This is a genomic window from Pseudomonas sp. SDO5215_S409 (genome assembly GCF_054071325.1).
Genome location: NZ_JBSVWN010000051.1, coordinates 1 through 47,345, shown reverse-complemented (window position 1 = coordinate 47,345; position 47,345 = coordinate 1). Strand labels below are relative to the sequence as shown.

At 60.5% G+C, this 47,345-nt stretch carries 43 protein-coding genes, 1 other RNA gene, 1 pseudogene and 1 riboswitch; of the genes and pseudogenes, 15 read left to right on the top strand and 30 right to left on the bottom strand.

Features of this window, described 5'->3' with window-relative positions:
• Positions 1-102: 102 nt before the first annotated feature.
• The 18 genes from lpxC to rsmI all read right to left on the bottom strand — a co-directional run bounded on the left by lpxC (position 103) and on the right by rsmI (position 19,694).
• On the bottom strand, positions 103-1,014 hold the full coding sequence (gene lpxC, locus ACW9H9_RS22430) for a UDP-3-O-acyl-N-acetylglucosamine deacetylase (protein ID WP_457345329.1): 912 nt from the start codon (positions 1,012-1,014) through the stop codon (positions 103-105).
• A gap of 112 nt (positions 1,015-1,126) precedes the next feature.
• Positions 1,127-2,335: a cell division protein FtsZ gene (ftsZ, locus tag ACW9H9_RS22425; RefSeq protein WP_457345327.1), complete on the bottom strand. Its 1,209-nt coding sequence runs from the start codon at positions 2,333-2,335 to the stop codon at positions 1,127-1,129.
• A gap of 148 nt (positions 2,336-2,483) precedes the next feature.
• Positions 2,484-3,746: a cell division protein FtsA gene (gene ftsA / locus ACW9H9_RS22420; protein ID WP_457345326.1), complete on the bottom strand. Its 1,263-nt coding sequence runs from the start codon at positions 3,744-3,746 to the stop codon at positions 2,484-2,486.
• A 15-nt stretch (positions 3,747-3,761) separates the two neighbouring features.
• The gene (locus ACW9H9_RS22415) at positions 3,762-4,631 is read right to left on the bottom strand and encodes a cell division protein FtsQ/DivIB (RefSeq protein ID WP_457345324.1); all 870 of its coding nucleotides are present in this window, start codon (positions 4,629-4,631) and stop codon (positions 3,762-3,764) included.
• Positions 4,632-4,635: 4 nt separating this feature from the next.
• Positions 4,636-5,586: a D-alanine--D-alanine ligase gene (locus tag ACW9H9_RS22410; protein ID WP_457345323.1), complete on the bottom strand. Its 951-nt coding sequence runs from the start codon at positions 5,584-5,586 to the stop codon at positions 4,636-4,638.
• The gene (gene murC, locus ACW9H9_RS22405; protein WP_457345322.1) at positions 5,583-7,028 is read right to left on the bottom strand and encodes a UDP-N-acetylmuramate--L-alanine ligase; all 1,446 of its coding nucleotides are present in this window, start codon (positions 7,026-7,028) and stop codon (positions 5,583-5,585) included. The genes ACW9H9_RS22410 and murC overlap by 4 nt, the downstream gene beginning before the upstream one ends.
• Complete coding sequence (murG, locus tag ACW9H9_RS22400) at positions 7,021-8,091, bottom strand: undecaprenyldiphospho-muramoylpentapeptide beta-N-acetylglucosaminyltransferase (protein WP_457345321.1); 1,071 nt, start codon at positions 8,089-8,091, stop codon at positions 7,021-7,023. The genes murC and murG overlap by 8 nt, the downstream gene beginning before the upstream one ends.
• Positions 8,081-9,298 (bottom strand): putative lipid II flippase FtsW, encoded by a 1,218-nt coding sequence (gene ftsW, locus ACW9H9_RS22395; protein ID WP_457345320.1) that lies wholly within the window; start codon positions 9,296-9,298, stop codon positions 8,081-8,083. The genes murG and ftsW overlap by 11 nt, the downstream gene beginning before the upstream one ends.
• Positions 9,295-10,641, bottom strand: a complete 1,347-nt coding sequence (gene murD, locus ACW9H9_RS22390; RefSeq protein WP_457345318.1) for a UDP-N-acetylmuramoyl-L-alanine--D-glutamate ligase — start codon at positions 10,639-10,641, stop codon at positions 9,295-9,297. The genes ftsW and murD overlap by 4 nt, the downstream gene beginning before the upstream one ends.
• A gap of 6 nt (positions 10,642-10,647) precedes the next feature.
• Positions 10,648-11,730: a phospho-N-acetylmuramoyl-pentapeptide-transferase gene (gene mraY, locus ACW9H9_RS22385; protein ID WP_457345317.1), complete on the bottom strand. Its 1,083-nt coding sequence runs from the start codon at positions 11,728-11,730 to the stop codon at positions 10,648-10,650.
• Entirely contained in the window at positions 11,730-13,100 is a 1,371-nt protein-coding gene (locus ACW9H9_RS22380) for a UDP-N-acetylmuramoyl-tripeptide--D-alanyl-D-alanine ligase (protein ID WP_457345316.1), read from the bottom strand. The genes mraY and ACW9H9_RS22380 overlap by 1 nt, the downstream gene beginning before the upstream one ends.
• Positions 13,093-14,556 carry a UDP-N-acetylmuramoyl-L-alanyl-D-glutamate--2,6-diaminopimelate ligase gene (locus ACW9H9_RS22375; protein ID WP_457345314.1) on the bottom strand — a complete coding sequence of 488 codons (1,464 nt, stop codon included), beginning with the start codon at positions 14,554-14,556 and terminating at the stop codon, positions 13,093-13,095. The genes ACW9H9_RS22380 and ACW9H9_RS22375 overlap by 8 nt, the downstream gene beginning before the upstream one ends.
• Positions 14,556-16,298: a peptidoglycan D,D-transpeptidase FtsI family protein gene (locus tag ACW9H9_RS22370; protein WP_457345331.1), complete on the bottom strand. Its 1,743-nt coding sequence runs from the start codon at positions 16,296-16,298 to the stop codon at positions 14,556-14,558. The genes ACW9H9_RS22375 and ACW9H9_RS22370 overlap by 1 nt, the downstream gene beginning before the upstream one ends.
• Positions 16,298-16,591: a cell division protein FtsL gene (gene ftsL / locus ACW9H9_RS22365; RefSeq protein WP_457345313.1), complete on the bottom strand. Its 294-nt coding sequence runs from the start codon at positions 16,589-16,591 to the stop codon at positions 16,298-16,300. The genes ACW9H9_RS22370 and ftsL overlap by 1 nt, the downstream gene beginning before the upstream one ends.
• Positions 16,588-17,535, bottom strand: coding sequence for a 16S rRNA (cytosine(1402)-N(4))-methyltransferase RsmH (rsmH, locus tag ACW9H9_RS22360; protein WP_457345312.1), 948 nt, complete (start codon positions 17,533-17,535; stop codon positions 16,588-16,590). Before rsmH ends, ftsL begins: the two co-directional genes overlap by 4 nt.
• Positions 17,532-17,987 (bottom strand): division/cell wall cluster transcriptional repressor MraZ, encoded by a 456-nt coding sequence (mraZ, locus tag ACW9H9_RS22355; protein WP_457345311.1) that lies wholly within the window; start codon positions 17,985-17,987, stop codon positions 17,532-17,534. The genes rsmH and mraZ overlap by 4 nt, the downstream gene beginning before the upstream one ends.
• Positions 17,988-18,341: 354 nt before the next feature.
• Positions 18,342-18,695: RNase P RNA component class A (rnpB, locus tag ACW9H9_RS22350), an RNA gene on the bottom strand.
• A 93-nt stretch (positions 18,696-18,788) separates the two neighbouring features.
• Entirely contained in the window at positions 18,789-19,694 is a 906-nt protein-coding gene (rsmI, locus tag ACW9H9_RS22345) for a 16S rRNA (cytidine(1402)-2'-O)-methyltransferase (RefSeq protein ID WP_457345310.1), read from the bottom strand.
• 176 nt (positions 19,695-19,870) lie between these two features.
• On the opposite strand from rsmI, the gene ACW9H9_RS22340 reads away from it, so the two are divergent.
• From ACW9H9_RS22340 to ACW9H9_RS22325, 4 genes are all read left to right on the top strand, one after another.
• A complete protein-coding gene (locus tag ACW9H9_RS22340) occupies positions 19,871-21,682 on the top strand; it encodes a penicillin-binding protein activator (RefSeq protein WP_457345309.1) in 1,812 nt (603 codons plus the stop codon).
• Positions 21,682-22,053, top strand: a complete 372-nt coding sequence (locus ACW9H9_RS22335; protein WP_457345307.1) for a YraN family protein — start codon at positions 21,682-21,684, stop codon at positions 22,051-22,053. The genes ACW9H9_RS22340 and ACW9H9_RS22335 overlap by 1 nt, the downstream gene beginning before the upstream one ends.
• Positions 22,054-22,145: 92 nt before the next feature.
• Positions 22,146-22,739: a phosphoheptose isomerase gene (locus tag ACW9H9_RS22330; protein ID WP_236484915.1), complete on the top strand. Its 594-nt coding sequence runs from the start codon at positions 22,146-22,148 to the stop codon at positions 22,737-22,739.
• Positions 22,736-23,317, top strand: a complete 582-nt coding sequence (locus tag ACW9H9_RS22325) for a BON domain-containing protein (RefSeq protein ID WP_457345306.1) — start codon at positions 22,736-22,738, stop codon at positions 23,315-23,317. The genes ACW9H9_RS22330 and ACW9H9_RS22325 overlap by 4 nt, the downstream gene beginning before the upstream one ends.
• Positions 23,318-23,384: 67 nt before the next feature.
• Here ACW9H9_RS22325 and ACW9H9_RS22320 read toward each other — a convergent pair whose 3' ends face one another.
• Together ACW9H9_RS22320 and ACW9H9_RS22315 are read right to left on the bottom strand one after the other, a co-directional pair.
• On the bottom strand, positions 23,385-24,161 hold the full coding sequence (locus ACW9H9_RS22320; RefSeq protein WP_457345304.1) for an OmpA family protein: 777 nt from the start codon (positions 24,159-24,161) through the stop codon (positions 23,385-23,387).
• A 234-nt stretch (positions 24,162-24,395) separates the two neighbouring features.
• Entirely contained in the window at positions 24,396-25,040 is a 645-nt protein-coding gene (locus ACW9H9_RS22315) for an MBL fold metallo-hydrolase (RefSeq protein ID WP_457345302.1), read from the bottom strand.
• Between the two features lie 184 nt (positions 25,041-25,224).
• Between ACW9H9_RS22315 and ACW9H9_RS22310 the strand changes: the two genes are divergently transcribed.
• The 4 genes from ACW9H9_RS22310 (at position 25,225) to ACW9H9_RS22295 (ending at position 28,719) form a co-directional block, all read left to right on the top strand.
• Positions 25,225-25,500 carry a hypothetical protein gene (locus ACW9H9_RS22310; protein WP_457345301.1) on the top strand — a complete coding sequence of 92 codons (276 nt, stop codon included), beginning with the start codon at positions 25,225-25,227 and terminating at the stop codon, positions 25,498-25,500.
• Positions 25,501-25,862: 362 nt separating this feature from the next.
• Complete coding sequence (locus ACW9H9_RS22305) at positions 25,863-26,744, top strand: sce7726 family protein (protein WP_457345300.1); 882 nt, start codon at positions 25,863-25,865, stop codon at positions 26,742-26,744.
• Positions 26,745-26,749: 5 nt separating this feature from the next.
• Positions 26,750-27,682, top strand: a complete 933-nt coding sequence (locus ACW9H9_RS22300; protein WP_457345299.1) for a sce7725 family protein — start codon at positions 26,750-26,752, stop codon at positions 27,680-27,682.
• 74 nt (positions 27,683-27,756) lie between these two features.
• Positions 27,757-28,719 (top strand): RES family NAD+ phosphorylase, encoded by a 963-nt coding sequence (locus ACW9H9_RS22295; RefSeq protein ID WP_457345298.1) that lies wholly within the window; start codon positions 27,757-27,759, stop codon positions 28,717-28,719.
• Between the two features lie 31 nt (positions 28,720-28,750).
• Here the strand turns inward: ACW9H9_RS22295 and ACW9H9_RS22290 are convergent, their stop codons facing one another.
• The 6 genes from ACW9H9_RS22290 to ACW9H9_RS22265 all read right to left on the bottom strand — a co-directional run bounded on the left by ACW9H9_RS22290 (position 28,751) and on the right by ACW9H9_RS22265 (position 38,847).
• A complete protein-coding gene (locus ACW9H9_RS22290) occupies positions 28,751-29,380 on the bottom strand; it encodes a hypothetical protein (protein ID WP_457345296.1) in 630 nt (209 codons plus the stop codon).
• A 465-nt stretch (positions 29,381-29,845) separates the two neighbouring features.
• Entirely contained in the window at positions 29,846-32,575 is a 2,730-nt protein-coding gene (locus ACW9H9_RS22285; protein WP_457345295.1) for a LuxR C-terminal-related transcriptional regulator, read from the bottom strand.
• Positions 32,576-32,777: 202 nt separating this feature from the next.
• Positions 32,778-34,142 carry a DUF1329 domain-containing protein gene (locus tag ACW9H9_RS22280; protein ID WP_457345294.1) on the bottom strand — a complete coding sequence of 455 codons (1,365 nt, stop codon included), beginning with the start codon at positions 34,140-34,142 and terminating at the stop codon, positions 32,778-32,780.
• Positions 34,143-34,170: 28 nt separating this feature from the next.
• The gene (locus ACW9H9_RS22275) at positions 34,171-36,033 is read right to left on the bottom strand and encodes a DUF1302 domain-containing protein (protein WP_457345292.1); all 1,863 of its coding nucleotides are present in this window, start codon (positions 36,031-36,033) and stop codon (positions 34,171-34,173) included.
• 332 nt (positions 36,034-36,365) lie between these two features.
• Positions 36,366-38,048 (bottom strand): fatty acid--CoA ligase, encoded by a 1,683-nt coding sequence (locus ACW9H9_RS22270; protein WP_457345291.1) that lies wholly within the window; start codon positions 38,046-38,048, stop codon positions 36,366-36,368.
• A gap of 166 nt (positions 38,049-38,214) precedes the next feature.
• Positions 38,215-38,847 (bottom strand): LysE family translocator, encoded by a 633-nt coding sequence (locus ACW9H9_RS22265; RefSeq protein WP_457345290.1) that lies wholly within the window; start codon positions 38,845-38,847, stop codon positions 38,215-38,217.
• 84 nt (positions 38,848-38,931) lie between these two features.
• Here ACW9H9_RS22265 and ACW9H9_RS22260 point away from each other — a divergent pair, with 84 nt between their 5' ends.
• The 5 genes and pseudogenes from ACW9H9_RS22260 (at position 38,932) to ACW9H9_RS22240 (ending at position 44,132) form a co-directional block, all read left to right on the top strand.
• Complete coding sequence (locus tag ACW9H9_RS22260; RefSeq protein WP_457345288.1) at positions 38,932-39,897, top strand: 2-hydroxyacid dehydrogenase; 966 nt, start codon at positions 38,932-38,934, stop codon at positions 39,895-39,897.
• Positions 39,898-39,928: 31 nt separating this feature from the next.
• Positions 39,929-40,927, top strand: coding sequence for a methyltransferase (locus tag ACW9H9_RS22255; protein ID WP_457345287.1), 999 nt, complete (start codon positions 39,929-39,931; stop codon positions 40,925-40,927).
• Between the two features lie 50 nt (positions 40,928-40,977).
• Positions 40,978-41,099, top strand: a riboswitch (yybP-ykoY riboswitch).
• A gap of 87 nt (positions 41,100-41,186) precedes the next feature.
• Positions 41,187-41,771, top strand: coding sequence for a TMEM165/GDT1 family protein (locus tag ACW9H9_RS22250; protein WP_457345286.1), 585 nt, complete (start codon positions 41,187-41,189; stop codon positions 41,769-41,771).
• Positions 41,772-41,993: 222 nt separating this feature from the next.
• Positions 41,994-43,274, top strand: a pseudogene (locus ACW9H9_RS22245) (HAMP domain-containing protein); the annotation flags it as partial.
• Between the two features lie 15 nt (positions 43,275-43,289).
• Positions 43,290-44,132 (top strand): methyl-accepting chemotaxis protein, encoded by an 843-nt coding sequence (locus ACW9H9_RS22240; RefSeq protein ID WP_457345330.1) that lies wholly within the window; start codon positions 43,290-43,292, stop codon positions 44,130-44,132.
• Positions 44,133-44,140: 8 nt separating this feature from the next.
• Here the strand turns inward: ACW9H9_RS22240 and ACW9H9_RS22235 are convergent, their stop codons facing one another.
• Genes ACW9H9_RS22235 through ACW9H9_RS22225 form a run of 3 tightly spaced genes read right to left on the bottom strand, consistent with a single transcriptional unit; the run spans position 44,141 to position 45,252 of the window.
• Complete coding sequence (locus ACW9H9_RS22235; protein ID WP_457345285.1) at positions 44,141-44,761, bottom strand: SOS response-associated peptidase; 621 nt, start codon at positions 44,759-44,761, stop codon at positions 44,141-44,143.
• 36 nt (positions 44,762-44,797) lie between these two features.
• Complete coding sequence (locus ACW9H9_RS22230) at positions 44,798-45,058, bottom strand: putative signal transducing protein (RefSeq protein ID WP_457345283.1); 261 nt, start codon at positions 45,056-45,058, stop codon at positions 44,798-44,800.
• 11 nt (positions 45,059-45,069) lie between these two features.
• Positions 45,070-45,252, bottom strand: a complete 183-nt coding sequence (locus ACW9H9_RS22225) for a CPXCG motif-containing cysteine-rich protein (protein ID WP_457345282.1) — start codon at positions 45,250-45,252, stop codon at positions 45,070-45,072.
• A 145-nt stretch (positions 45,253-45,397) separates the two neighbouring features.
• On the opposite strand from ACW9H9_RS22225, the gene ACW9H9_RS22220 reads away from it, so the two are divergent.
• On the top strand, positions 45,398-46,561 hold the full coding sequence (locus tag ACW9H9_RS22220; RefSeq protein WP_457345281.1) for a 1-acyl-sn-glycerol-3-phosphate acyltransferase: 1,164 nt from the start codon (positions 45,398-45,400) through the stop codon (positions 46,559-46,561).
• A gap of 66 nt (positions 46,562-46,627) precedes the next feature.
• Here ACW9H9_RS22220 and ACW9H9_RS22215 read toward each other — a convergent pair whose 3' ends face one another.
• The gene (locus ACW9H9_RS22215) at positions 46,628-46,885 is read right to left on the bottom strand and encodes a hypothetical protein (RefSeq protein ID WP_457345280.1); all 258 of its coding nucleotides are present in this window, start codon (positions 46,883-46,885) and stop codon (positions 46,628-46,630) included.
• 182 nt (positions 46,886-47,067) lie between these two features.
• Here ACW9H9_RS22215 and ACW9H9_RS22210 point away from each other — a divergent pair, with 182 nt between their 5' ends.
• Complete coding sequence (locus tag ACW9H9_RS22210) at positions 47,068-47,277, top strand: hypothetical protein (protein WP_457345279.1); 210 nt, start codon at positions 47,068-47,070, stop codon at positions 47,275-47,277.
• The last annotated feature ends 68 nt before the right edge of the window (positions 47,278-47,345 follow it).

The window sequence follows — 47,345 nt, the reverse complement described above, 5'->3', positions numbered from 1 at the left end:
CAGCCAAGCTGGTTGCGCTTCGCGCAACGCGCCATGCCTGGCGCACATAAAAAAAGGCCACCCGAAGGCAGCCTTTAAAAACTAAAGAAAGAGAGTTGTTACTTACACCGCCGCAACGGGACGCATGTAAGAGATCGGTGCGGTGCTGGCATCTTCGAAGGTCACCACTTCCCAAGCGTCTTTCTGCTCAATCAACTTGCGCAGGAGCTGGTTGTTCAGTGCGTGGCCCGACTTGAAGCCTTTGAACTCGCCTATCAGGCTGTTGCCCAGCAGGTAGAGGTCACCGATTGCATCGAGAATCTTGTGTTTGACGAACTCGTCTTCATAACGAAGGCCGTCTTCGTTCAACACGCCATCCGCGTCGACCACAATTGCGTTTTCCACGCTGCCGCCGAGTGCGAGGTTGTGCTTGCGCAGGTACTCGATGTCACTCATGAAACCAAAGGTACGCGCGCGGCTGACTTCTTTTACGAACGAAGTACTGGAAAAATCCACGCTTGCACTTTGGGTGCGGTCACGGAAAACCGGGTGATCGAAATCGATCTCAAAGCTCACTTTAAAGCCATCGAACGGGACAAAGGTGGCGCGCTTGTCGCCGTCCTGTACTGTCACTTCCCGCAGGATGCGAATGAACTTCTTGGCTGCGTCCTGTTCTTCCAGGCCGGCAGATTGAATCAAGAATACGAAGGGTCCAGCGCTGCCATCCATGATCGGGACTTCAGACGCGGAGAGCTCGACGTAGGCGTTATCGATGCCCAAACCGGCCATGGCCGAGAGCAAGTGCTCCACCGTGTCTACCTTGACGTCACCGTTGACCAATGTGGTCGACATTGTGGTTTCGCCAACATTTTCCGCGCGAGCAGGAATCTGCACCACAGGGTCCAGGTCGGCACGAACAAACACAATGCCGGTGTCGACAGGTGCAGGCTTGAGGGTCAGGTAAACCTTCTCCCCGGAGTGCAGACCTACACCTGTGGCACGAATAATATTCTTCAGGGTGCGTTGTTTAATCATGGCTTGGACCGCTTCAGCGCAAATTGCGAACTGGTATCAACAAAGGCTGGCGATAATAGCAGACCAGACCTTTGCTGAACACCAATCACCTTCATAGCCCTGATACATTCCATTAATCGGCCTGACGACGCAGGAAAGCTGGGATGTCCAGGTAGTCCAGGTCATCTTGCGGATTCAAGCTACGCGAAGCCGCAGCACCGGCCTGAGCCTGGTTGCGCATCACGGTCGGACGGTCCAGGTCGCGGTAGTTCACCGACGGCAGTTCCTGACGCGAAGGCGCGGCCGGAGCGGCAGCGGTCTGGGCGGCATGGCTGGCGTGGCTGGTGTGAACGGTATTGTCGATGACCTTCACAGGCTTCTCGATTTTCGCGCCCAGGCCGGTCGCAACCACGGTCACGTGCAGTTCATCGCGCATGTCCGGATCGATAACAGTGCCCACCTTGACCATCGCGTGCTCGGACGCGAACGCTTCGATGATGCTACCCACGTCGGAGTATTCACCCAACGACAGGTCAGGACCTGCGGTGATGTTCACCAGGATGCCGCGTGCGCCTTGCAAGTTCACGTCTTCGAGCAACGGGTTGCGGATCGCCGCTTCAGTGGCTTCACGCGCACGGTTCGGACCGCTGGCGCAGCCAGTGCCCATCATCGCCATGCCCATTTCGCTCATCACGGTACGCACGTCGGCAAAGTCGACGTTGATCATGCCCGGACGCTTGATGATGTCGGAGATACCGCGCACGGCACCGGCCAGTACATCGTCAGCCTTGGCGAACGCCGACAGCAGGCTGGCGTCTTTGCCCAGGATGGTCAGCAGCTTCTCGTTGGGAATGGTGATCAACGAGTCGACGCTTTCAGACAGCATGCGGATGCCTTCGTCGGCGATCTGCATGCGCTTGCGGCCTTCGAACGGGAACGGACGGGTCACCACCGCAACGGTGAGGATCCCCATTTCCTTGGCCACTTCAGCGATGATCGGCGCAGCACCGGTACCGGTACCGCCGCCCATGCCGGTGGTGATGAACACCATGTTGGTACCGGCCAGTACTTCGGCGATACGCTCACGGTCTTCCAGTGCAGCCTGACGGCCCACTTCAGGGTTGGCGCCAGCACCCAGGCCCTTGGTCACCGCGGTGCCCAATTGCAGGATGGTGCGTGCACCGATGTTTTTGAGGGCCTGGGCATCAGTGTTGGCGCAGATGAACTCAACGCCTTCAATGTTGCTCTTGACCATGTGGTTGACAGCGTTGCCGCCGCCACCGCCGACACCGATCACTTTGATGACCGGGCTTGCGGGGATGTTGTCTACGAGTTCGAACATTTTCCCTCTCCTTTCATTTCTCTAGTTTTTTCGCCTACTGCGCCTACTGCTTACAACGTGTTTCATGCCGCCTTTGGTGCTGTCGGCACGCCAGGCTTAACACCTGGAGCGCCCTACCTCTTGAAGCTTGTCGCTTGACGCTGTTGCGTCAGAAGTTCCCTTTCACCCAGGCCTGCAAGCGCTCGAACAGCGGCGCCTTGCCTTCTTCATCGCTGCGGTAGCTTTCGCGATTGCTCGGGCCCGACAGGGAAATGCCGTCGGTCTGCTTTTGCAGCCCGTACATCAGCAAGCCCACGCCGGTGGAATAAATCGGGTTGCGCACCACGTCGCCCAGGCCCTTCACGCTGTGGGGCACGCCCAGGCGGACCGGCATGTGGAAGATTTCCTCGGCCAGCTCGACCGCGCCTTCCATCTTCGAGGTGCCACCGGTCAGCACAATGCCGGCCGGGATCAAGTCTTCGTAGCCGCTGCGACGCAGCTCGGCCTGGATCAGGGTGAACAGCTCGTCGTAACGCGGCTCGACCACTTCGGCCAACGCCTGGCGCGACAGCTCGCGCGGCGGGCGATCCCCCACGCTTGGCACTTTGATGGTTTCACCGGCACCGGCCAGCTTGGCCAGGGCGCAGGCGTAGCGGATCTTGATCTCTTCGGCGTACTGGGTCGGTGTGCGCAGCGCCATGGCGATGTCGTTGGTCACCTGGTCACCCGCAATCGGGATCACGGCGGTGTGACGGATCGCACCTTCGGTGAAGATCGCGATGTCGGTGGTGCCGCCGCCGATGTCCACCAGGCACACGCCCAGCTCTTTTTCGTCGTCGGTCAGTACCGAGTACGCAGACGCCAGTTGCTCAAGGATGATGTCGTCGATTTCCAGGCCACAGCGGCGCACGCATTTTTCAATGTTCTGTGCGGCGTTGACGGCGCAGGTCACCACGTGGACCTTGGCCTCCAGGCGCACGCCCGACATGCCCAGCGGCTCGCGAACGCCTTCCTGGTTGTCGATCACGTAGTCCTGCGGCAGGGTGTGCAGCACGCGCTGGTCTGCCGGGATCGCCACGGCCTGGGCGGCATCGAGTACACGCTCAAGGTCGGCCGAGCTGACTTCACGGTCACGGATCGCCACGATGCCGTGGGAGTTCAGGCTGCGGATATGGTTGCCGGCCACGCCGACAAACGCCGAGTGAATCCGGCAACCGGCCATCAGCTGCGCTTCTTCGATGGCGCGCTGGATCGATTGCACGGTGGACTCGATGTTCACCACCACGCCCTTCTTCAGGCCCCGGGACGGATGCGTGCCGATACCGACGATCTCAATCGTGCCGTCTTCCCCGACCTCGCCTACCAGCGCCACCACCTTGGAGGTACCGATATCCAGACCGACGATCATTTTGCCGCTTTGCACGTTTGCCATGGGTCCTGCCTCTTCTTAATTCTTCGCGACAGCGGGTTGCGCTGGCGTGGCCGCAGCCGGTGCCCGCCAGCCGACGGCCAGGCCGTTGGCGTAACGCAGGTCGATGCTTGCGATGTTCGTAATCTGTTCTTTCAAGGTTTTTTCGTAGATGGCAATGAAGCGGCGCATCTTTTCCACCAAGTGGTCGCGTCCCAGCAACAACTCGATGCCTGGCCCGGAACTGCCGGCGCCGGTGGTCAAAAACCAGCTGCCCCGCTCACGCAATTCCAGGCGTGCGATAGAGAAGCCCAGGGGGCGCAGCATCTGGCTCAAGGCCTGGTACTGCTGCATCACTTGCTGTTGCGCCCGCTGCGGGCCGAACAACTGCGGCAAGTGCTCGTAGTTGGCCAGCTCACGCGGGGTAAACGCCTGCCCCTGGTTGTTCAACAGTGCGCCGTCACCCCAACGGGCCACGGGCAGTTGTTCTTCCAGGCGGATCGTGACCTGGTCCGGCCACACACGGCGCACTTCGGCGTGCGCGATCCACGGCATCTGCTCGAGCTCCGAACGCATACCGGCCAGGTCGATGGTGAAGAACGTCGCCGCCAGGTACGGGCCGATGCGCTGCTGCACGGCTTGCTGGCTGATATAGCTCAGGTCGCCCTGCACGCTGATCTTGGTGATCGGCCGGTCGGCGTAAGGCAGCAAGCGCTGCGCACCTTCGTACGTACCGAACCCCAAGGCCACCAACACCACCGGCCAGAACAGCGCCTTGAGGAAACCAAAATTGGCTTTAGGCGCACGCGCCGACATCGGCTCTTTAGCCACCATCCGGCTGGCACCACGCGGCACCGGCTTGCGGCCGGGTGCGGGTGATTGCTGATGACGAAGCGATGCGCCTTGCATGGTCTTAACCTCTCGGCTCGGTACTTGCCGCCAGAATGGCCAGCACCAACTGCTGGAAATCCAGCCCGGCTGCGCGTGCAGCCATCGGCACCAGGCTGTGGTCGGTCATCCCCGGTGCGGTGTTGACTTCCAGGAACCAGAACGTCCCTTGGTCATCCTGCATCACGTCTGCCCGTGCCCAACCGGCGATACCCAACGCCTCACAGGCTTTCGCCGTGAGGTCCATCAATTCCTGTTCCTTGGTTGCGTCGAGGCCACACGGGATCCGGTACTGGGTATCGGAAGCCAGGTATTTGGCGTCGTAGTCGTAAAAGGTGTGGGGCGTGCCCAGGGCGATCGGCGGCAAGATCTGGCCACGCAGGGTTGCGATGGTGTACTCGGGACCGGCGATCCACTGTTCAACCAACACTTGCGAGTCGTACTTGCTGGCCGCTTTCCATGCGTCAATCAATTCGGCGGCAGCGTTCACTTTTGCCATGCCGATACTGGAGCCTTCATGGGCAGGTTTGACGATCAAAGGCAGGCCCAGTTCCTCGACGGCAGAAATACAATCGTCTTCACTGCGCAACACCGCGTGACGCGGGGTCGGAATGCCCAGGCTGTGCCAGACCTGCTTGGTGCGCAGCTTGTCCATGGCCAGCGCCGACGCCAGGATGCCGCTGCCGGTGTAAGGGATGCCCAGGCATTCGAGCAGGCCTTGCATGCTGCCGTCTTCACCGCCGCGACCGTGCAAGATAATAAAGGCACGGTCGATTTTTTCTGCTTGCAGGCGCGCCAGCAGGTCGTCGCCCACGTCGATGCCAAACGCGTTCACGCCAGCACTGAGCAACGCCTCAAGCACGGCATTGCCGGACTTGAGCGACACTTCCCGCTCGGCGCTCTTGCCACCGAACAGCACCGCTACGCGGCCGAAGTCGGCGGGGTTAACGGTGGAGAACAAGGACGTGTAGCTCATTTGGACTTCTCCCCGGTGGCGGCAAACAGCGGGCTGGCCAGCAATTTGGGTGCAAGGCCGCCAATGTCACCGGCGCCCTGGCACAGCAGAATGTCACCGGCGCGCAGCAGTGGCTTGACGATCGGCGCCAGGTCCACACCCCGCTCGATGTAGATCGGGTCCAGTTGCCCGCGCTGGCGGATGCTGTTGCACAGTTTGCGGCTGTCTGCGCCCGGGATCGGCTCTTCACCGGCCGGGTAGACTTCCATCAGCAGCAATACGTTGGCGTCGCCCAACACATTGACGAAATCGTCGTACAGGTCGCGGGTGCGGCTGTAGCGGTGCGGCTGGTACACCATCACCAGGCGGCGCTCCGGCCAACCGCCGCGCACGGCCTTGATCACGGCTGCGACTTCGGTCGGGTGGTGGCCGTAGTCGTCCACCAGCATCACGTCGCCACCGTCTACCGGCAGCTGGCCGTAGACCTGGAAGCGGCGCCCCACACCGGCAAAGCGCGACAGGCCTTCGACGATGGCTTCATCGCTGACGCCTTCATCGGAGGCGATGCAAATAGTGGCCAGGGAGTTGAGCACGTTGTGGTTGCCCGGCATGTTCACGGACACGTCCAACGGCTCGCGGTCGGGGCGCAGCACGGTGAAGAAGGTCTGCATGCCTTGCTGGCGCACGTTGATGGCGCGCACGTCGGCGTCTTCGCTGAAGCCGTAGGTCACGGTCGGACGCTTGACCAGTGGCAGGATCTCGCGCACCACCGGGTCGTCCAGGCACACCACGGCCAGCCCGTAGAACGGCAGGTTGTGCAGGAATTCGACGAAGGTTTTCTTCAGCTTGTTGAAGTCACCGTCGTAGGTCGCCATGTGGTCGGCGTCGATGTTGGTGACCACGGCCACCAATGGCTGCAGGTGCAGGAAGCTCGCATCGCTTTCGTCGGCTTCGGCGATCAGGTAGCGGCTGGTGCCCAGTTGCGCATTGGTGCCCGCAGCGTTCAGGCGGCCACCGATCACGAAGGTCGGGTCCAGGCCACCGGCGGCGAACACCGAGGCAATCAGGCTGGTGGTGGTGGTTTTACCGTGCGTACCGGCCACGGCAATGCCGTGACGGTAGCGCATCAGCTCGGCCAGCATTTCGGCACGGGGCACTACCGGAATACGGCGCTCGAGCGCGGTGGCCACTTCCGGGTTGGACGTGTTCACGGCACTGGACACCACCAGCACATCCGCTTCAGCCGCGTTCTCGGCGCGGTGGCCGATAAAGATGTGGGCGCCAAACGACTTCAGGCGCTCGGTGACCGGCGAATCCTTCAAGTCCGAGCCGGACACCTGGTAACCCAGGTTCAACAGCACTTCGGCGATACCGCACATGCCCACACCACCGATCCCCACAAAGTGGATATGACGGATGCGGCGCATTTCCGGTTGTGGCATGGCTTTTTGATTCTCAACCATGGGCCACCTCCAGGCAGATATCCACCACGGTACGGGTTGCGTCAGGTTTGGCCAGGCGGCTTGCGGTGCTCGCCATGCTGTTCAGTCGTTCCGGTTGCATCAAAACCTCAGTCAGGCGTGCGGCCAAATCGGCGGCGCCAGTCGTCCTTTGCGGCAGCAGGAAGGCAGCGCCCTCCCCGGCCAAATATTCGGCGTTGCGGGTCTGGTGGTCGTCGATGGCATGGGGCAATGGCACCAGCAAGGACGGCAGACCGGCGGCGGCCAGTTCACTGACGGTCAGCGCACCTGCGCGGCAGACCACCAGGTCGGCCCAGCCATAGGCATGGGCCATGTCTTTGATGAAGGGCTGCACATTGGCCTCCACCCCCGCCTCGCGATAACGCTGGGCGGTGACTTCATCGTGATTCTTGCCCGCCTGATGAAACACCTCGGGGCGCAGCTCTACCGGCAATTGCGACAGTGCTTCGGGCAACAATTTGTTCAGCGGTTCGGCGCCCAGGCTGCCGCCCAGGATCAGCAAGCGCGGCTTGCGCCCCACCAAGGCCTGGCGAGCGATGTCCATGAACAGCTCGGTACGCACCGGGTTGCCGGTGGTGCGCAATTTGTCCGAGGCACCAAAGGTTTTCGGGAACGCTTCGCACACCCGGCTGGCCAGGGGCACCAGCAGGCGGTTGGCCGTACCGGCCACGGCGTTCTGCTCGTGAACGATAACCGGCACGCCACACAGCTTCGCCGCCACACCACCGGGGCCGGTCACGTAGCCGCCAAAGCCCAGCACACACACAGGCTTGAGCTCACGGATCACCCTGCGCGCTTGCCACACCGCCTTGAGCAACACGAACGGCGCCTTGAGCAGGGACAACTTGCCCTTGCCCCGAAGGCCGGTGACGTTGATCAGGTGCAACTGCAAGCCAGCGTTGGGCACCAAGTCGTTTTCGATGCCACGTGGCGTGCCCAGCCAGTGCACGGTGTAGCCACGGCTCTGGAACTCACGGGCGCAGGCCAACGCCGGGAACACGTGGCCACCGGTGCCGCCCGCCATGATCAGCACGTTAGCGCCCATGGGTCGGCTCCTCGGCAAAGTCACTTTCACTGAATTCCATCTCTTCGCTACCCAGGTGGGTTCGGCTCTCCCATTCGATGCGCAACAACAAGCCTAAGCAGGCGCAGCAGATCACCAGCGAGCTGCCGCCATAACTGAGGAACGGCAAGGTCAGGCCCTTGGTGGGCAGCAGCCCCACGTTCACACCGATGTTGATCAGGAACTGGCCGATCCACAGGAACGACAAGCCATACGCCACGTAGGCGGCAAAAAACTGCTTGGACTTCTCGGCCCACAAGCCGATGTACATGCCACGCACACACACGAACACGAACAACGCGACGGTGCACAGCGAGCCGACCACGCCCAGTTCTTCGGCCAATACCGAGAATACGAAGTCGGTATGCGCTTCGGGCAGGTAGAACTGTTTTTGCACGCTGTTGCCCAGGCCCACGCCCAGCCACTCACCGCGACCAAAGGCGATCAGCGCCTGGGTCAGCTGGTAGCCGGAGCCGAACTGGTCGGACCACGGGTCGGTAAAGGTAATCAGACGGGCCATCCGGTAGGGCTGCGCCTGCACCAGGATCGTTACGGCCGCCACCGCCAGCACCACCATCAAGGTGAAGCGGAACAGCCCGACACCGCCCAAAAATAGCATCGCCGCGGCGGCGCCCATCATCACTACAGTGGCGCCGAAGTCCGGCTCCATCAGCAACAGGCCAGCCATGGGCAGCAGCACGATGAAGGGCTTGAAGAACCCCATCCAGCTTTCACGCACTTCTTTCTGGCGCCGCACCAGGTAACCCGCGAGGTAGATCACCACAAACACCTTGGCGATTTCCGACGGCTGCACGTTAAAGGCGCCAAAGCCGATCCAGCGCATCGAACCGTTCACCTCGCGGCCAATGCCGGGCAGGATCACCATGATCAACAGGCCAAAGGCGCCGATCAGCATCAGCCAGCCCAGGCGTTGCCAGGTAGCGATAGGAATCATCATGGTGACCACGCAGGTCCCCAGGCCAATCACCAGGTACACCAGGTGACGAATCATCATGTACAGCGTATTGCCCGACTGTACTGCCGCCACTTCGGACGATGCCGAAGTGATCATCACCAGGCCCAGGCCCAATAAGGCCAGGCAACCGGCGAGCATCGGGAAGTCCAGGTCGATGCCACGCCCGGTGATGATCGGCGACGGATAAGGCTTGATGATATTTCTGAAATTCATGCCAAGGCCTCCACGCCGCGGGCGAACAACTGGCCGCGATCTTCGTAGTTCTTGAACATGTCAAAACTGGCGCACGCGGGGGAGAGCAATACAGCATCGCCAGGCTGGGCGAGCGCGCGGCATTGGGCAATGGCGTCGTCCAACGAGGCCACGCGTACATGCGGCACGGCGTCGCCCAGGGCGGCACCGATCAGGTCGGAGTCACGGCCCATCAACACCACGGCGCGGCAATGTTTGGCCACCGGGCCCTTGAGGTCCTTGAAGTCGGCACCCTTGCCGTCGCCCCCGGCGATCAGCACGACCTTGCCCTCAATGTCGGCACCCAGGCCTTCGATCGCCGCCAGAGCCGCGCCGACGTTGGTGGCCTTGGAGTCGTTGTAAAAGCTGACGCCGTCCAGATCGCGCACCCACTGGCAGCGATGCTCAAGCCCGGCAAACGTGCGCAGGCTCGACAGCATGGCGTCGAACGGCAAGCCCACCGCGTGCCCGAGCGCCAGCGCCGCCAGGGCATTGGATTGGTTGTGGGCGCCACGGATTTTCAGCTCGCGCACCGGCATCAGGTTCTGGAATTCAAAGGCCAGGTACTTCTCGCCGTTCTCTTCACGAATGCCGAAGGCCTTGAAGTCCGGCTTGCTCAAACCGAATGTCCAGCACGGCAGGCCTTCGCCCATCAGCGGACGGCTCAATGCGTCCTGACGATTGACCACCACCTGCCGCGCGCCCCGGAAGATCCGGTGCTTGGCCAGATGATAGGCCGGCAGGCCGCTGTAGCGGTCCATGTGGTCTTCACTCACATTCAACACGGTGGCCACTTCGGCCCCCAGGTCGTGGGTGGTTTCCAGCTGGAAGCTCGACAGCTCCATCACGTACAGCTCGACGTCGTCGCGCAGCAGGTCCAGCGCTGGCGTACCGAGGTTGCCGCCCACCGCCACACGCTTGCCCGCCGCCACGGCCATTTCGCCGACCAGGGTGGTGACGGTGCTCTTGGCGTTGGAGCCGCTGATGGCAATGATCGGCGCTTTCGCGTTACGCGCGAACAGGTCGATGTCACCGGACAGCTTCACACCACGGGCCGCGGCCGCTTGCAGGGCCGGGGTCGCCAGGGCCAGGCCCGGGCTCACGTAGAGCTCGTCGGCACGGCAGAGGAATTCGACGTCCAGCTCGCCACAACGCACTTCCACGTGCGGGTAGTCACGGCGCAGCGTGACCAGCTCCGGTGGATTTTCCCGCGTATCGGCCACGGCAAACGACGTGCCCCGGTTCGCCAGGAAGCGAACCAGGGACATGCCGCTCTTGCCGAGGCCGACAACGATGCGGAAGTGGTCTGAAGCGATCAAAGACACTCGTTTCTACCTCAGTTTCAGGGTGGCAAGGCCGACCAGTACCAGAATCACGGTGATGATCCAGAAGCGGACGATCACACGCGGCTCAGGCCAGCCCTTGAGTTCAAAGTGGTGATGAATCGGCGCCATGCGAAACACGCGGCGCCCGGTCAATTTGAAGGAAGCCACCTGGATGACCACCGACAGGGTTTCCATCACGAACACACCGCCCATGATGAACAGCACGATTTCCTGACGAACGATCACCGCGATGGTGCCCAGGGCCGCGCCCAGCGCCAGTGCGCCGACGTCACCCATGAAGACTTGCGCCGGGTAGGTGTTGAACCACAGGAAACCCAGGCCTGCGCCGATCAGCGCGCCACAGAACACAATCAGCTCACCCGCCCCCGGTACGTAGGGGATCAGCAGGTATTCAGCAAATTTCACGTTGCCCGACAGGTAGCAAAAGATACCCAGCGCGCCGCCGACCATCACCGTGGGCATGATCGCCAGGCCGTCGAGACCGTCCGTCAGGTTGACTGCGTTGCTGGAGCCGACGATCACGAAGTACGTCAGCACCACGAAGCCAATGCCCAGCGGGATGCTGGCGTCTTTGAGCATCGGAATGATCAGGGTGGTTTCGACCGCGCTCGGTGCTGTCGTGTACAGGAAGATCGCAGCGCCCAAGCCAAACACCGACTGCCAGAAGTATTTCCAGCGGCTCGGCAGGCCCTTGGAGTTTTTCTCGATCACTTTGCGGTAATCATCGACCCAGCCGATGGCGCCAAACAGCAGCGTCACCAACAACACCACCCACACGTAGCGGTTGTGCAGGTCGGCCCACAGCAAGGTGCTGACGCCGATGGACGACAGGATCAGCGCGCCGCCCATGGTCGGGGTGCCGGACTTGGACAGGTGAGACTGCGGGCCGTCATTGCGCACCGATTGACCAATCTGCAGGTTCTGCAGGGTGCGGATCATCCATGGCCCCAAGAACAGCGACAACGACAATGCGGTCAGCACACCCAGGATCCCGCGCAGGGTCAGGTACTGAAAGACCGCGAAGCCTTTGTAGAACTGTTGCAGATACTCAGCCAGCAGCAGCAGCATTAATGTTTCTCCGTACTTGAACCGCACAGGGCCGCGACGACGTTTTCCATCACCGCGCTGCGCGATCCCTTGATCAAAAGAGTGGTGTGTTTGTCTTGTTCGGCGCCGGTCAGCGCCTGGATCAAGTCCGCCTGGTTGGCAAAATGCCGCGCACCCGGGCCGAACACCTCGACCGCATGGGCCATGTTCGGGCCCACGGCGTACAGGGCGTCCACCTTGCCCACGGCATAGGCGCCGACTTCGCGGTGGGACTGCTCGGCCCAGTCGCCCAGCTCGCCGATATCCCCCAGCACCAGGACCTTGCGGCCCTCAAAGCCGGTGAGCAGGTCGATGGCCGCGCAGATCGATGATTGGTTGGCGTTGTAGGTGTCGTCGATGACGCGCATGCCGTTACTGGCCAGTTGTGCCACGGTGCGCCCCTTGACCGGCTGCACCGCGCCAAGCCCGGTGGCGATGCCGAACAGCGACACGCCCAGCACATGGGCGGCAGCGGCGGCGGCCAAGGCGTTGGCCACGTTATGGTTGCCCAGCAAGTTCAATTGCACCTGCTCACTGCCCTGCGGCGTGTGCAAGGTGAAGGCCGGGCAGCCACGGGCATCGACCGTGATGTGGGAGGCATGAAAGTCGGCCGCCGCGTTGTGCACTGCAAAACTCAAGACCTTGCGACCGGCAGCGCGGACGCGCCACGTTTCAAAGGCTTTGTCGTCAAGGTTCAACACGGCCGTGCCGGACGCGTCCAGGCCTTCCAGGATTTCGCCTTTGGCCTGGACGATTTTTTCCGGGCCACCGAACTCGCCGACATGCGCAGTGCCAGCGTTGTTGATGATTGCCACGTGGGGCCGGGTCATGGCCACGGTGTAGGCGATTTCGCCAATGCGCGACGCACCCAGCTCGATCACTGCCGCCGTGTGTTCCGGGGCCAGCTCGAGCAGGGTCAGCGGTGCGCCGAAGTCGTTGTTCAGGTTGCCACGGGTCGCCAGCACCGGCCCGCGCGTGCGCAGGATACCGGCGAGCAGTTCCTTGACCGTGGTCTTGCCACTGGAACCGGTCACGGCCGCCACCGGCTTGTCGAACGCCGCGCGGTTGAGCGCACCCAGTTGGCCGAGGGCCAGGCGGGTGTCGGCCACCAGCAACTGCGGCAATGGCGAGTCGGTGACTTCGCGCTGCACCAGTGCGGCGACAGCGCCTTTGGCGGCGACGTCGTTCAAATAGTCATGCCCGTCGAAACGCGGGCCGGCCAACGCGATAAACAGTTGGCCGGGCTTGATTGCGCGGCTGTCGATACTCACGCCGTCAAAACTGGCGTCGGAGGAGAGCAAACGCGCCGACAGCACTTCGGTCAGCTCGCTGAGCTTGAGGGCTCTAAGCATGGGCCACCTCCCACGCAGTGAGGGCGTGATCGGCCTCGATCAAATCAGAGAACGCATGGCGCTCGCCGTTGATTTCCTGGTAGTCCTCGTGGCCCTTACCGGCCAGCACCACCACGTCATCGGCATTTGCGCTGGCGATCAACTGGGCGATGGCGGCGCCCCGGCCGGCCACAAAGTTCACCTTGGATGGGTCTTTGAAGCCTGCACGGATATCGTCGAAAATCTGGGTTGGCGCCTCGGTGCGCGGGTTGTCATCGGTGACCAGCACGCCATCGGCCAAACGCTCGACTATCTCGGCCATCAGCGGGCGTTTGCCGCGATCACGGTCGCCGCCACAACCGAACAGGCACAGCAGCTTGCCCTTGGCGTGAGGGCGCAGGGCCATCAGGACTTTTTCCAGGGCATCCGGCGTGTGGGCGTAATCGACCACCACCAGTGGCTGGGTGCCGCCGCCCAGGCGCTGCATGCGACCGGCGGGGCCTTCGAGTTTTGGCAGTACGCGCAAGATTTCATCCAGCGCGTAATCCAGGCCCAACAATGCACCGACAGCAGCCAGCACATTGCTGAGGTTGAAGCGCCCCAGCAAGGTGCTGCGCAAGTGGTGTTCGCCTTGCGGCGTGACCAACGTGGCGCGCACGCCTTCGTCATCGAACTGGGCGTCGCGGCAATAAAGGTAGGCGCTGGTGTCTTCCTGGCTGTAGCTGATGAGGCGGCCCTCGCCTTTTTCAGCGGCCAGTTGCCGACCGAATTCGTCGTCCAGATTGACCACGCGGCACTTCAGGTCATTCCAGGCAAACAGCTTGGCCTTGGCGGCGGCATAAGCCTGCATGGTGCCGTGGTAATCGAGGTGATCGCGGGACAGGTTCGTCATCACTGCCACATCAAACGCCAGCGCGATAACGCGGCCTTGGTCGAGGCCGTGGGACGACACTTCCATGGCAACGGCTTTGGCACCGGCCTTTTTCAGGTCGCCCAGGGTCGCTTGCACGGCAATCGGGTTTGGCGTGGTGTGTAGGCCGCTTTGCAGCGCGCCGTAAAACCCGGTGCCCAGTGTACCGACGATGCCGCAGTGCTGGCCCAACAGGTCCAGGGCCTGTGCGATCAATTGCGTCACGCTGGTCTTGCCGTTGGTGCCGGTCACGCCGATCAGGTTGAGCTGACGGCTCGGGTCGCCATAAAAACGCCCGGCGATATCCGACAGTTGCGCCGCCAGGCCCTTGACCGGAATCAGCGGCGCGTCGGTGATCGGCAACACGGTGGCGCCTTCCACTTCGTAGGCCACGGCAGCGGCACCGCGCTGCAAGGCGTCGGCGATGTGGGCACGGCCATCCAATTTGCCGCCGGGAACGGCCAGGAACAGGTCACCGGCCCGTACATTACGGCTGTCCAGGGTCAGCTCGCGAATCAGCAGATCACGGCCAGCATGGGCGAAAATCTTGTTCAGGCTAAGAGACATCAGCCGCGCCCTCCATTGGCTTTAGCTGCAGCGGCCGGTGGTCCGGCGTTCGCTTGTTGGGTAGGCGGCAGGTTGTCCGGCACGATGTTCATCAGGCGCAAGGTCCCGGACATCACTTTGCTGAACACCGGCGCCGAAACCAGGCCACCGAAGTAGCCGGCCTTGCTCGGTTCGTCGATCACGACAACGATGGCGTAACGCGGATCGCTCATGGGGCCGAAGCCTGCGAACAGCGAACGGTAAGAGTTTTCGGCGTAGCCCTTGGTGCCCACGGCAGTTTTACGCGCCGTACCGGACTTGCCCGCCACGTGATACGCCGGCACCTGGGCACGGAACACGCCACGCGGTGCTTCGATCACTTGTTGCAGCATGCCTTGCATGGTCTTGGCGACGTTTTCCGGGATGACCTGGGTAGCCTTTGGCGGCTCGTCCACGTGGATCAGGCTCAGGGGCACCATCTTGCCGTTGTTGGCCAATACCGAGAACGCATGCACCAGCTGGATGGCGGTCACCGAGATACCGTAGCCGTAGGAAAGCGTGGCAGTTTCGGCCTTTTTCCAGTCGCGGTAGTTGGGCAGGTTGCCCACGCGCTCACCCGGGAAGTCCAGGCCGGTGGGTTGGCCCAGGCCGACTTTTTGCGCCAGGCGGTAGATGGTTTCGCCGCCGATATCGAAGGCCACTTTACTCATGCCCACGTTACTGGAGTTGATCAGGATGCCTGTCAAATCCAGCACCGGGCCTTCGGTGCGCGACACGTCACGAATGGTGTATTTGCCCAGTTGCAAAGTACCGGGATACACCTCGACCTTGTCGCTAGGCTTCCAGCGTCCGGTTTCGATGGCCGCACTCATCGAGATGGCTTTCATGGTCGAGCCCGGCTCGAACACGTCGATCATCGCGCGGTTACGCATCATCGCCGGTTGCAAGTTGCGGCGGTTGTTGGGGTTGTACGTGGGCTGGTTGACCATGGCGAGAATTTCGCCGGTCTTCACGTCCACGATAACCAGGCTACCGGCCTTGGCGCCATTCTCGATAATGGCATTACGCAGCTCGCGGTTGGCCAGGTATTGCAGGCGCAAGTCAATGGACAACGCCAAGGGCTTACCGGCCTTGGCGTTTTTGGTGACTTGCAGATCCTTGATCAGTCTGCCGCGCCGATCCTTGATCACCTGCCGTTTGCCGGGGACCCCGGCCAGCCATTCGTCGTAGGCGAGTTCCACGCCTTCGCGACCGTGATCATCAATGTCGGTAAAGCCGACCATGTGGGCGGTGGTTTCACCGGCCGGGTAGAAACGACGAAATTCCTCGATGCCATAGACACCGGGGACCTTAAGGTCCAGCACTTGCTGACCCTGTTCGGGGGTGAGGCCGCGAACCAGGTAGATGAATTCTTTATTGGCTTGGGCTTCCAGGCGTTCGGTCAGGGCCTTGGGGTCTTGGCCCAGGGCGGCAGCCAGTTCTGGCCACTTGTCCTTGGCGGTCTGCATTTCCTTGGCGTTGGCCCACAGGGTGGTCACCGGCGTACTCACGGCCAGAGGCTCGCCGTTACGGTCGGTGATCAGGCCGCGGTGCGCAGGAATCGGGATGTGACGCAGGCTGCGGGCATCGCCCTGGCCGATCAGGAAGTCGCGATCGACCACTTGCAGGTCGATGATGCGCCAGGCAATCGCGCCCACCATCAGCGCGAGCAGGCCCAGCACGACGTGAAAACGCCAGGGAAAGAGTGCGCCTTCAAGTTTCATCATGGCGCCACCATCCGCACGTCTGCCGCGCCCGGGATGTGCATTTTCAGTTGTTCAGTGGCCAGAATCTCGATGCGGCTGTGGGCGGTCCAGGTGCTTTGCTCCAGGATCAACCGGCCCCACTCGGCTTGCGCCTTGTCGCGGGTGTTCAATTCGCCGTACAGGGTGTTGAGCAATTGGCGGTTCCAGTGGGCGCTGTACGACACGCCAATGGCGGACACAAGGACGCCGATGAACAGCAGCAACATAAAGAAGCTGCCGCCCGGCAGGGGCTTGGCGAAAAGCTTGCTCACCGCAACTTCTCCGCAACACGCATCACGGCGCTACGGGCGCGCGGGTTGGCCTTGAGTTCGGCTTCGGAAGCGAACTGCGCTTTGCCATGGATTTTGACTTTTGGCACAAAGGCATCGAAACGCACCGGCAGGTTGCGCGGCAGGTTATCGGACTCGCCCTTGACCAGGCGACGCATGAACAGTTTGACGATGCGGTCTTCCAGGGAGTGGAAGCTGATGACAACCAGGCGCCCCCCCACTTCCAGCGACTCCAGGGCCGCCTCGAGGCCAGCCTCCAGATCGCCCAATTCGTTGTTGACGTGAATACGCAGGCCCTGGAACGCACGAGTAGCCGGGTTCTTGCCCTTTTCCCACGCAGGGTTGGCGACTTTCAGCACCTCGGCGAGGTCGGCGGTGCGTTCAAACGGCTGGATTTCCCGGCGCTCGACCACGGCGCGCGCCATGCGGCCGGAGAAACGCTCTTCACCGTATTCCTTGAACACACGGGCGATTTCTTCCACTGGCGCCGTGGCGATGAACTGCGCTGCGCTGACGCCACGGGTGGGGTCCATGCGCATGTCCAGCGGGCCATCGTTCATGAAACTGAAACCGCGCTCCGGGTCGTCCAGCTGGGGCGAAGACACGCCCAGGTCCAGCAAAACCCCGGCCACCTTGCCTGCCATGCCACGCTCGGCGACTTCCGCACCCAGCTCGGCAAAGCTGCGCTGTACAACGACAAAGCGGCCGTCTTCGGCCGCTAGCGCTTGCCCGGTGGCAATCGCTTGGGGGTCTTTGTCGAACCCGAGGAGTTTACCGTCGGAGCCGAGCTGGCTGAGGATCAACCGGCTGTGCCCGCCCCTGCCAAAGGTGCCATCCAAATAGCAGCCATCTGCGCGCACAGCCAGAGCCTCGACGGCTTCGTCAAGCAGTACGGTGATGTGGTTAAAGCCGCTATCAATAGTCACAGGATCAAATCACGCAGTTCATCGGGCATGGCGCCCGGTTGTTGAATAGCCGCCAGGTCTGCTGCAGCCACAGCATCCCAGGCATCTTCGTCCCACAATTGGAACTTGTTCAGTTGGCCCACCAGCATGGCGCGCTTGTCCAGCTTGGCGTACTCGCGCAGGCGCGGTGGCACCAGGAAACGACCACTGCCATCGAGCTCGAGGTCGACGGCATTACCAATCAGCAAACGTTGCAGACGGCGGTTTTCTTCACGCAGCGAAGGCAGGGCACGCAACTTGGTTTCAATCACTTCCCACTCGTCGAGGGGATAAACACATAAACAAGGGTCAACGGCATCGATGGTGATGATCAACTGTCCGGAACTTCGCGAAATCAGCTCGTCACGATACCGGCTCGGCATGGCGAGACGGCCTTTTGCATCGAGACTGATAGCGTTAGCTCCGCGAAACACAGATGCGTTTCTCCAAATTTTATCGTTTTACGTTCAAAAAACCCACTTTATGCCACTTTCCGCCACTTGCGCACACTATAGGAATGCGCCCACCACACCGTCAAGGCGCGGATTCAAGGAAAAGCCTTACAGAACGGAGATTTACGAATGCAAAAGGAGGAGAAACGAGAGTTTGGCGGCGGATTTTGCTCAATAACGCGAATCAACTCAAAGCGCTAAGGCTTAAAGTTAAAGTATTTTATTAAGAGTAAGATTTTTTCGGTATTACGAAGACACATCTGCCAATGATTCAGCAGGGAGGGATTCTCGCGTTACTGCCGGTTTTCTGCCCGGGATTCGGACAGAAGGAAAAAGGTGGAGAGTCGATCTGTAAGCCGGGTTCTGTCTTGAACAGTCATTCGTCTACGATGGCCATCACTGGACACCTTTAGCAACCTACCCGGTCCCAGCGCGGGCCACGCCTTGGGACCCTATTTGGTCTTGCTCCAAGTGGGGTTTACCTAGCCACGAACTGTTGCCAGTCGTGCGGTGCGCTCTTACCGCACCTTTTCACCCTTACCGGCACCGAAGTGCTTAGGCGGTTATTTTCTGTGGCACTTTCCGTAGGCTCACGCCTCCCAGGCATTACCTGGCACTTCGCCCTATGGAGCCCGGACTTTCCTCCCCCCTCTAATTTTCATAGAGGGCAGCGACTGTCCAATCGACTCTCCGCCGCGCAGGTTAACGGTACGGCGCACTTAGAACAAGTCTTAAAACAGCATGGCCATCATGTTCCGACGTCAGGCAGGTTGAAATACGGAACTATTCACCCTTTTGTTTATCCAGTGCCACTTGATACAACACATTCTTGCGCACACCGGTAATTTCTGCCGCCAGTGCCGCCGCCCGTTTAAGCGGCATTTCCTTGAGTAACAAATCAAGGATGCGCAGGGCCTCGCTGCCCACCGCTTCATCGCTCTCTGGCGCGCTCCAACCTGCAACCACCACCACGCACTCGCCGCGTTGCTGGTTACTGTCGCCCTCGACAAACTCGCGCAGCGCCTGCAGCGGCAGGCCTTTGAGGGTTTCAAAGGTCTTGGTCAATTCCCGCCCCAGCAGCGCAGGCCGCTCGCCGCCAAAGACGTGCTCCATGTCTTGCAGGCATTCCAGAATCCGGTGCGGGGCCTCGTAGAAGATCAGCGTGCGCGGCTCTTCCTTTAACAGTTCAAGGCGCGCACGCCGTCCAACGGCCTTGGCGGGCAGGAAACCCTCAAAAATGAAACGGTCCGATGGCAGGCCCGCCGCCGACAATGCCGCAATCAGCGCGCAGGCTCCGGGAACAGGCACTACAGTGATACCTGCGGCCCGCGCCTGGCGAACGAGGTGGTAGCCCGGGTCGGAAATCAACGGCGTACCCGCGTCCGAGATCAGCGCCACATCATCACCGGCCAGCAGGCGGGTGATAAAGCGGCTGCCTTCTTCGCGCTCGTTGTGCTCATGGCAGGCCGCCAAGGGTGTCGTGATACCAAAATGCTGCATCAGACGCTGGGAGTGCCGGGTGTCCTCGGCCGCGATCAACTTGACGTCGTGCAGCACTTTCAATGCACGGGCACTGATGTCGTCCAGGTTGCCAATGGGCGTCGCCACGACAAAAAGCGAGCCAGCAGTGGAATTCAGAGAACCTGGAGCAGTCAAAGCGCACACCTCGTTGATTGGCAAAGGCCGCATTGTAGCGCGTAGAGGCCTTGAAAAAATGCCTTCACGGCAGGCTTCGTCATTGCATTGCGGCGGCGCTTGCAACATTTGCACGACCTAAATAGACGGTTTCACGCCAGTAACATCGCGCCCCGGCCAGTGCTTGGGTACAATTCCACGCTAATTTGATCGGTATCAGGAACATTTACATGATCGCTTGCCTGCGGCTGCTCTCTGCCCTCTGCCTCGCTGCCCTTCTGGCCGCCTGCGCCAGCTCGCCCTCGTCCAGCCTTGGCGACCTTCCACGGACGCCGGATGCCAGCATCGAGCAACTGCTCGAACAGGCAACCGCCGCCAAAACCCCGGAAAAAGCCGCGTTGCTGCGCCTGAGCGCGGCAGACCAGGCCTTCCAGCAAAATAACCCGGGCCGCTCCGCGCAGATTCTCGCGCAAGTGCCACTGGACGTCCTCAAGCCCGCCGCGCAGGTGTTCGCCAGCACGCTGTCGGCCGAACTGGCGATGGCACGCAACCAGCCCAAAGCCGCCCTCACCGCGCTGAGCCACCCGAGCCTGCAAAGCCTCAAAGACCTGCCGGCCGACCAGCAGATCCGCACCGGCACCGTGCATGCCCGCGCCTATGAAGCCGATGGCCAGACCCTCAACGCGGCCCGCGAACGTGTCGCCCTCGCCCCGCTGCTTACGGGCGACGCGGCCAGCCACAACCATGAGGCCATCTGGGCCCTTATCGCCGCACTGCCCGCCGAACAACTGCAGGCCACCGGCAACCCGACACTCGACGGCTGGATCAGCCTGGCGCTGGCGGTCAAAAACGCCGGCACCCTGGAACAGCAGCAAGCTGCCATCGACACCTGGCGCGCCCAGAACCCTGGCCACCCCGCCGCATCGCAATTGCCGCAGCCGCTGACCAAACTCAAGGAACTGGCCAGCCAGCCCCTGAATAAGATCGCCCTGCTGCTGCCACAGGACGGCCCGCTCGCCAGCGTCGGCAAGGCGCTTCGCGAGGGCTTCATGGCCGCGCACTACCAGGCCGAACAGGCCGGGCAAAAACCGCCCGCGATCGAGTTCTACGACAGCTCCCGCCTGGGTTCCATCGACGACTTCTACACCAAAGCCAAGGCTGATGGCATTCAACTGGTCGTCGGCCCGCTGGAAAAGCCGCTGGTCAAGCAGCTCTCCGCCCGCCCGCAACTGCCGATCACCACCCTGGCCCTGAACTACAGCGAAACCGACCAGAACCCGGCGCAACTGTTCCAGTTCGGCTTGGCCGCTGAAGACGAAGCCCGCGAAGTGTCGCGCCGCGCCCGTGCCGACGGCCTGCACCGCGCCGCGGCGATGGTGCCGCGCGGCGAGTGGGGCGAGCGTGTGTTCAAAGCCTTCCGCCAGGATTGGGAAGCCAACGGCGGCAGCGTAGTGGGCGTCGAATACGTCGACCAGCCGGTGGCCCTGGCTCAACAGATTGCCGACCTGTTCCAACTGCGCAAGAGCGAAGGCCGCGCCAACAGCCTGCAAAACACGGTAGGGTCGGATGTGTCCGCCCAACCGTCGCGCCGCCAGGACATCGACTTCATCTTCCTGGCCGTGACCCCGCAACTGGCCCAGCAGATCAAGCCAACGCTGAACTTCCAGTACGCCGGTGATGTGCCGGTGTACGCAACCTCCCACGTGTTCAGCGCCAGCGGTGACAAAAACCAGTACCTGGACATGAACAACGTCCTGTTCTGCGAAACGCCTTGGCTGCTCAACACCACCGACCCACTGCGTAACCAGGTCGCCGCCCAATGGCCGCAAGCCAATGGCAGCCTGGGCCGCCTGTACGCGATGGGCGTGGATGCCTACCGCCTGGCGCCGCGCCTGGGTCAGCTCAAGGCACTGCCAGACACACGCATTGACGGCCTTTCCGGCAGCCTGGGCGTGGGCACCAACCAACGCGTCGACCGCCAGATGCCTTGGGCACAATTCATCAATGGCGAAGTCAAGCGCCTGCCAGATACCCCGCGCTGATGCCCCAGCGGTCAAGCTCGCAAACCGGCAAGGACGCCGAGCTACAAGCGCTCAAGCATTTGCAACAACACGGTCTGCGCCTGTTGGCGCAGAACTGGTTATGTAAACGCGGCGAGCTTGATCTGGTCATGCTTGACGGCGATACAGTAGTATTCGTCGAAGTGCGCTATAGAAAACACGCACAATGGGGTGGCGCGCTCGCCAGTATCGACGAGCGCAAGCGGCAAAAGCTGATACTCGCAGCGCAGTTTTTCCTGCAAAGCGAGCATCGCTGGTCCGACGCTCCCTGCCGTTTCGATGTGGTCGCCATAGAAAGCAGCCCCCACGCCACTGCCGGTTTGAACTGGCTACGCGATGCCTTCGACAGCTGAACAACCCGGCCTCTTCACCGCACACTTTTGCTCTTTGCTTTGCGGGCTGCACCTTTGTGTGCCAAGCAGCCGCGCCACTTAAGGTCACACAGATGGACATGCAATCCCGAATTCGCCAGCTTTTCCAGGCCAGCATCGACACCAAGCAACAGGCGATGGACGTACTTGCACCGCACATCGAGCAAGCCAGCCAGGTCATGGTCAACGCCCTGCTCAACGAGGGCAAAATGCTTTCGTGCGGCAACGGCGGCTCGGCCGGTGATGCCCAGCATTTTTCCTCCGAGCTGCTCAACCGCTTCGAGCGCGAGCGTCCGAGCCTGCCGGCCATTGCCCTGACCACCGACACGTCCACCATCACCTCGATCGCCAACGACTACAGCTACAACGAAGTCTTCTCCAAGCAGATCCGCGCCCTCGGCCAGCCGGGCGATGTCTTGCTGGCGATTTCCACCAGCGGCAACTCGGCGAACATTATTCAAGCGATTCAGGCCGCACATGATCGCGAAATGATTGTCGTAGCCTTGACCGGGCGCGACGGCGGCGGCATGGCCTCATTGCTGTTGCCCGAAGACGTCGAGATCCGCGTTCCGGCCAACGTCACCGCACGTATCCAGGAAGTCCACCTGCTGGCGATCCACTGCCTGTGCGATCTGATCGACAGCCAATTGTTCGGGAGTGAAGAATGACCGTTAACCGCCTCAGCCTATTGGCCCTCACGCTGTGCCTCGGCATCAGCGGTTGCAGCTCGGTAATCGAAGCGAGCCGCGACTCGCCTATCCAGGACGATAAAGGCACCCGCACCTTCGGCAGCAAAATCGACGACTCGCTGATCGAAACCAAGGTGTCCGTCAACGTGTCCAAAGCCGCCCAGGACTTGGGCAACGGCACCTCGCGCGTCGTCGTGGTCAGCTTCAATGGCGTTGTGCTGCTCGCTGGCCAAACCCCGCGCGCCGACCTCAAGGCCCAGGCTGAACAAGCCGCCTCTACCGTGCAGCGGGTCAAGAAAGTCCACAACGAATTGCAGGTAATGGAGCCCATCACCCTGCTGGCCATCAGCAACGACGCCCTGCTGACGACCAAGATCAAGGCACAGATGCTGACCGACAGCGCCATTCCTGGCTCGCGCATCAAGGTCATCACCGACAACGGCATCGTCTACATGATGGGCCTGCTGACCCAGGCCGAGGCCACACGTGCGGCCAACCTGGTACAAGGCGTGTCCGGGGTGCAGAAGATCGTGAAACTGTTCGAATACATCGACTGATGTAACACCCAGCCACAAAAAAGGGCGCCGTGCAGTGATGCACGGCGCCCTTTTTATTGACCGAGGGTTACTGGTACTGCTGGTACGGGTTGCCCTGGAACTGGTTGTTCTGTTGCGGCGCCTGCTGTTGCTGCCCGGCAGGCTGACCGTATTGCTGGCCAGGGATCGGGCCCAGGTTGACCTCAACACGACGGTTCTGTGCGCGACCGTTCACATCGGCGTTGCTGGCAATCGGGTTATCCGGGCCGGCACCGCGTGCACTGAGGTTGGTCGGGCTCACGCCTTGGGACGTCAGGTAGTTGGCCACGCTCTGCGCACGGCGCTGAGACAGGTCCATGTTGAGCTGACGGCTGCCGGTGCTGTCGGTGTAGCCCACGATCTGGATGGTGTTCTGGTTGAACTGCTTGAGCGAGCCCGCCAGGTTGTTCAGCGGCGTGTAGAAGCTGCTGGAGATGGCATCCGAGTTGGTGGCGAACGTGATGTTGCCCGGCATGATCAGCTTGATCTGATCGCCCTGGCGCTGAACCTCAACCCCGGTATTGGCCATGCTTTCACGCAGTTTCTTTTCCTGCTGGTCGGCGTAGTAGCCATAACCCGCAGCGCCGATACCGGCAATCGCGCCGCCGATCAGCGCGCCTTTGCCACGGTGGTTGTGGTCGATGGCCGCACCGGCCAATGCGCCTGCCAGGGCACCGAGGCCACCGTATTTGGCGGTTTTGCTGATACCGCCTTCCGAGCCATTGCTCGCCTGCCCCTGGTTGCCATCATAAGGGTTGGGAGAGGCGCAGCCGGACAGCAAGGCAACAGCGGTGGCAACAACAAGCAGACGACGCGGAGTAAACATGGAAAAGCTCCTACTTTTGCATTCTGTGATGCAGAGGACATTGGCAATGGACCTGTGCGGAGTTTGGAACACGACAAACGGCAAAAATTCCGTGGTCGGCGGACGGGTCCGCAAGAAAAGATTCCTAACTGCCACTATTCAAGAAACCGTAGCAGACACTCGCGCAGGCGGCCCTGGCTTTTTGCGACGGCGTCTCTTCAGAAGAACAACCCGGCGCCTGTAATTATTCCATCGTCAGGCCCTGACAAACGGGTTCTCACGCATCTCATCACCCAGGCGCGTGTCCGGCCCATGGCCCGCCACCACCGTCGCCTCTTCGTCCAGGGTATACAGCCGCTGCTTGATCGACCGCACGATGGTTGCCTGATCCCCGCCCCACAAATCCGTACGCCCCACACCCCGACGGAACAACGTGTCACCGGCGATCAACAGCTTGGCCTCGGCAAACCAGAAACTCATCGAGCCCGGCGTATGCCCGGGCGTGTGCAACGCCACCCCGCAACCGCAGGCCAATTCCTCGTCATGCTCCAGCCAACGGTCTGGCGCGGGCACCGGGGTGTAGGGCACGCGAAACATCTGGCACTGCATTTCCAGGTTGTCCCACAGAAACTGGTCGTCCTTGTGCAGGTGCAACGTGGCACCAGTTTTTTCCTTCAACTGGCCGGACGCCAGGAAGTGATCAAGGTGGGCATGGGTATGGATGATGCTGACTACCTTCAAACCCAACGCATCAAGACGCGCCAGGATGAGTTCGTGATTGCCGCCTGGGTCGACCACGATGGCTTTTTTGGTGATCGGGTCGCCAATGATGGTGCAGTTGCACTGCAAAGGCCCGACGGGGAAGGTTTCGCGGATCAGCAAGGGCTTTGCAGCTTCCATGGGTGTTCCTATAAAGTGAATGGCACATTTTTTTGGCACAGTGCGAAAAGCGATGGCGACGCTTAGGAAGAAAGGCCCCCACCAATGGCACGCGCAAATCAGACGTAAAGGGTGGCCCCAACAGACACGCACATTCAATACCCAGCTAGAGGCAAAAACCTGGGCGACCATGATAGAGCGGGAAATGGATGCCGGCGTGCTCGTCAGCCGAAACGAAGCTGAAGCTACCTCCTTCGCCAGCGCCCTGGAGTTGTACGCCAAGGAGGTAACTAGCAAAAAGCGCAGCAGCGCCTCTGGACTATCACGGATTCAAGCCATGCAACGCCATCCTCTGGCGCTTCGCTCGCCTGCCAGCATCCGTGGCTCCGACATGGCGAGTTACCGCGATACGCGCCTTGAGGAACGGCTTGCTCCATCCACAGTGCGACGCGAACTCGCATTGATCTCTCATGTGAGCTGAGCACGCTAGTGCTCATTGCTGCACTGGTCTGCGAATGCCTTCAGATTTATGCAATACGGCCCCTGACTCACGGTAAGCTTTTGGCCAACTTCTTACCGGTCAGCCATACCGCAAGAACACCTGTGGTGGTTTTCACTGTTTACTTAGAAGATCAGCAGACGAAACAGTTACAGTATGCTAAGCAGGCTCGGCGACCAAAATCTGGCCAAAAGCAGCCGAAAACGCTGGCAAATTGCTTGCAGATGGCTATCAATGGTGGCCGATGAAAGCCAAGCGGGATTCAAAAATTCACCACTGGGAGCGGATGATCTAGAATTGGTTACCGCTTTCGAGCTGGCTGATTGGCGGTATTTGGAGGAATCGTGTTACCGAACGTATCGCAACTTTCAGCGCTATCACGGATGTTTTCACCTGGCGTTTTCCGCGAAATTGCACGGAAAGGACAGTCAGCGCTGTTTGCTCGTCTCTTTTCCCAGACGGGGATCGCCGGGACCCCAAGCCAAACGGTAGGCGACGCTTTCGACGCAGCTTTTGCAATCCTCAGACGCTCAGGTTTCAGAGATGAGTACGCCTATCGCGCAGCGTTAACTCAGAATATTTTACTCGGCACGCACTCTCTCAACACCGCGTGCATGCTGACCGAATTCAGGACTGGAGCGTGCAAGGCAGACCTAGCAATCTTGAACGGAACAGCTACGGTTTACGAAATAAAATCTGAGCGAGACTCCTTGGCTCGGCTCGACAACCAAATAAAAAACTACCAAAAAGTCTTCGCTAAAATTTATGTGATCGCGGGTGAAGCACATATCACGGATGTGATAGAGAGCACTCCTAGCGATGTTGGAGTCATGTGTTTAACTCGTCGAAATCAAATTACTAAAATTCGCGAGGCGTCTGATAGAGCGGAGAGCGTTTGTCCTGTTACGATTTTTGAATCTCTTCGCACAGATGAAGCTCGTACAATTTTGACTGATCTTGGCATTGTAACTCCCGAGTTGCCGAACACCCTATTGCACAGTGCTATGCGCGATTGTTTCTCGCAGTTGACACCTAAAGACGTTCACTGCGCCATGGTCAAGACGTTGAAGCGAACTCGCAGCCTAGCCCCACTCAGCGCGTTCGTTGCTAAACTTCCATCATCACTACGCCCAGCAGCACTTTCTGTCCAAATCCGAAATATGGATCGGGAGCGTTTGATTGAAGCGTTAAACACCCCACTACTCACCGCCATGGACTGGACATAAACTGAATGTATTACCCATACTTTCGCGGAAAGCAATACGAATTAATCTCTGTCCGTGACAACGCAAAACTTTTAGCAGCATCAAACTTTGCCCCCATAATCGAGCCCGTTCGAGAGGCTTTGAGCGGGCTAGACAGATCACTAAAAGCAGTTTGCGATGCAAACGGAAAAGTGGTCGTCATAGTAAACCCATACCATGGTGATCACAGAGAGAACGGCGCTGGAATTACTGAGTTCGTAAGGGGCTATACCGGCAGTCAGTCGATTGGTGTTGGGATTTTGCTTCGACAAGATATGGGAATAGGCGAAGCGATGGACCTTTGTGAACGGCATCACGAGCATCAACTAAATTTTATTCACGCAGGGTTTACCCACGGGAAAGAATTGGCTCACGAATTGGGCAACCGATTAGGAGCAACACGCAACGTGTTTAATGAGGGTTATTGCCCTAAAACCTACCGCAAGCACTTCACTGGTAGTGAACGCGTTCTTCTGCGAGATGGATTTAAACGCCGACGCAATCGCGATTACCCTCCCGTGGAACTGTTTTCAGATCTCAATGTGACCTTCGAAGATGAAGGCATGGATGGATTCGGAGACTTTTCTATAGTCGGGGATGATTACTCCGAGTCAGGCGGCCCGGCGTATGCTGTGGCTATACATCTTACATTTATCGATCCAGATCAAGACGATGCGATGTTCATTTATCACTTCGTCTCAACAAGCCAGGATACGCCGACTGACCCCGCAGGAAAGTTTGCTGAAGCCCTGGACAAACTAATTACTAAGCTGGACTCTGGAAACTCAAAACTTTACGAGACAACTGCTTTGGGAGAGCTGCGTCAGCTCCATACAAAAGGGCACTTCCCAGGACTGGGCTATTTGAAAAAGATCTCACTAAACCATCACATTGAGACACTTGCCAAATTTTTCGACTGAGAATTATTATGCCTACACACTGCTGCCCTGAGTGTTTCGGTGACCGGGGCCTAAAACAAAGCATTATTCCGCTGATGTCTACTGAACACGGGACATGTGGCTTCTGTGAGACTCCTGACGTAGATCTTGTAGAAGCAAAATTCCTCGCAGAATGGTTTCAACTTTTAATTAGCATTTATGAACCAGACACAAATGGCAAGTCTCTAGTTGAATGGATGAAAGAAGACTGGCAGCTTTTCTCACATCCCAAGATGGATATCGCACATGCCAAGGAGCTACTCGGAGAGGTTCTAGATGATGGGGATATTGTCCGTAAAAATTTTTCCCCCTCAGAAAAATATAAAAGCGAAGTTCTTGTTAGATGGGAAACTTTACGCGACGAATTGATGTATAAGAATCGCTACTTCTTGGATGAACCTCTAGACACGGATCGCTTCAAAGAACTACTAGATCATCTACCCGCTGATGATCTACCGAACCTATGGTATCGAGCTCGAATCCGCACCGGCGATACGACGTATGAAATCAAAGACATGGGACCGCCTCCAAAACGTTTAGCATCACATGGGCGCGCGAATCCACCTGGCATACCTTACCTATATGTCGGTTCGCAACCAGACACTGCCGCCTCAGAGGTGCGTCCTCATACCGGTGAAGTTGCTTGCGTAGCGGAGTTCACGATTGCAACCCAGCTGCGTGCAGTTGATCTTCGAAATCCCAGGAAGCTTGTATCTCCATTCCTGTTGGGTGACGCTGGTGCGATTGGCCAGCTACGTGCAGATATTCCTTTTCTAGAACGCCTCGGGGAAGAACTTACGAGACCTGTATTACCCCAAGGGGCAGCTATTGACTATGTACCCAGTCAATACTTATGTGAATTCATAAAGAAAAGCGGTTACGATGGAGTCGTATATCGTAGCTCTGTCAGCGACGGAATGAATTTGGCACTTTTTAACCCAGCAAAGGCAACTGGAGGAAATGTCGCATTATATAGAATCAATCGCGTTTCTGTAGATGTCCATCGGGAACCGGATTAAACTCTTTTAAAAATTGAAAAAATCACTACCACTATGGATTGGCTAATAAAATATACACAGCCTTATATCCACCCATATACGCAAATGGGTGATATTCACCATACCCCTTCCCAGACATAGTTATTTTTCTCACAAAATCTATTAGATCCCTCACATCAATATATCTTGCCTCAAACTCAACAATACTGAGCACATCATCCAAGTCCGTTATCAAATAACGTTCATATAGCCGCCTATAATCCAAGGACGCGTCAACTACAACATTCAAATCTACTTCATCCGATGAAAACTTTTTCAGATCCGCCCAGAGAAAACTATTACAGCTTCCAAGCTCTAAAAAATTCCTTGCCAAAGGACAGCCTGCAATCATTGGAATCCCCAACTCTCGCCCCGCAGCCGCACCAAGAATAATACCTTCGTTAAACTTTACCTGTATTGAACTATCACTAAATGACATTAACTTTGGCCGTCTTGCGTAAAGACCTAAAACCTTAAACAGGCATCCTATATGCAGTTCCTTTGAGATACCCGAACCCTCCCGCGTCATCCACGGGTAGACTGGGGTTACGGAAGAAAATCTCTCTTTCAACTTCCTGACGAGCTCTGGAATTATTGCGTATTCAGCAGATCTTTCACAGATGAAACTGGTAGATTTAGGCATCACTATCCTTAGATGTCATAAAAAACTAGCCAAGCTCCCTTTTCAACTCCACTTGGCCTCTCCCACGTACTTTCGATCGCCTACATGAGTATCTCTAGCCTAGCCAGATGGCCGTTATGGTGACTGCCGGACCAACAGCACGTTTAGCATCAAACCCTCGCCCCCAAAAAAACCCTTACCTCCGCCATTTTAGCTGAAGAGCTCGGCACAATTCTGGCACACTCAAAGTGCTTTACACTAAAATCGAGCGCTCAAATGTGCCGCACAACGCAACAATACAAACCTTTTTTAAAAGAAAAAAATATAAATACTTAGAAAATTAGCTACCTAAAAGATTTTTTCGATTGAAGTTGCACTGCAACGGCCCAACCGGGAAAGTTTCGCGAATAAGCGTTGGCACGTGTGACATCAGGCAGGCTCGGCAATCGGTAATGCCGTGGATTCTGTCACACAATCGCCCGCTGCCTACCCCAGCAACCCCATTTCCTGAGCCCGCGCCACGGCCTGGGTCCGACGTTCCACCCCCAGCTTGCTGTTGATGTGGCTGGCGTGGGTCTTGACGGTGTGCAGGGAAATAAACAGCTGGTTGCTGATTTGCTGGTTTGAACACCCTTGGGCAATCAACTGCAGTACCGCCAGTTCACGGGTGCTCAAGGCTTCGCAGGCGGGTGATGGTTCCACGGCCACCTTTTGCGGCAACAGGGCCAGCAGGCTTTGGCTCAGCCCGTCATGTGGCTCACGGGCCAACTGTTCGCGCGTCCAGTCGGGGTAACGCTCCAGCAACGGCGCAAAGGGTTGCAGCGCGCCGCCCGCCGCGGCCTCGAGGGCGCGGGCAAACACGGCGCAGGCGCGGGCCGGCTGCCCGCCGTCGAGCAAGAGTCGTGTTTGTTGGGTCAGGGCCATGAGTCGGATCATCTGCCGGCCGCTGTCATGGGCCTGGCAGGCCACGGCCTCCAGCCGTTGCAAGGCGGCGTCGGGCTGATGGCGAATGGCATCCAGCGCCGCCTGTTGCAGTTCGATGTGTTGCGGCAGGTGCGGGTGAAACTCCGGCGCCGCGGCCGCCTGGTCGCCGATGTAGGTTTGCCCCAGGCGTACCAGCCAGGCGTCCGCCAGGTCGGTGCGGCCTTGGGCCAGCCAGAGCTCGCATTTGACCAGGGTGATCATCGCCAGGTAAAAAATCGGCGGTACGTCCCAGATGTGCATCAAGCGCTCGGCTTCCGCCAGTTCGGCGAAGGCCGTAGGAAAATCGCCACGCAGGCCCTCGAAATGGGCAATCACGCAGTGGCCGATCAACACGCTGATATCACGGCAGGCCCGCGCCTCGCCAAGCCCCGCGCGCAAGCGGGCCAGGCCGGTTTCGGACTGGCACCGGGTGAGCAGTAAAAACCCTTCGTACAAATACAAGCGCGCGCGCACGGCGTACAACCGCTGGGCGGGCAAGCCCTGCAAGCGTTGCAGCCCCTGGCGCACTTCTTCCAGTGCACGCAGGATTTCACCACGTGCCTGTAGCACCCGCGCCCGGTCGTAGTGGGCCAGGGCTTCAAACAAGGGGTTGCCGACCCGTTGCGCCAACTCCAGGGACTCGCGGTTCAAGCCCCGTGCACGCCACAGATCGGCGTCGACAATCGCCAGGTTCGACAAGGTCGACAGGCACATCAACCGTTGCCCATAGCGGCGCGGCGGCAGGCTTTCCAAGGCTTCGCTGCAATACAGGTGGGTCAATTCGCGATGGCCACGCCCGCGCGCGATGATCCCGCTCAGCGCCAGCCACTGGGCCAGCATCGACCGTTGCGCAGTGGCCGACGGCGCGGGCAAAAAGCGGCTGAGGTGGCTGGCCAGTTCCTGCGCCGCGTCCAGTTGGCACGCCAGGCCCAGCGCCCAACTGTAGAGCACGATCAGCCGTGGCGAGCTCATCAGCAAACTGTCGGGCAGGTCCATTTTCCAGCGCAGCAGCATGCCCACGTTCTGCTCGGCCAGCAGTTGCTCCTCGGACAGGTTCTGCACCAGGTTCGCCGCCACGTCCAGATGGCCGGCACGCAGTGCTTGTTCCACCGCCTCATCGATCAACCCCTGGGCGTTGAACCAGCGGCACGCCCGCAGGTGCAAGCTGGCGGTCGGCAGCACCGAATTGCTGGCGCGGCGAGTGCGCAATAAATCGGAAAACAGGTGGTGATAACGATACCAATGGCCCTGATCGTCCAACGGCACCAGAAACACTTGATGGGCTTGCAGGTAACGCAAAATGTCGGCGCTGTCATTGGCCTCGCGCAGGGCGTCACACAGTTCGCTGCAAAAACGCTCCTGCGGCGCGGTGTCGTAGAGGAAGGCCTGGACATCCGGTGGCAGGCAGTCGATGACTTCTTCGAGCAGATAGTCGCGAATCAGCCCTTCCCCACCGTGCAAGGCCTGGGGCATGGCGCCCTGATTGCCCGCTTCGGAGGCCGCCAGCAGCCAGAAGCGCAAGCCCGCCACCCAGCCTTCGCTGCGCCGGATCAAAGTGTCCAGCGCTTCGCCGCGCAAGGCGCTGCTGTGGCGATCCAGCAAGGCCAGGGATTCGGCATGGGTCAGCCGCAGATCGTGCTCGTGCAATTCCAGCAGGTGCCGGGACAGGCGCAAGCGCGCAAGGTGCCAGTCGGGGCGTTGGCGACTGGTGACCAACACCAGCAGGCCATCGGGCAAATGGTTGAGGAAAAATTGCAGGCAACGGTCCAGCACCGGGCCCTGAGCCAAGTGATAGTCGTCCAGCACCAGCAGCAAGGGCGCCTGGGTGGACAGGTGCAACGTGAGCTCATCCAGCAAGCCGTCCAGCCACTCTTCAAACGCGAACGGCTGGTGGCGCTGACGCATTTTCAACAGGCCCAGGGACTGGCTGCCCAGTTGCGCAAAATAGTGCTGCAAGCCCTCGAGCAGGCGCTCCAGGAACCGCCCCGGGTCGCTGTCCCGTGGGCTCAAACCCAGCCACAGGCTCTGCCAGTGAGCGGGCAGGCTCTGGCAAAACTCCACCGCCAGCGAGCTTTTGCCAAACCCGGCCGGGGCGCTGACCAACAACAGACGCCCGCCCAACCCCTCGCTCAGCCGCTCGCACAGGCGGGGCCGCAACACATGGCCGTCGGGCAAAGGGGGTCTGTAGAAGCGACCTTCCAGGGTCGGAATAACCGCGCTGGCAGGCCCTTGGATTCGGGACAGATCAGTCATCGCCGGGCTCTTGTGGAGGGCTGTTGTCGGCATGCAGGTGTCCGCAGACTAGCGGTAAACGCAGCCCCGGTGTAGCTCTTTGCAGGATTTGCCTTAAAAAGAACTAAGACAAAAGATATCAACCGTATGTTTATTGCCACCCATAAAAACGCCCCGAACCAGTCGGGGCGTTGGGCGGGGCTCGCGCCCCGGTGAGGGCAGGTTAACGAACCCCATCCTGGCGCAGCGCCGCCGGGGTGAAGTCGGCAGTGGTGGCGGTAAAGCCGAAGTCATACGCCTGCTTCTCTTCGTTTTTCATGCCCAGCGCCAGGTAGCGGCCGGACTGCAGGTCATAGATCGTCTCTACGGCGTACCACGGCACTTGTTTGTCGTAGTAGTTCTCGGCATGGGCTTCGGCCACACGCCACAGTTGGCCACGACCGTCGTAATGGTCGATCACCGCCGCCTGCCAGGTGTCTTCGTCGATGAAGAAGTCACGCTTGGCATAGATATGGCGCTGGCCTTCCTTCAACGTGGCCACCACGTGCCAGACCCGGCGCAGCTCGTAGCGGGTCAGGTCTTGGTTGATGTGGCCAGCCTTGATGATGTCGGCATATTTGAGCTTCGGATCGTCGAGCTTGTAGCTGTTGGAGGCGATGTACAGCTCCTTTTTGCCGTCCAGTTTCCAGTCGTAGCGGTCCGGAGCGCCGTTGTACATGTCCAAGTTGTCGGAAGTGCGCAGGCCGTCGGCCGCGGTGCCCGGGCCGTCATAGGACACTTGCGGCGCCCGGCGCACGCGGCGCTGACCGGCGTTGTAGACCCACGCCGAACGCGGCTCTTTGACCTGGTCCAGGGTTTCGTGCACCAGCAGCACGGTCCCCGCCAGGCGAGCTGGCGCGGTCACTTGCTGCTTGAAGTAGAACAACACGTTGCCCGGGTTCTTGGGGTCGAAGTCCTTCATCTTGTCACGGAACACGAACTGATCGCGGAAATACACCAGGCTGAACGAGCCGTTGGTTTGCGGCGTGGCCTGGGTAACCAGGCGCGTCACACTGCCGCCGCGATAGCGGGTGATGTGGTTCCAGATCACCTCCACGCCGCTTTTGGGGATCGGGAACGGCACCGCCGTCTCGAAGTTTTCCAGGCCGTTACCGCCCGAGACCAGGTTGGTGTGGGTGGCGTTTTTCTTGATGGACGCAAACACCTCCGCCGGCACGGTGGCACCGCGACGCGAGGGGTAGACCGGCATTTTGAAGGTGTCGGGGTAACGCTTGAACATCGCGTACTGGCCCGGCGTCAGTTTGTCTTTGTACTGCTCGACGTTTTGCGCGGTGATGGTGAACTGCGGTTGCTCGCTGGCGTAGGGGTTGGCCAGGAAGCCACGGGCATCCACCGCACCTGCGTTGGTCGGCAATGGCGACCATTTGGGAATGGTGCCAGCGGCATTGCCGGCCATTTCGGCCCCCATCGGCGTCAAGCTGGTGCCAAGCTTGGCGGCTTCATCGGCCGAGACCGCCGCCATCACGCTGCTCGCCATCAGCGACAGCCCCAGCACACCCACCTGCAACAGATTTTTAGTTATTTTCATGTTCTGGTTCTTCCTGAAAACAGTGTGCTTAGAAGTTCACGCCAACGCTAAGGGCCACAAAATCACGGTCATCCACGGTGCTGTAGTCGCCACCAAAGAAGTTGGTGTAGGCCAGGCTCGCGGTGTAGGTGTTCTGGTATTCGGCATCCAGCCCCAGGCTCACCGCCTTGCGGCCTTCTTCAAAGTTGCCGCCAGGGCCTGGCGAGTAACCGCTGACGTCATGCGACCAGGCCACGTTGGGCTTGAGGTTCACACCGGCGAACACGTCCGGGTATTCCCAGATCGCCCGGGCGCGGTAGCCCCACGAGTTGGCGGTGGTGAAGCCGTCATTGTTGCAGTTGGACGTCAGGTTGCTGCGGTCGGCCCCCGGGCCTGCACCCTGGATGGTGCTGCCGTTGAGCGCCGCACACATCGGGCCGCGGCCCGGACCAAATACGGGGTCACGCCCGTAGCGGGCCTTGGAGCTGCTTTCGAGCCCACCCACGTGGGTCAGGCCCACCTCGCCCACCAGCGTTAGGCGGCTCGCGCCCATGACCTGATCGAAGAAGTGCGTGAACGTGGTCTGGATCTGCGTGATTTCCTTGCGGTTGTAGCCGTGCAGGTCCTGGCCGGGCGTGCCTTTGAGGGGCGAGGCATTGAAGTAAGGGGTCAGCGGCGTCACACCGGCATACAGGATGTCCGTAGTGTTGAGCTGCACCGGCGCGTTGGGCCGGTAGCTGATCTCGCCACTCCACGCGGTGCCGGTGGGCAAGGTGGTGGAGAAGCTCAGCCCGTACAGGCGGATGTCTTCGGGGTACTCGATGAAGTAGCGCGAGTTACCGGCAACGGCCAGCGGCTGCAGGGTGACCGGCAGGCGGGCACGGGCGGCCGCGTAGACCGACCCTGGGGCGCCGGTGGCACTGAAGATCGGTGCACGGCTGTGATAGTTCATGAAGTAGGCGCCGAATTCGGTGTCCAGCGGTTCAAAGTTGTAGCGCAGCGCCACACCGAACTGGCCGCCATCACGGGCGTCACGGTCTTTGGAGCGTTGTACCAACACCCCTTCTTCATTGATGTTCACACCAAACAGGCCCAGCGCGGGCAGCGCGCCAGCGCCGGCCATGACCGAGCGTTTGCTGAGCAGGCGCAGGTTATCGTCGCAACCGCCGGTGACCACGTCGGGCTGGGAGAAGAACGTGCCGCAGTTATCAGTGACGGTCTTGTCCCAGTCGAGCTGATAAAAGGCCTCGGCCGACAGGTTGTCGGTCAGCGTCTGGGACACGTAGAACATGTTGACCGGAATCAGGCCTTCCTTGATCTCGGCGCCCGGGCGGCGGAAGGCGGCGACGTCGATGGGGTTGATGGCGTTGATACCGCCCCCGATAAACGTACTTTCACCCCAACTGACCACCTGCTTGCCGAAACGCACCGACCCCGGCGCATCGGCGATCGAGTAGTTGTGGTACACGAAGGCGTCGAGGATCTGCGTACCCGCCGAACGTGCGCCCATCGGGCGGCCTTTGTCGCTGATGTCCTTGAACTCGCGGTGCTCATCCTTGAGTTCAAAGTCGTACCAGTACTTGCCGCGCACGAAAACACCGGTGTCGCCGTACTTGAGCTCCAGGTCGTGGATGCCCTTGAAGATCTTGGAGAACGTTTCGCCACGCTTGAAGTTCAAGTGACCGTCATCGGAGGTCTGGGACAACCCCTTGCCGCCGTTATTCACACCGATCAAGTCGCGATTGGGCTTGGCGGTTCCCCAACTGGCGCCCACCGAGAGCGAGGAGTCAAAGCTGCCTTCGATTTCACCGATATTGAAACTGACGCCGAATGCCGGCCCTGCGAGCGTGGAAGCGAGGCTGACGGCCAAGGGCAGTCGTGCCCGGCGCCAGAACTGGTTGATTGAGGTCATCGACGCTACTCCATGTTCATTATTGTTATGGCAGTGAGCTCTTTTCAGAAGGCTTGTAACGGCAGGCATACAACGCTGCCAATGCCGGGCGGGCAACCTCACTCCCAGGTCTACAACGCCGCATCCTGAAAAAACGCTGGGGAGGACTATAGCCAGCAGGGGGTAGTGCTTGATCCCTCTAAAGTGTGATTTGCATCACCAAGCCGTCTGCCCCAACCCTTTCGCCACGCCGACAAAGGCCGGCGCGGGGAAGGATGGCTGAAAATTGGTAAATCACAAGTGAAGGCGTGTGATAGAGCCTTGCCGTGCCCCCGGGAGCACGGCAAACGGGTTTAGAGGGTGGAGAGGAAGGTGCTGTTGTTGGCCTGCCATTGGAGGATGTCAGTGCGGATACGTTTTTTGTCGAGCTTGCCGACGCTGGTCTTGGGAATTTCCGTAACAACGGCGATCTGGCTTGGAATCGCCCACTTGCTCAAGTGGCCCAACTCCACGAACGGCTTGAGGTGTTCCTTGAGTTCGCGCGCCCCTATCACATGGCCATCACGCACCACCAGCAACGCAAACGGCCGCTCGCCCCACTGTGGGTCGGCGATGCCCACCACCGCTACTTCGCGTACCGCCGGGTGGCGGCTCACCAGGTCTTCGAGTGCCAGCGACGAGATCCATTCGCCGCCGGTCTTGATCACATCCTTGATGCGGTCGCGAATGTCGATCACGCCAAATGCATCCAGGGTGGCCACGTCGCCGGTGTGCATCCAGCCGCCCTCCCACAGCTCGGCGCCCTTGAGCGGTTCGTTGAAATAACCTTCGCTGAGCCACGGCGCGCGCAGCACCAGCTCGCCCAGGGACTCGCCGTCGGCGGGCAGGAAGTTGCCGTCACCGTCGATAATCGCCGCCTCCACCAGCGGGCCGGGCACGCCCGCCTTGATGCGGTAAGTGGTGCGCTCGTCTTCGGTGCCCGCCAGCAACTCTTCATTGAGGTGGGCACAGGACACCAACGGCCCCGTCTCGGACATGCCGTAGGCCGCCGTCAATTGAATACCATGCGCCTTGGACACTTCGTACAACGAACGGTTAAGCGCACTGCCGCCGATGACGATTTTCCAGCCGGAAAAATCCACGCCCTGTGCGGCCTTGGCGTTGAGCACCATTTGCAGAATGGTCGGCACGCAGTGAGAGAACGTGACCTTTTCCTTGCGCCACAGCTCCACCAGGTACTCGGGGTCGTAGCGCCCGGGGTAGACCTGCTTGAGCCCGAGCATGGTCGCCACATACGGGATGCCCCAGGCGTGTACGTGAAACATCGGCGTGATGGGCATGTACACGTCGTTGGTGCCCAACAAGCGAACGCTGTCGACACTGCCCATGATCGTCGACACACCCAAGGTGTGCAGCACCAGTTGGCGATGGGTGAAGTACACGCCCTTGGGGTTTCCGGTGGTGCCGGTGGTGTAAAAGGTGGTGGCGACGGAGTTTTCGTCGAAGTCTTCAAAGCGGTAGTGGGGGCTGGCCGCGGCCAGCAGGGTTTCATACTCGCCCACCAGGCCCGGCAGCTCGGCGGTTTTTTCCGGTGCATCGGTGAGCAGCAAGGTGTGCTCGACGGTGGTCAGGTGCCCGGCAATGGCTTGATACAGCCCCACGAACTCGCTGTTGACCAGCACGAAGCGGTCCTGCGCGTGGTTCATGGTGTAGACGATCTGTTCCGGCGACAGGCGCACGTTGATGGTGTGGATCACCGCGCCGATCATCGGGATGGCAAACATGCATTCAAGGTAGCGGTGGCTGTCCCAGTCCATCACCGCCACCGTGTCACCGGCCTTTACCCCGGCCGCGGTGAGCACATTGGCCAGACGGGCGACGCGCTCGATCAGAGTGGGATAGGTGTAGCGCAACTGGTCGCGGTAGACGATTTCCCGGGTCTTTTCATAGCGCGTCCCGGACATCAGCAGGCGTTTGATCAACAACGGGTATTGGTAAGCGCCTTCGGCGGGCGGGATAACACGAGTCTGCAACATACGAATCCCTTATCTGACGGCATGGTCTTGGCTGATAGACAGGCACTTTAGAGCGCTTGTGTTTCAACCAAATCAGCCAAAGGAATGATTTGTAACACCCCGTGAATACTAGCTTTAAGCCACTAAGCGGCCTGGAACCGGACGCGGGGACGCGTCCGGCGTCGCGTCATTTGATGCTGGTGAAGGCCAGTTTTACGCCGATGGCGATCAGCACCGCGCCCATCGTGCGATCGAACCAGTGGCCCATCCGCGCAAACCCTGCGCGAACGCGCTGATGGCTGAACAGCATCGCCACCAGGCAAAACCACAGCGCGGTGGCCACGGCCAGGTACACCCCATAACCGGCCTGGATCGCCAGCGGGGTGTGCGGGTTGATCACCACGGTGAACAACGACAAAAAGAACAGCGTGGCCTTGGGGTTCAGGCCGTTGGTGACAAAACCTGCGGTAAACGCACCACGGGCGGTGCGCTCGCCCACTTCGCGGTGCACGTCCTGCTCACTTGCAGGCTTGGCCGGCTGGGCGCGCAGGGCTTTGAAGCCGATGTACAACAGGTACGCAGCGGCAGCCCATTTGAGCGCATTGAACAGCACGATGGACTGGGAAACGATCAGGCCGATCCCCAGCAACGAATAGCCCACATGCAGGAAAATCGCCGAGCCGACCCCCAACGCCGTCCAGGTGCCGGCGCGTCGGCCGTGGGTCACGCTTTCGCGCACCACCACCGCGAAATCCGGGCCCGGGCTGGCCACCGCCAACAGGTGAATCAATGCCACGGTCAAAAACTCGGCGACGTACATGTGCACTCCAAGAAGTAACTAATTATTTCATCTGATAGGCTCGGCAGATTACGCCTTCACACTCAGTCGCAAAAGGTACAGTTGATGACGAACAATCGCCGCGCCGTCTTCCTCGATCACCCGTCCCTCGACCTCGGGGACCTTGACTTCACCGAGCTGCGTAACAGCTTCAGCGATCTGCAACTGCTCGAGCACACCACCGCGCAGAACGTGGTGGAGCGTCTGCAAGGCGTTCAAGTGGCCATCAGCAACAAAATCGCGCTGAACGCTGAAACCCTGGCCGCCTGCCCCGACCTGAAACTGATCCTGATCAGCGCCACCGGCACCAATAACGTCGACCTCGCCGCCGCCCGCGCGCAGGGCATCACCGTGAGCAACTGCCAGGGTTACGGCACGCCGTCGGTGGCGCAGCACACGATCATGCTGCTGCTCAACCTGGCCACGCGCCTGAAGGACTATCAACAAGACGTGGCCGCCGGGCGCTGGCAGCAAGCCAAGCAGTTCTGCCTGCTGGACCACCCGATCGTCGAACTGGAAGGCAAAACCCTCGGCCTGCTCGGTCACGGCGAGTTGGGCGGCGCGGTGGCGCGCCTGGCCGAAGCTTTTGGCATGCGCGTGGTGCTCGGCGCCCTCCCCGGCCGCCCAGCCCGTGCAGACCGCGTGCCGCTGGATCAACTGTTGCCGCAAGTGGACGCACTGACCCTGCACTGCCCACTCAACGAGCACACCCGGGACTTTATCGGCGCCCGCGAACTGGCACTGCTCAAGCCCGGCGCGTTTATCGTCAACACGGCGCGCGGCGGGTTGATCAACGAACAGGCGCTGGCCGACGCGCTGCGCAGCGGTCACCTGGGCGGCGCGGCTACCGATGTGCTGAGCGTCGAGCCGCCCGTGCAGGGCAACCCGCTGCTGGCGGGCGACATCCCACGGCTGATTGTCACGCCGCACAACGCCTGGGGCAGCCGCGAGGCACGCCAGCGCATCGTCGGCCAATTGGCACAAAACGCCCGGGGCTTTTTCAGCGGGGCTCCACTGCGCGTCGTCAGTTGATAAACTGCGCCCCTTTTCAAGGGAGCAGACCATGGATCCGCGCAGTGAAGTACTGCTTCGTCAGGCCGAACTTTTTCAAGGCGATGTGTTGTTGGTGGGCCCGCCCGCCGACGACCTGCTGGGCCGCCTGCCGGATGCCCACGGCTGGTGCTGGCACGCTGGCGATCAGGCCGCACTGGACGCCCGCTTCGCCGGGCGCAGCCAGTTTGGCGTGAACGTGCCGGAGCGGGCGTTCGACACGGCGGTGATCTTCCTGCCCAAGTCCAAGGACCTGGCCGATTACCTGCTCAACGCCGTGGCCGCGCGCTTGCCGGGTAAAGCGCTGTACCTGGTCGGCGAAAAACGCGGCGGCATCGAAAGCGGCGCCAAGCAAATGGCCCCGCTGGGCAAGCCACGCAAGCTCGACAACGCGCGCCACTGCCAGCTGTGGCAAGTCACCGTGGACAACGCCCCCGCGGCGGTCCAACTGGAGAGCCTGGCCCAGGTCTTTGACGTTCCGCTGGCCGAGGGCCCGCTCAAAGTGGTCAGCTTGCCGGGCGTGTTCAGCCACGGCCGCCTGGACCGCGGCACCGAACTGCTGCTGCAACACCTGGACAAACTACCCAGTGGCCACCTGCTGGACTTCGGTTGCGGCGCGGGCGTGCTGGGCGCTGCGGTCAAACGTCGCTACCCGCACAACACGGTGACGATGCTGGATGTGGACGCGTTTGCCGCCGCCAGCAGCCGTTTGACCCTGGCTGCCAATGGCCTGGAGGCCGAGGTCATGACCGGCGATGGCATCGATGCGGCCCCCATGGGATTGAACACCATCCTGACCAATCCGCCGTTTCACGTGGGCGTGCACACCGATTATTTCGCCACCGAGAACCTGCTGCGAAAAGCAGCGAAACACCTGGCAAAAGGCGGAGAACTTCGCCTGGTTGCCAATAGCTTCCTCAAGTACCAACCGCTGATCGAGGAGCACTTGGGCGTGTGCGCGATCAAGGCAGAAGGCCAGGGTTTTCGCATTTACCGTGCCAAGCGCCCCTGACCGGCCTTTAAAAAAGAACGCTTGCCGAATGGCGTTTGCCTAGGCAGAATCCGCTCCGTCCTAGGGGAGTAGTCTCCCGCGAGCGCCACGCTCGCCCGGCATGCGTCAACATACTTGGTCAGCAGACCATGGCGCATGCGACCCAGGTGTCCGCACAGACGGACCAGGGTTTGACAAGACCTATGACACGCACACCTTACCCGGGGCGGGAAGGCTGTACGTGTCATAGCCGTGTCGACCCGCCCCTGGAACTTACCTGATGCTGGATTCCCTGCTCGTCCCTACCGCAATCGTTGCCTTGGCCGAAATTGGCGACAAGACGCAACTGCTCGCACTCATCCTGGCGGCCCGCTTTCGCAAACCCTGGCCGATCATCGCCGGCATCGTTGCCGCGACCCTGGCCAACCACGCCGCAGCCGGTGCGGTCGGCGCCTGGTTTGGCAGTTTCTTCTCGGATGCGCTGTTGCATTGGATCCTCGCGGCAAGCTTTTGCGCCACGGCCTTGTGGACGCTGGTGCCCGACAAGCTCGACGACGATGAAGCCAGCACCACCCGCAAGTTCGGGCCCTTCCTGACCACGCTGATTGCGTTTTTCCTGGCCGAAATCGGCGACAAGACCCAGATCGCCACCGTGATGCTGGCGGCGCAATACCCCGAGCTCTGGCTGGTGATTATCGGCACCACGCTGGGCATGTTGATCGCCAACGTGCCGGTGGTGCTGGCGGGCAATTTTGCGGCAGACAAACTGCCCCTGACCCTGATCCGCCGGTTGGCGGCCACCGCGTTTTTCATCCTTGCCGTGGTGGCGGTGTACAAGGCCATGCAAAGCAGCGGCTGGCTGTAGCGCCTGGCCCGCAGGTGCCTCACCGGCGCCTGCGGGGCTGCGTGTATCGACGCCGGTACACCGCGCGGCGGGTTGTTGCGCTTCAGATACACCCGCCTTGGCGACCGTTCTATTTGCGACATTTACAGACTCGTTAGAGCCATCTTTCCCCCAGCGCCTCATGCCCTCCTCGCCCGCCGCCGATAACCACAGCAGCCACTATTTCCTGTGCCCGGAGCCGTCATGAAATTCAAGTCGATTCAATTTTCCGTCGCGGCCCTGGCCGGGACCATCGTGTTGAGCGTGGTGGCGGTGCTGGTGTTGTACGCCTTGTTTGCCGGGGCACGCACCCAGGACATGGTGCAAGAACGCACCCGCGAGCAATTCGAGCAGATCATCCAGCAACGCCTCACCACCCTTGCCCAAACCCAGGCCACGCTGATTCAGCGCGAACTGGAAGCTCCGCTTGTGACCGCCAAGGGCCTGGCCACCACCAACGCCTTGATGGGCATGAAAGACGCCAACGGCAACCCGCAACTGGCCGTCAGCCGCGAGCAGTTGGTGAACCTGCTGCATGAAACCGTGGTGCGCAACCCGAAGATTCTCGGCGCCTACATCGGCTGGGAGCCGAACGCCATCGACCACAACGACGCCGCCTATGCCGGCAGCAAGTCCGCCACCATGGCCGCCGACGGCCGCTTCCTGCCCTGGTGGTTCCGTAACCAGGATGGCAGCCTGGGTCTGGACAAACTGGTGGACGTGAGTGACCAGACCATCCTGTCCACCGGCGTGCGGGCCAGCGAGTACTACCTGTGCTCCAAAGAAAGCAAAAAGCCCTGCGCCATCGACCCGGCCCCTTACAAAGTGGGCAATGCGATGGTGATGCTGGCGTCGTTCATCGAGCCGATCATCATCGACGGCACCTTCCAGGGCATTGTCGGTGCCGACCTGTCGGTGGACTTCATCCAGGAGATGCTCACCAAGGCCGACCAGAACCTGTACAACGGCGCCGGTGAACTCGCGCTAATTTCCAGCAACGGCCGCCTGGTGGCCTACACCAAGGACGCCAGCAAGCTGGGCGCCAAGGCCAGCGACCTGCTGGACCCGAGTGAACTGGCCAACCTCGGCCAATTGAACGCTGGCGAAGTACGCTACGACATTGACCGGGAACACGGGCATATCGAACTGTTCCTGCCGTTTCGCATCGGCCAGGCCGAATCGCGCTGGACGCTGATGCTGCAACTGCCGCTGGACGCGGTGATGGCCGACCTGCAAAAACTGCAAGGCGACCTGGACACCCAGCGCAAGACCGACATCTTCGGCATGACCATGGTCGGCCTGCTGATTGCAGGCGTAGGGCTGTTGGTGATCTGGCTGGTGGGCCACGGCATCGCGCGGCCGCTCAAGCAAATGGTGGCCATGCTCAATGACATCGCCCAGGGCGAAGGCGACCTGACGCGCCGCCTGAGCAGTGACCGTGCGGACGAGCTGGGGGCGATCGCCAGCGGCTTCAACACGTTTTTGGCCAAGCTGCAGGGCATGATCACGCAGGTGGTGACGTCGGTGCAGAAGGTCAGCGACTCGTCGGAGCACACGGCCGACATCGCAATTCGCACCAATCAGGGCGTACACAAGCAAATGGTCGAAATCGATCAGGTCGCCACCGCGGTGCACGAAATGACCGCCACCGCCCAGGACGTGGCCCGCAACGCGACCCAGGCGGCGCAGGCGGCCAGCCACGCCGACCAGGCCGCGAGCCAGGGCATGCAGGTGGTGCGCGACACGTCTGCGGCCATCGGTGCCCTGGCCCAGGAAATCGGCAAGGCCATGGGCGCGGTGCAAACCCTGGCCAAGGACAGCGAGAACATCAATGCCATCCTTACGGCCATTCGCGCGATTGCCGAGCAGACCAACTTGCTCGCGCTCAATGCCGCCATTGAGGCCGCACGGGCCGGTGAGCAAGGACGCGGTTTTGCCGTGGTGGCCGACGAGGTGCGCAACCTGGCGCAAAAAACCCAGAAGGCCACCGAAGAAATCCAGACCATGATCCAGCAACTGCAACAAGGCACGCGCGATGTGGTTCGGGTCATGGAAAACAACCAGAACCGCACCAACGAAAGCGTGCAACACGCCGCCAAGGCCGCGCAGGCGCTGGAGACGATCACGCAGGCGGTGTCGGTGATCAACGACATGAACACCCAGATCGCCAGCGCGGCCGAGGAGCAAAGCGCGGTGGCCGAGGACATCAACCGTAATGTGATCAATATTGGCCAAGTGGCCAATGAAGTGGCGGGCGGCGCCGAGGAATCCAGCAGTGCCAGCGCAGACCTGACCCAGCTGGCCGAGCAACAGCGGCGCCTGGTCAATCAGTTCAAGGTCTGAGGCCTTGCTCAAGCCGGCGTCAAACACTCCGGCCCATTGAGTTTGGGGTCGTTGACCATATTGGCCAGCAGCCTTTCGCGCAGCGCCGCAGGCTCGCTGGCCAACAGCCCTTGCAGCACCGGCAAAGGCGTGTCGGGGTCGAGCCAGGCCTGCTGCCCCGCCGCATCCAAGATTAACGGCCGCCGTTGGCTTTGTGCTGGCTGGGTGACCACGGCCGTGCTCAACCACACCTGTTCCTGCACCGGGTACGCTTCCCACACCGCGGCAAAAAACAGCGTCGACCCCTCGCCGGGAGTCAGCCAATACGGGCGTTTGCGCTGGGTGCCACGCCATTCGTAAAAACCGTTGGCGGGCAGCAGGCAACGGCGCTGGCGAAACGCTTCACGAAACATCGGTTGTTCCGCCAGGGTTTCCGCGCGGGCATGGGCGGGCGTGCGGGACAGGTCGGTCAACCAGGGCGGCGTCAGGCCCCAGCGGGCGCGAGCCAGGGTGTGCTGACCGCTGTCGAGGCGCTGGATCAACACCGAATCATTCGGAGAAATGTTCCACTGGGCCCGCTGGTCGGCCGGAAACCCCGGCAAGGCCGCAAACGCGGGGTTCCAGCGAAACAAGGCATAACGTCCACACATGGGGCAACACGACTCCTGGGAAAACCGACCGACAGCCTAACAGACCAGCACGCCGGGAAAGCTGTCGGGTTCGTCACCTGCCAGCGGTTGCGCACCGTTATAGGCGGTGATCAGCTCGCGCGCGAGGGCCGCCTGGTCGTTCTGCACCGCCAAGGCCAACAGGCCGAACATCGGCAGCTCGCCGGTGCCGCCCAGCAGATCGCGCCCCACCAGATGCGCCTCGATGCCTTCACTGGCGAGCATCTGCTGGAGCAACTCGCCTTCCATCAGGTTTTCCGGCTCGTAAATTCGCTGCATCGGCGCCTCTTCTATTCGTTTTCGCTGCGCACCTCGAGCATCCACTCATCGTCGTGAATTTGCAGCAAGAACGTGATGGGGCGGCAGCAGACCGGGCAGTCTTCTATGTATTCCTGGTCGCCCCCGGACAGGTCCAGCACGGCAGTGACCCACTCACCACAATAAGGACATTCGTAAGACTCGGTTTCCAGCATCGCGGTCTCCCAAGTGACTTGTGCGTATAATCGCCGGTCTATTGACAGGGCTATTTTCCGACCGAGCCGATTGCCCGGGCCGCGCCCTGCTATTTATTGATCCAAACCCTTTACTTACCCTAGCCGTTTCTAACAAGAGAGCATGATGGGCGAATTCGATACCATCCGACCTTACAACGACAGCGAAGTCCCGGCAGTGCTGGCACGCCTGTTCAGTGACAAGGCCTTTCTGGACATCCTGACCCACTTCCGCTTCCCGCGCTTTGCCAGCGCCTTCGGCTGGCTGCTCAAGCCGTTGATCGCGCGCAAGCTGCGCCTTGAGTTTGCCAACGTTACCAGCGTGGCCACCCTACAGGACAAAGTCGAAACCTACGTCGATCACACCATTGATCGGGCGACAGACGGCGTGACCTATACCGGCGTCGAGCAACTGAAGTCGGGCGTTGCCTACCTGTTTTTGGCCAACCATCGCGATATCGTGATGGACCCGGCCTTCGTCAACTACGCGGTGTATCACGCAGGCCTGCCAACGCCGCGCATTGCGATCGGTGACAACCTGCTGCAAAAACCGTTCGTCAGCGACCTGATGCGCCTGAACAAGAGTTTTATCGTGCACCGCTCGATCACCGGGCGCAGAGAAAAGATGGCGGCGTATCAACTGCTGTCGGCCTATATCAACCACTCGATCCGCACCGACTGCCAGTCGATCTGGATCGCCCAGGCCGAAGGCCGCGCCAAGGACGGCGACGACCGTACCGAGTCGGCGATCCTCAAGATGTTCCATATGAGCCGCAAGGAAGAGCCGTTCGCCGAGGTGATCCAATCGCTGCACCTGACGCCGGTGTCCATCAGCTACGAATACGACCCGTGCGACCAGGCCAAGGCGCGCGAGCTGTACATCCGCGCCACCACCGGCACCTACAGCAAGGCCAAGGGTGAGGACGACGTCAGCATTGCCCTGGGCATTACCGGCTACAAGGGCCGGGTGCACATCAACTTCGCGCCGCCGATTACCCAGCCGTTTGAAGACACCAAGCAATTGGCAATTGAAATGGACCGGCAGATTCTGGGCGGTTACCGGCTGTTCCCGGTGCATTACCTGGCCTATGCCCAGTGGGCCGACGCTGACCCGCACTTGCCAGTGCCCGCCGCAGCCCAGGTGTTCCCGGCCGATGAACTGGCGAAAGCAAAAGCGGAGTGGGAGCGCCGGTTGGCGGCCTGCCCGGCAGAGCACCGGCCGTACCTGGTGTTGCAGTACGCCACGCCGGTGAAAAATCAGTACCGCACCCGGGCCGGCATCGCGCTGTAACCCGCCAGCTGCAACAAAAAGTGGGAACAGGCCGTCAGCCCGTTCCCACTTTTGTTTTCGGAGCGCCTAGAGGTGCGTGCTAAGCCACGACGCCAGCAGCGCAGCGCCCAGGCACACATACCCCAGTCGATAGACCTGACGCAGCCGCCGCTCGGTGCGCACATCCAGAAACAACATCGGCTGGTCGATCGCCCGCCCCTCGCTTTGCGTGGCCAGGTGATCCAGGGCGCGGCGTTCACGCAGGCGGGTAACGAACAGAAGCCCGGCACCGGCGCAAGCGACCGTCAGGGCAAGGGCATTGGTTAAAACGGCAGGCAGCGACATCGCAAACCTCGGCGTAGCAGTGTTTTGGTATCTGTTCAGATACAAACCTGAATGATATGCGCCGCTTGCGCCTGAAAGCTCCTTTCCCCATGTGGGCTTAATGTATCCAGTAATTTACAGCGTCACCTGAACGTCACCTTAACAAGCCACGCTGTTGCCCTTCAAAAGCCCGGGAGCTTGTCATGTTGCACGCGCAAAACCAGGATCGGCTGTATCTGATTGCCCCCAGTGACGAGCAGGAAGCCTTGGTCGGCGCCCTGGCGTTCAACGTGCAAGACCGCCACTGGCTGGTGTATTGCGCCCTCGGCGGGCATCAGCATGCCGACCTGCCGGAGCTGGATGGGCTGACCGGGGTGAGTGTGCTGGACTTGTATGTCGAAACGGCGGCGTGAAAGCGACAGGCGTAAAAAAAGGTTCTTCACGGATTACCGGGAAAGTCATTCTTGATCTTCATGAAAAA

Excerpts from the sequence above, each read along its gene's own strand:
- murC (WP_457345322.1), bottom strand. The coding sequence starts at position 7,028 with ATGGTTGAGAATCAAAAAGCCATGCCACAACCGGAAATGCGCCGCATC.
- ACW9H9_RS22210 (WP_457345279.1), top strand. The coding sequence starts at position 47,068 with ATGTTGCACGCGCAAAACCAGGATCGGCTGTATCTGATTGCCCCCAGT.
- ACW9H9_RS22290 (WP_457345296.1), bottom strand. The coding sequence starts at position 29,380 with ATGCCTAAATCTACCAGTTTCATCTGTGAAAGATCTGCTGAATACGCA.
- ftsW (WP_457345320.1), bottom strand. The coding sequence starts at position 9,298 with ATGAATTTCAGAAATATCATCAAGCCTTATCCGTCGCCGATCATCACC.
- ftsA (WP_457345326.1), bottom strand. The coding sequence starts at position 3,746 with ATGGCAAACGTGCAAAGCGGCAAAATGATCGTCGGTCTGGATATCGGT.
- ACW9H9_RS22235 (WP_457345285.1), bottom strand. The coding sequence starts at position 44,761 with ATGTGTGGACGTTATGCCTTGTTTCGCTGGAACCCCGCGTTTGCGGCC.
- ftsZ (WP_457345327.1), bottom strand. The coding sequence starts at position 2,335 with ATGTTCGAACTCGTAGACAACATCCCCGCAAGCCCGGTCATCAAAGTG.
- mraY (WP_457345317.1), bottom strand. The coding sequence starts at position 11,730 with ATGCTGCTGCTGCTGGCTGAGTATCTGCAACAGTTCTACAAAGGCTTC.
- murG (WP_457345321.1), bottom strand. The coding sequence starts at position 8,091 with ATGGGCGCTAACGTGCTGATCATGGCGGGCGGCACCGGTGGCCACGTG.
- ACW9H9_RS22415 (WP_457345324.1), bottom strand. The coding sequence starts at position 4,631 with ATGCAAGGCGCATCGCTTCGTCATCAGCAATCACCCGCACCCGGCCGC.
- ACW9H9_RS22250 (WP_457345286.1), top strand. The coding sequence starts at position 41,187 with ATGCTGGATTCCCTGCTCGTCCCTACCGCAATCGTTGCCTTGGCCGAA.
- ACW9H9_RS22320 (WP_457345304.1), bottom strand. The coding sequence starts at position 24,161 with ATGTTTACTCCGCGTCGTCTGCTTGTTGTTGCCACCGCTGTTGCCTTG.
- ACW9H9_RS22295 (WP_457345298.1), top strand. The coding sequence starts at position 27,757 with ATGTCTACTGAACACGGGACATGTGGCTTCTGTGAGACTCCTGACGTA.
- ACW9H9_RS22380 (WP_457345316.1), bottom strand. The coding sequence starts at position 13,100 with ATGCTTAGAGCCCTCAAGCTCAGCGAGCTGACCGAAGTGCTGTCGGCG.
- ACW9H9_RS22330 (WP_236484915.1), top strand. The coding sequence starts at position 22,146 with ATGGACATGCAATCCCGAATTCGCCAGCTTTTCCAGGCCAGCATCGAC.
- ACW9H9_RS22255 (WP_457345287.1), top strand. The coding sequence starts at position 39,929 with ATGGATCCGCGCAGTGAAGTACTGCTTCGTCAGGCCGAACTTTTTCAA.
- ACW9H9_RS22410 (WP_457345323.1), bottom strand. The coding sequence starts at position 5,586 with ATGAGCTACACGTCCTTGTTCTCCACCGTTAACCCCGCCGACTTCGGC.
- ACW9H9_RS22375 (WP_457345314.1), bottom strand. The coding sequence starts at position 14,556 with ATGTCTCTTAGCCTGAACAAGATTTTCGCCCATGCTGGCCGTGATCTG.
- ACW9H9_RS22285 (WP_457345295.1), bottom strand. The coding sequence starts at position 32,575 with ATGACTGATCTGTCCCGAATCCAAGGGCCTGCCAGCGCGGTTATTCCG.
- ACW9H9_RS22265 (WP_457345290.1), bottom strand. The coding sequence starts at position 38,847 with ATGTACGTCGCCGAGTTTTTGACCGTGGCATTGATTCACCTGTTGGCG.
- ACW9H9_RS22370 (WP_457345331.1), bottom strand. The coding sequence starts at position 16,298 with ATGAAACTTGAAGGCGCACTCTTTCCCTGGCGTTTTCACGTCGTGCTG.
- ACW9H9_RS22300 (WP_457345299.1), top strand. The coding sequence starts at position 26,750 with ATGTATTACCCATACTTTCGCGGAAAGCAATACGAATTAATCTCTGTC.
- ACW9H9_RS22335 (WP_457345307.1), top strand. The coding sequence starts at position 21,682 with ATGCCCCAGCGGTCAAGCTCGCAAACCGGCAAGGACGCCGAGCTACAA.
- ACW9H9_RS22240 (WP_457345330.1), top strand. The coding sequence starts at position 43,290 with ATGATCACGCAGGTGGTGACGTCGGTGCAGAAGGTCAGCGACTCGTCG.
- ACW9H9_RS22315 (WP_457345302.1), bottom strand. The coding sequence starts at position 25,040 with ATGGAAGCTGCAAAGCCCTTGCTGATCCGCGAAACCTTCCCCGTCGGG.
- ACW9H9_RS22340 (WP_457345309.1), top strand. The coding sequence starts at position 19,871 with ATGATCGCTTGCCTGCGGCTGCTCTCTGCCCTCTGCCTCGCTGCCCTT.
- ACW9H9_RS22215 (WP_457345280.1), bottom strand. The coding sequence starts at position 46,885 with ATGTCGCTGCCTGCCGTTTTAACCAATGCCCTTGCCCTGACGGTCGCT.
- ACW9H9_RS22220 (WP_457345281.1), top strand. The coding sequence starts at position 45,398 with ATGGGCGAATTCGATACCATCCGACCTTACAACGACAGCGAAGTCCCG.
- ACW9H9_RS22230 (WP_457345283.1), bottom strand. The coding sequence starts at position 45,058 with ATGCAGCGAATTTACGAGCCGGAAAACCTGATGGAAGGCGAGTTGCTC.
- ACW9H9_RS22225 (WP_457345282.1), bottom strand. The coding sequence starts at position 45,252 with ATGCTGGAAACCGAGTCTTACGAATGTCCTTATTGTGGTGAGTGGGTC.
- ACW9H9_RS22275 (WP_457345292.1), bottom strand. The coding sequence starts at position 36,033 with ATGACCTCAATCAACCAGTTCTGGCGCCGGGCACGACTGCCCTTGGCC.
- ACW9H9_RS22270 (WP_457345291.1), bottom strand. The coding sequence starts at position 38,048 with ATGTTGCAGACTCGTGTTATCCCGCCCGCCGAAGGCGCTTACCAATAC.
- ACW9H9_RS22325 (WP_457345306.1), top strand. The coding sequence starts at position 22,736 with ATGACCGTTAACCGCCTCAGCCTATTGGCCCTCACGCTGTGCCTCGGC.
- ACW9H9_RS22310 (WP_457345301.1), top strand. The coding sequence starts at position 25,225 with ATGGATGCCGGCGTGCTCGTCAGCCGAAACGAAGCTGAAGCTACCTCC.
- rsmI (WP_457345310.1), bottom strand. The coding sequence starts at position 19,694 with ATGCGGCCTTTGCCAATCAACGAGGTGTGCGCTTTGACTGCTCCAGGT.
- ACW9H9_RS22280 (WP_457345294.1), bottom strand. The coding sequence starts at position 34,142 with ATGAAAATAACTAAAAATCTGTTGCAGGTGGGTGTGCTGGGGCTGTCG.
- ACW9H9_RS22260 (WP_457345288.1), top strand. The coding sequence starts at position 38,932 with ATGACGAACAATCGCCGCGCCGTCTTCCTCGATCACCCGTCCCTCGAC.
- lpxC (WP_457345329.1), bottom strand. The coding sequence starts at position 1,014 with ATGATTAAACAACGCACCCTGAAGAATATTATTCGTGCCACAGGTGTA.